Source organism: Komagataeibacter ossonobensis (genome assembly GCF_057359305.1).
Window position 1 is genome coordinate 57,672 of record NZ_JBXAYQ010000008.1, and the last position, 40,963, is coordinate 98,634.

A 40,963-nucleotide genomic window follows, 5' to 3' on the forward strand; every position below is an offset into this window, starting at 1 on the left:
GCGTGGCGTGGTCAGTCTGGCCATCGTGCTGGCGCTGCCTGCCGAAATGCCAAACCGCGACATCATGCAGATCGCGACCTTCGTGGTCATTCTGGTGACCGTTCTGGGGCAGGGGACAACCATTGGCTGGGTCATCCGCATGACGGGGGGGGAACGGGGGACGTCACGCGGGCAGCGTCACCAGTTGTCTGTGTCGCAGGCGCGCGCGCTGATTGCGCGGTCACAGGAACATGCCATGCGGCAGCTGGCCTTTGCGCCCGATGGGCAGATCGTCCATTCCCGCCTGCTGGAACAGTACGCCTACCGTGCGGAACTGGCTGAACGCTTCAGTCATGAACAGCAGGCGCTGCAAGGACGCAAGGATGCGCATTACAGGGCGCTTCTGGCGACGATCGACGCCGGTCGGGTCGAACTGCTGCGCCTGCACCGCAGCGGGGAAATCCATGATGCCGTCCTGCATCAGCTGGAACATGAACTGGACCTGCAGCAGATGACGGCGGAAGGCGGCCTGATCTGACCCTATCCGATCGCCTGCGTCATCACCCCTGCCAGCCAGTCGGCAAAGACCTGCAACCGGTGCGACAGGTGCTTGCGGTGGGGATAGAGCAGCGCCATGGGCATGGGTTCAGCCCGGTAGCGGGGCATGACCTCCACCAGTTCGCCCGCCTTGATGTGATGGCGCACGTCATAGGCCGGAACCTGTATCAGCCCAAGGCCCGCAAGGCAGCAGGCCACAAGGGCTTCGGCACTGTTGACGCTGACCCGGCCGGGCAGGGCCATGGTCCGTATCCTGTCACCTTCCATCCATTCCCATTCCTCTACCCGCCCGTTGGAAGGCGAGGCATAGCGCACCGCCTCATGACCCGGCAGGTCGGCAGGGCTGTGGGGTACGCCATTGCGGGCAAGATAGGCGGGACTGGCCACGTTGATGAAGGCCAGTTCCCCCATCCGGCGCGCGATCAGCCCGGAATCGGACAGGGGACCGACACGCAGCACGCAGTCGATCCCGTCTTCGATCAGGTTGATGGCGCGGTCGGTGACACCCAGTTCGATCTCGATTTCAGGGTAGCGGTCCAGAAATGCAGGCAGCGCCGGGGCAACCAGCAGGCGGCCGATCCGTCCGGGCATGTCCACGCGCAGCAGGCCGCGCGGGTTGCCGCGATCATGACGGAACAGGGCCTCGGCTTCCTCCACATCCGCCACCAGTCGTACGCAGTGGTCATAAAACGCCATTCCGTCCGGCGTGGGGGCAACGGAGCGCGTGGTGCGGGCCAGAAGCCGTGCGCCCAGCCGGGATTCAAGTTCCTGTATGGCAGTGGAAACCGTGGAACGGGGCATCTTGAGCGTATCCGCGGCCCGGGTGAAGCTGGCAGTTTCCACCACGCGGGCAAAAATGCGGAAAAGGTCGATACGGTCCACCATTGTCACCATCAGGCTGCGAGTTTGTTCGTGTTTTCTGACATGTGTTGTCAGGAAAGGGAACTTTATATCCCGATTTCAACTGATAACTTATGGATATGAACAGTGCGGCATATGTCCGCGCAGCATGAATGGAGGCTGGATATGGCTGATCATAGCATCAAGGGTAAAACGGTCCTGATCGCGGGTGGGGCAAAGAACCTTGGCGGCCTGATCGCGCGTGACCTTGCGGCACATGGCGCGAAGGCCATTGCCATCCATTACAACAGCGAGGCGACACGGCCCGCGGCGGAAAAGACCCTTGCCGAGCTGAAGGCCGCAGGCGTCAACGCCGTTGCATTCCAGGCGGACCTGACGCGCGATGGCGCGGTGGCAAAGCTGTTTGCGGATACGGTCGGGGCGATCGGCCGGCCTGACATCGCGATCAACACGGTGGGCAAGGTGCTGAAAAAGCCGATTGCCAACACCAGTGAGGCCGAATTCGATTCCATGTTCGCAATCAATACGCGCGTTGCGTATTTCTTCATCAAGGAAGCGGGCATTCACCTTAATGACCATGGCAAGCTGCTGACCATCGTCACCTCGCTGCTTGGGGCCTATACGCCGTTTTATTCCACCTATGCCGGGTCCAAGGCGGCGGTGGAACATTTTACCCGCGCTGCGTCCAAGGAATATGGCGCGCGTGGCATATCGGTGAACGCCATCGGGCCGGGGCCGATGGATACGCCTTTTTTCTACGGGCAGGAAGCGCCAGAAGCCGTGGCCTACCACAAATCGGCCGCCGCCCTGTCACCGTTCAGCAAAACCGGCCTGACCGAAATCGAGGACATCGCCCCCCACGTCCGCTTTCTTGTATCCGACGGGTGGTGGATGACCGGACAGACCACCCTGATCAATGGTGGCTATACAACGAAGTAATCATACCGGTTTCATCAGGTGCCCCTGCCGTTAACCCACGCGTGCCGTCCCCAACCGATCCCGCCCGCCGTCAGGGCGACAGGCAGGGAACGGGTCCACACGCGTGGGTTGCGGGCAATGGCAGTATCTTTGCGGGGTAAAGCCTGCGTGCAATCATAGGAAAGTTTTTGGTGAGGCTTTTTTCAAAAAGCTTCGGAAGAAGCTGCCTTTCTGGAGAAGGGCGACACCCAGAAACTTTTATTTTTTAGATAATTTATTGGTATCCGGCGGCCTGCAATTCAAACAGTTCCGCATACCGGCCGCCCTGAGCCAGCAGTTGTTCATGTGTACCGGCCTGCAGGACGTGGCCATGTTCCAGCACGACAATCCGGTCCGCCGTGCGCACAGTGGAAAAGCGGTGGGAAATCACCAGTGCTGCCTTGCCATGCCGGAGCGCGCGCAGGCGTTCGAACACATCCGTTTCCGCCCGCGCATCCAGCGCGGCGGTCGGTTCATCCAGTATCAGCAGATCCGCATCGCGCATATAGGCGCGGGATATGGCGATTTTCTGCCATTCGCCACCGGACAGTTCCCGCCCTTTCGCAACACGCTTGCCCAATGGCTGGTCATACCCCATGGGCAGTCTGGCCACGACATCGTCGGCCAAGCCTTCATGCGCCGCAGATGCGATGCGCTGCGTGTCTGCAAGGGCCGTAATCCGGCCCACGGCTATGTTTTCCGACGCGGTCAGGCTGTAGCGGACAAAATCCTGGAATATGACGCCGATATGCGCGCGCAGGTCGGTCAGCTCCATGTCGCGCAGCGGCACGCCATCTACCGTGATCCGCCCTTCGTCAGGGTCATACAGCCGCGTCAGCAGCTTGACGATGGTGGTCTTGCCCGCCCCGTTTTCCCCCACCAGCGCCACGGTTTCCCCGGCAGCAATGGTCAGGTCCAGATGCCGGATGGCCCAGCGGTCCGTGCCGGGATAGCGGAAGCCCACGTTTTCAAACCGGATGCCCTGTCTTATCGGTGACGGGAAAGGCCGGGCCGTCGCAGGCGATATGATGGCTGGCCGGAGATCAAGGAAAGCGAAGAAATCATTAAGGTACTGCGCCTGGCTGGCGGTCTGTGTAATACCCAGCAACAGGCTGGACAGCATCGAATGCAGCCGCAGGAACGATCCCGACAGGAATGTCAGGTCGCCCACCGTAAATCGCCCGCGCACCGTATCCCACACAATGACCAGGTAGACGCCGTAATAGGCGACCGACCCGATGGCTGCGAAAAAGCCGCTCCAGACAAAACGGCGCAGGGCCAGCCTGCGGTTCTGTTCCAGCACGGTTGCAGCGGCGGCGCGAAAGCGGCCAACCAGGAAATCCCCCAACCCGAACAGCTTGAGTTCCTTGGCATGTTCGGCGCTGGCGCCAACATGGCGCAGATATTCCATTTCACGCCGTTCGGCCGTCTTGGCGCGGATCAGGCGGTAGCCTTCGGCATTGAAATGCGCCTCTCCCGCCGCCGAGGGCAGGAGGGCGACCAGCAGCACCAGCACCATCCACGGCGCGAACGCTACGACACCAATCGCCAGTGTCAGCGCGGTCACGGCGGTCTGGGCAATGTTGAACAGTTGCACCAGCAGGTTGTTGCGGCCCGATGCCTGGCGGCGCGCGCGTTCCAGCAGGTCCTGCAGGGCGCTGGATTCAAACTGCTGCAGGTCCAGTGTCGCGGAATGACCCATCAGGGCAAGACTGACGGAATTGATATAGCGTTCATTCAGCAGCCCATCGACCAGCACGATCGCGCGCGATGTCAGGTCCGACAGGATGATCAGGGCGAATTCCAGCGCAATCCAGCCTTCCAGCCGGGTGGCAGGCCCATGCAGCAGCCAGTCCGGCAGGGAACCTGACGGGGGGGCGTGGGTGCTGGTGCGGATGACCTCATCGACGATCAGTTTGCCAACATACAGCGCCAGTGGCGGCTGGATCGCCTGTACCAGTCGCAGCGCGATACTGGCCAGTGTCAGGGCCGGGCTGCATTTCCATATCTGGCGGAACATGCGCGGCACATGGCCGTAAACCCCGAAGCGCGCAGCTAGTCGCGCACGCCACGATGGGGCGGGCGGGTTATGGTGATCCGGGCTGTCAGGTTCTGCGCTCAATCAGGAATGGCTCCAGCAGGGATGGGGAAGGTGGCAGACGGACACGCTATCCATGCCATATCACGGGCTGGCCCGGCATTGCTGCCGTAGTGCGCGGGTGATGTGGGAACCTTTCGCCACCGCGCAGCCATATCTGTGGTGGATGGCCGGTCCTGAGCGCGCATCATGTCCTGTCGGGCAGGCTGGCCGGGGCGGTCACGCGTCGTCGGGGTCGTTACCGGTTGCGGTGCCGCGTTGCGTGCATGGCGTGGGCAGGCCCAGATGGTGCGTGCCCTTCTGTGTTGCAAGCTGCATCTGGCGTTCCCGTTCCGCGTAACGCCTGCGCTGGGTTTCGGTGCGCTGGTCGGCGCAGTGGGGGCAGCTTACACCTTCCACATAGTCCGGGCTGGCGCGGTCCGTTTCACTCAGGGGGCTGCGGCAGGCGTGGCAGACGTCAAATGTGCCGGGTTTCAGCCCGTGGCCCACGCTGACGCGCTGGTCAAACACGAAACATTCGCCATCCCACAGGCTTTCATCCTGCGGCACGGTTTCCAGGTATTTCAGGATACCGCCCTGCAGGTGGAACACGTCTTCCACCCCTTCGGCGCGGACGAAGGCGGTTGCCTTTTCACACCGTATGCCGCCGGTGCAGAACATGGCGATCTTTGGCGTGCGCCCCTGTTCCAGCAGTTCATGCCGCCGGTCGCGGAACCATTGCGGGAATTCCCGGAACGTGCGTGTGCCGGGATCAATGGCGCCGCGGAAGGTGCCGATTGCGACCTCATAATCATTGCGTGTGTCGATCACAATGGTGTCCGGATCGGAAATCAGGGCATTCCATTCATCGGGCGCGACGTAGTGGCCGACATCACGGCGTGGGTCCAGTCCTTCGACCCCCATGGTCACGATTTCACGCTTGATGCGCACCTTCATGCGGTGGAAGGGCAGGGCAGGCGCACGGGAAAACTTGACTTCCAGATCAGCACAGCCCGGCAGGGCGCGGATGATGCCCAGAATACGCTCAATCGCGTCATCCGTCCCGGCAATGGTGCCGTTTATGCCTTCATGCGCCACCAGCAGGATGCCCCGTATGCCCAGTTCATGGCAGGCGTCGAGCAGTTGGGTACGCACGGCGGCACAATCCGCGAATGGTGTGAAGTGATAGAGTGCCGCCACACGGATTGGCAGCGTGGCCGCTGTCGCGGTGCGGGCGGTGGAAGGGGAAGAATCTGTCACAATGGCAACCATGCGCTTTAAAAGGGATCGCTGACGAAAGCCCGTAAGTCAAACAGGACATGCCCGGGGATCCGGACACGCAACCAGCGCAGTCATAGCTGAAATTCCATGTGAATGCACGATGTCAGGCAACGGGCTGCCAACGGGGCCGGGACGTGTTTATTATGTGCGCATATCGCCTGACCATATGGGAAAACCATGGATGACCGTTACCCTGTACCATAACCCCGCCTGCGGCACGTCGCGCAACGTGCTGGCCATGATCCGCGCGGCCGGGATCGAGCCGGTCGTGGTGGAATACCTGAAAACCCCACCGACCCGCGCCGATCTGGATGTACTGGCCAGCCGCCTGGTGGTGCCGGTGCGCGACCTGCTGCGCCAGCGTGGCACGCCCTATGTAGAACTGGGGCTGGATGATCCGACGCTTACGGATGGGGACATACTGGATGCCCTTGCTGCCCATCCGGTGCTGCTCAATCGTCCCGTGGTCATGACTGATCAGGCGGCGCGTCCCTGTCGGCCCAAGGAAATCCTGTTTAAAATCCTGCCACAGGCCCGTGTGGGCTGACAACATGATGGATCTGAAGAACCGTTTCAGATCATGAAGAAGTTTTTGGTGAAGCTTTTTTATGCATTCTGCCGCGCACGGCATGGATCACGATAAAGAACAGGGTCGTGCCAAGGCTGGCCACGGCGGTCATGCGTTGCGTATCATTGATCAGCATGGCCACGAAAATGATGATGACACCGCCCAGCGTCGCCATATTGACCGTCGGGAAACAGGGCAGCCGGAAAAATGACTGCCGCACCGCCGCTGCCGCCCGTCGGCGCAGCACCATGTAGGACGTGACAATCAGCGAATAGACCAGCAGGATCACGCCACCGCTGCAACTGAGCAGGAAGGCGAACACTGTGCCCGGCGCAAGAATGGATGAAAACGCCACCACGCCCCCGGCCAGCGAATTGGCCATGATGGCGTTGACCGGCGTATGCTGCCGTCCATAACGTTGCAGCAGGGCAGGCGCATCACCATGGCGGGCCAGTTCAGCCAAGATACGTGACGTGATGTACAGGCTGGAATTCATGCATGACAGCACCGCCGTCAGCACCACAACCTGCATGCATGTGGCTGCACCCGGGATACCCATGGCCTGCATTGCGGCGACAAAGGGTGAATGACCGGGCACGATATCCGTCCACGGCACGATCGTCAGGATCAAGGCGATGGACAGGCTGTAGAACAACGTGATGCGCGTGCCCAGGCTACGGGTGACATGGGCTACATTCCGCGCAGGCTCGGCTGACTCGCCTGCCGCAACCGTCGCGATTTCAGATCCGATCATGGTGAACAGGACGGTGGGAATGATGGAAATCATCGCCGTCATACCATGTGGGAACATGCCACCATGGCCCAGCACGTTCCGGGTAACCGGAACACCGGGGCCGAATACATGGGCGACATACAGGCCGCCCGCCCCGATGAACAGCACGATGCTGACCACCTTGATCAGCGAAAGCCAGAATTCGCATTCCCCGAATATATGGACCGCCGCAAGGTTGATCAGGTTCAGCGCCACGATCAGCGCCGTTGCCAGCAGCCAGACCGGCAGGTTGATCCAGTCATGAAGCAGGATGGCCCCGGCTATGGCCTCGCTGCCCAGGGCCACAAGCCAGAAAAACCAGTATAGCCATCCCGTCGTGAACGCCGCCCCGTTACCATGGGCCATGCGGATATATTCCACGAACGACCCCTTGCCGGGGCTGGCGGTCACCATTTCGCCCAGCATGCGCATGACCAGCATGACCAGCAGGCCCACCGCAACGAATGCCAGCAGTGCTGCCGGTCCCGCCGCGGCAATGGCGGCACTGCTGCCCACGAACAGGCCAGCCCCGATTGCGCCGCCCAGCGCAATCATGATGATGTGGCGTTGCTTTAGGGTGGAAACAGGCCGGGAAGGTGGCTGGTGTGTGCCAGTCGTGTCAGACATGCCGTGTGTTATTTCCTGAATGGCGAGGGGAAGTGATGTAAAGTATATCGTCTGCTGCCGTGGCTGCGGGTGGGCATGGCCATATGGTCCGGCCCCGGTCAGCCGGAACGGACAGCCCCTGACCCAGGTATCCTGACACCACGGGACATTCATCATGCCTGCCGGGCAGGAAGGCAGGCAGTATGCTGATATCGTTTCAGTTTCATCCCTAACATAGGACAGGAACGCGCAGGTTATGTAAAGGGGTACTCTGTCAGCGCAGGAGATGACGGGTCATTTGTTTTGAAGAATAGAGGAAAGTTATTTTCTATTAACATAGAATAATATTTCAATTTATATAAATAAAATTACAAAAATTTATTCTGTAAATCACATCTGCTATGGCAACTGTCTGGAATGGATTGTAAACACCCGGATCATATTATTGTCTTTTGACGGATTTCAGGATTTTCCAGAAGATATGCCCATGCCCGACCGAAATGTAAAAGCGATCATTATCATGAACCCAACCGCCGGGCGCCGCCGTATGGGACGTGTGGCGCGTTTTGTCGGGCTGTTGCAGCAGGCGGGCTTGCAGGTACGGATCGTGCCAACCCGTTACCGGGGGCATGCCACAATCCTTGCGCGCATGGCGGTGCAGGAACGGGCCTGTACCCATATCGTTGCCGCAGGGGGGGACGGTACTGTGGCCGAAGTGGCCGAAGGCATGGCGGGATCTGATATCATACTGGGTATTCTGCCTGTCGGCACGGCAAACGTGCTGGCCCGGGAACTGTGCGTGCCGTTTGATGATGCCAGTAATGCCCGCAATATCTCAGGCGGTGCGTATACCATTATCTGGCCCGGACGCCTGCACTCCAGCGAAGGGGAGTGCCTGTTCGTTCAGATGGTCGGCGTTGGCTTTGACGCGCATGTGGTGCATGTCGTATCAATCCGCCTGAAAAAGGCGATTGGCCGTGCGGCCTATGTGCTGGCGACATTGGGTTCGCTATGGAAATATACCTTTCTGGCCATGACCGTGTCTGTTGATGGCGTTTCCCACACAGCGGCATCGGTCATTGTATCAAAAGGCGCGTTATATGCCGGGAAATACGTTCTGACGCCCCGGTCCATGCAGGAAAGCAGGCAGTTTTCGGTTGTCCTGTTCGGCGCGGCAGGCATTGGCAGCAGTCTCCGCTACGCCATCGCGCTGTTGCGTGGGAACCTGTCATGTCAGAAGGATGTCACGATCCTGACGGCGCAGACGGTTGAAATCAGCACCCCATGCAACATGCCCGTGCAAAGCGACGGGGATGCGCGCGGCCTGACACCCATACGGATTGATATACCCGGTCGTGCCCTGCGTATTGCGGTGTAGCAGGGACGATCGGTTTCCTGGGCTTGGCCCCGAAAAAGTAGCAAAAGTGTTTTCGGGGCCGCCTTTCATGATTTGAAGGCTGTTTCGTTCATGACCGTCTCAGGCGGGCAGGTCACGCCATGTCCTGCCTGTCTGGTGATGGGGAAGGGTCGCGGCATACACGCCACGTGCGACCGCGCGCGCAAGGGTATCGGCCGCGACGGACCCCAACCGGGCAATAACCAGTTCACGGTTCTGTCCGGGTATTTCCTTCTGCGCGGTTGAAAGGGCAAAGACAACATCGCCGTCAAACGGTGAATGGATGGGACGGATTGCGCGTGCAAGCCCGTCTTGCGCCATCATTGCAACGCGCTTGAGTTCATCCGCATCCAGCCGAACATCCACGGCAATGCAGGCAATGGTGGTGTTGGCACGTGCGCCGGGATTCAGCTTGGCTTCGCCCCAGTCCTCACCGTAGACCGACCGGGATGACGCGCCCAGACCACCGAATTCATTGTCGATTTCCAGTGCTCCCGCCCAGAAATTGCGCATGCCCGGCACAACGACCGATCCCAGGCTGTTGACACAGACCAGCGCGCCAACGGTCATGCCATCACCAGTCCGGAACGAAGCTGAACCCAGCCCTCCCTTCAGGCTGCCCGCGCCCGCGCCATATCCGCCACCTGTCGTGCCCAGTGCAAACGGCCCGGCCTTGGCGTGGCTGACCGCCTGTTCCCCCAGCCGGCGATAAGGGGGATTGGTACCCCATTGCTTGTTCCCGCCATTGGCAAGGTCATACAGCACGGCCGTGGGCACGATGGGGGAAGGGGGCACGCCTTTTTTAGGGATGAGCGAGAAGCCACGTCCGCGGGCGCCCAGCCAGCTTGCCACGCCATCCGCTGTCGCCAGACCATAAACCGAACCACCGGACAGGACGATCGCGTCAACGCTGCGGACCAGGTTGCCCGCACTCAGCGCATCCGTTTCACGCGTGCCGGGGCCACCACCACGGACATCCACCGCACAGGCCGCACGCTGGTCCGGCAGGATGACCGTAACGCCCGTATAGGCACCCGGATCATTGGCCAGCCCGATTTTCAGGCCCGCAACATCCGTTATCAGGTTCAGTTGTCCCGGCGCGCCGATGCGTACGGGGCTGGCTGCTGAAACGGCACGGGGCACGACCGCCATGCCGCCGGTGGCCAGCATGGCCTTGATCAGTTGGCGTCTATGCACTTGCATTACCTTTCAATAATAAGATTCTGTTCTTGCCTGTCATGATAAAGGATGTGTCCGTTTTACGCGGTCCGCGGGGTACGCGATATGCCAGCCCATACAACCAGTGCATTGATGATCAGCCCGATCATGCCAGGGTTCAGCCCGGCTGGCATGATATGAAGGAAAAACAGGCCCATCCCGACCAAATCGCCACATAACAGCCCGGCAATAATCGGAACGGCCGGCACCTTGCGGTCAAGCAGGGCAACAATAATGCCCGGCGCCAGCTGGGTAACACCGATATAATACAGGTTGTTCAGTATGACCATCAGCCCCGACAGGGACGCCCCCCCCAGCACCGAGACCACAAGATAGATGGCGATGGTGACCTGTGCCCCGATTTTCTGCGCACGGTCCGAATGGCCGGGCATGAGGTTGCGTGAAACCAGTGGCCCCAGCGCCAGACAGACGCCCGCCAGGATCACCAGCGCCGACAACGCACATCCCCCCGCCACCAGTCCTCGCGCCCAGTCGGGTAGGGTGGCGCAGACCGCGACCATGAAGACGTCATTGGGTGATGCAGGCGTCGCGCCCGATGTCCGGACATAAAGCGCCATCATGAAAAGGAACGGGAACATGAGCATGTAAAGCGGCATGAAAATCTGGTTTTTCTGCAATGTCCGGGGGGATTTTGCAGTAAACAGGAAGGCAACTGTCTGTGGTGCGATACACAGCCCGATCGACTGCAGGATGATTGTTGATACGATAAAGGCATTTCCCCCCGGCAGGCCATGCCCGCCATTATCGGGACTGGAGAATTCCGGCATGCCGACAGGCCAGTGCATGGCATGCATGGCTGCGTACCCACCCAGCAGGATGGCAGCCACCATCAGCACGTCCTTGAGTATGGAAACATAGGCCGGTGCCCGTATGCCCGACAGTAATATCCATGCCAGGGTCAGTAATGCGGACAGGCCCGTCATCATCATTCCCGGAATATGCCAGCCCAGGTTACGCACCACGACCATAAGGCCCGCAAACTGCATTTCACCAAACGGAAGCAGGAATAATGCCGTGTTTAGAACAACAAGTATTTCCAGCGCCCGGCTGGCGTAATGATTGCGGAAAATATCGGCAACGGTAATACATGAATACCGCTGTCCCAGTGTCCATATACGTGGGTTCAGGAAATAACCCACCGGATAGGACAGCAGGATATAACCCAGGAACCACATCCCAAAGCCGCTGCCCTGGGTGTATATTCCCGCGGGAAAACCCAGAACGCTGCCAATACTGTATGTTTCGCCAATGGTCAGGAAGAAAATGAGGACCGCCCCGAACTGACCTGACGCCACAAAGAAATCGCGCGCGTTCCGGGCAGCGTGGCGATAGCGTGAATAAACGGCGATCAGCACCGAAGCCGTAATGACAGCCAGGAATATGGAAACTTCCATGCCTTATCTTGCCCGCCTTGTATCTATGCCAGATCGTGTATGTGATGGCAGGTTCCAGCATATGGTCAGGCATGCGGGAACAAGGATGAAGCATGCGAACATCCAGATTATTTCAAGGGGAATCCCGAATACCGCCATTTTTTGCGCCTGCAGGGCCAGACCTCCCCCGATGACAAGGCAGAAGGGCAGAACAAGGCCCGCAAGCAGCGCGGGAAGGGAAATGGCGGGGACTGCCGGCGTGCCGTCGTCCCGTCTGTCCTGATCTTGCATGCCTGTCTGACCCTGTCCTGTTGGTAATGGCCTTATGATGTCATCATCAGTATGTATAGCTGATACGGGCACCGTAGAAGCGCGGCGGCCCAACAATGCCGAAATTGGACGTTGTAAAGAAATTACGTGTCATGTCATAGTTACGGTTAAGCGCATTCTGTACATAACCCGTTACACTCCATTTTCCGTTTTTTGGTCGAAACGTCAAGCTGGTGTTCAGCAGGAAATAGGGCTTGATATTATACAACGGGCCAAGGATGACGGCATATTCCTCGCTACGGTAGGAATAATCGGCCTCTGGCGTCAGTATATAGCCACGCAGCGCGCCGGGCAGGCGGATGTCATAGCTGGCCGACCCGCTCAACTGCAGCTTGGGGAAACCCATGTCTTTCCCCTGCATGTTCTTGTTTATGGTCTGGAAACCGTTTCCGCTTGCGCCAGTGGCCTGCGATGCGGCGATGTTCAGCGCCTGGAATTGTTCATACTGGCCCTGTTCGTAGCCGAAATTCTGCGTCAGGTGCAGGCCACGGATCGGTTCGGCCTGCGCTTCGAGTTCCACACCCCATAGCGAGGAACGCGGTGCGTTGATGATCTTGCCGATCGCGCCGATCGTGGGATCTTCAATCGCACTCTGCACCTGCTGGTCATGGTAGTCATACTTGAACGCGGCGCCATTGATGCGCAGGCGGTGGTTGAAGAACGTGCTCTTGAACCCGACTTCATAGGCCATCAGCCATTCCGGCTTGAAGGGGGCAAGCTGCGACGGCGCGGAAACGTTATAGGCGGAAAAACCGCCTTCCTTTACACCACGGCGAATATTGAAATAGGCCATGACATTGGGCTGGATATCATATTCGATGAACGCCTTTCCTGATACCTGATCCATCCCGGTCTTGCGGTCATAATGTGTCGCGGGGCCTGTTGCGTAGGATGCCTGGGTAAAGAAGTTGTTCAGTTCCTTCCATTCATTTTCATGTCGCAGGGCAAAGCCTATGCGCATGTGGGAAATGGGGCGGTAGGTGATGGATGCGAATTCGGAAAATCCCTGGTCAGGCTGGCTGTAACGCGTTTCAGTATTGAAGCCGAATGCATCCTTGAAATCGGAATACATGGCGTCCTGCAGGTTTTCCTTGAAGTAATACAGGCCAGCATTCCATGTCAGCGGCCCCCGGTCATGCGAGGCAAGGCGCAGTTCCTGTGAAAAGATCGACAGGTTGCTGTCAAAATATTCATCGGCATCCGCCGCCGTCGTACCATCCCAGTCGTTCAGTTCACGACGGTACATGACCTCATACGCACTGATGGATGTCAGGCGCGCCCATGAAAATTCCTTCTGGATGTTGATATCAACACCCCAGCTCTGGTTATTGCGGAATGGTTTGGCATTGGGGTTCAGGCGCAGGCTGTTCGCGAACTGCCGCGACATGCCCCACCCGGTGGCGTAATGGTCGCTATCGGCGGGAATGATGCTGCCATCGGGCATTGAAACCGAATTGATCAGGTAACCCGGCGTGGATTCCGACCGGTCGATGCCCCAGTGACCGCTCAGGTTGATGCGGGTCGTATCATTGGCTTCCCACCGCAGCTTGGCGCGCACGGCGCCAATATCGGCGTCACCTATGTGTTCGCCCGTTGTGCGATTGTGTTCGTACGCGCCGCCGTGGATCGTCTCCGCTGAAATACGGTAGGACAGGCGCTTGGTGATCGGGCCGGATACATACAGGTCGGTCTTGCTGCGCGCCCGGTTGGCGATGTCTTCGGATATGCCAGCACTCAACTTCTTCGTGGGGTCGGCGGTCTGCATTTCGATGTTGCCACCCGTGACGCTGCGCCCCGATGTATAGCCGGTCGGGCCGCGTTCGACATCAACACCCGCAAGATCGAACATGACCCCCTGCGTCATGACGCCGATGGGATAGGCCACCCCGTCGACATAGGTCATGACATCAGGCGTATTGTTGGATCCGTAGTCGAAAAAACCGATGCCACGCAGGTGGAACTGCGGCTGGCCGCCACCAAAGGCATTTTCTACCTGCAGGTTGGGTACGACATGCTGCAGGTCGTTTACCGTGGTGACATGGGCCTGTATCAGCGCCTCGCGGCTGAGATGCGCGATGGACCCGCCAACATGCTGCAAATGTTCGGCATGGGCATTGACGCCGCTGACATGGATGGTTTCGGGCTGCATCGCCGCCTGGACGCTGGCTTTCTGGTTGCCCGGTACGGGTTTGGGCTTGTGTTCGTTTGTCGTGACCGATGCGGCAAAGGCATCGGGACAGGCCGGCAGGGCGCAGGTAAACAGGACCGCGACACCGCCTATCGTCGTTATCTTTCCATATCTTTTCATTACGCACATGCCTGGTCGGAAATTATGGGAAGGTCGGTTGCCGACAATACGAAGCTGTTTTCTGTGGTCATGATGGGGGTAGCGGCCAGCATGGCATGGGACCACGCGCTGTTTCATACAGGGCTGCCAGCCGGATTGCCTGCAGATCAGCAAAGCGCGGGGTTATGATCTGCGCCCCGATTGGCATGCCGCTGCGTGAAAACCCGCAGTGAACAGACACGGCAGGCTGTTCGGACATGTTCCATGGGACAGTAAAGGCAATGTGGTCAAAGGAGCGTTCCGGGTCGTTGGTCGGCCCCGGATATTCAGCGGGGAAACTGACATTTGGCGTGGTAGGCGACAGGACAATATCAATTTTTTCAAATAGTTGAGCACATTTGTGCCGCATGGCAAATGTCTGCCCCAGCCCGTCCACGGCGGCAACACCGCTGACCTTCTCGCCACGCTGCGCCCATGTGCGGATGAAGGGCAGCACCTTTTCCAGCCTGTCGGGGGGAAGCTGGCTCAGTTCCGCCCAGCTTCGTGCGGACCAGTACTGGTCCAGCCCCGACAGCATCGTGGGCGTCATGACCGGATCGACGGGGATGATTTCAGCCCCCATATCGGCAAGCACGCGGGCCACGTTTTCAATCGCAACACGGATTTCGTCATCCAGCTTCAGCCCGCAGCCCGCGTCCAGCATAAGGCCGACCTTCAGGCCCCGGACATCCATGCCCTTGTAATAGCTGTCCCAGTCAATATCCGCATAGGGCAGGCTGGTGGCATCACGTGCATCGGGCAGGGACAGCACGTTCATCATCAGGGCCGCGTCGCCTACCGTGCGGGTCATGGGGCCTGCGCAGCGGCCGATATAATAGGGATCGATGGGAATGCGCCCAAGGGAGGGCTTGAACCCGACCAGCCCGCACCATGCTGCCGGCAGGCGAACGGAACCGCCAATATCGGTGCCGACATGCAGCGGTCCGTAACCCGCCGCCGCCGCTGCCGCGGCGCCCGCGCTGGAACCGCCGGGATTGCATGCCAGGTTCCACGGATTGCGCGCCAGCGGGTGAAATGTCGAAAGCCCTGATGACAGCATGGCGAAATCAGGCACCGTGGTTTTCGCGAAAATCAGTGCGCCGGCTTCCTTCAGCCGGGCGGCAGGCGGGGCATCCTGTGTCGCGGGCACCAGCTTGCTGGCGATGCAGCCCTGCGGGATGGGCTGGCCCTTGGTTGCGATCAATTCCTTCAGCGTTGCGGGCACGCCATCCAGAATGCCGCAGGGGCGGCCATGCATCCACCGCTGTTCGGACTGGCGGGCTTCACTGATCAGCCTGTCGGGTTCATAGGCGTATAGCGCGCCCAGCGCGCTTTCCCAGCGTGCGATATGCGCGATCAGCGCATTGGCGTATTCAACCGGGGAAAGGCTTCTTTTGCGATAGGAAGAAAGGAGCTCTCGGGCCGTCAGATCCATCATGGCGTAGGTTTCTTTCATTTCCCTTCGCACCCTGCAATTACAGGGTGGATATTGGGGGGAAAGGGATGACTTGTTTCAATAATATGATGGTATGGGTGGCCCGTAGCGTCTGAATATCCCAAATTTGTGCGCAGGGTGGAATACAAAACGATCTACAATCGAAACGATATTGTAAAGTCATGGCTTTCCTGTCAGCCAGTGCATGATTTTTCCGGTTTTCCGACTTTTCCCTTAAAACATTACGATCAGGCGTATATATTCCATGCCACTGGCCTGGTGCGTATCAATGGGGAACATATATGTCACTCAAAGCCCTGCAACTGTTCCTGATCGTGGCGCAGGCGACATCCCTGCGGCAGGCCGCCCAGCGACTGAACATGACCCCCACCGCCCTGCGTCGCCAGATCGACAGCCTTGAATATTATTTCGGATCTGAACTAATGGATCGCAACGCAGGCGGCATCCGCCTGACCGAGGCCGGTCAGCTGCTGCTGGGGCAGGCCGCGCGCATCCTGAATGATATCGCGGTAACCCGTACGCAGATCGATGACCTGAAACAGTTGAAACGTGGCACGGTCAGGATACAGGCAGGCGGTGCGATCGTGGCCGAACTGCTGGTACCCACCATCTGCACGGTTCATGAACAGTATCCCAACCTGCGCTTTCATGTGTTTGAAAGCAGGGCGTCGGGTATGGTCGCGGCCCTGACTGATGGCGGGATCGACCTGGTGGTCAGCCTGTTTACCCCCGAGGCGGCCCGGTCCTTCGTCAGCCACAGCATGCAGCTCAGGCACAGCGTGATCGTCAGCACGGATCATCCGCTGGCCTGCCTGGCGTCCGTGACCATCCGTGAACTGTCGCGCCATGCCCTGGCCATTCCCGATGAATCCTTTGGCGTGCGCCGGGAACTCAACCGCGCGGCACAGGCCTGCGGCATTACCCTCGACCCAGTATTCGTGACGGGTTCGCTGGAGATGCAGAAGGAAGTCGCGATGCGTGGCATGGCGGCACTGGTGCTGCCGCCCGAATGTTGCCGGCGGGAAATACAGGGCGGGCTGCTGTGCGCCGTTCCCATCCAGCCCGCCAATGTCATCAGTGCGACACTGGATCTGTGCTGCCTGCCGCAGCGGCGCAAATCCTTCGCCTGTCAGGCCCTGTTTGACGCGCTGGCGCAACAGATGCGCATCGGTTTCACCACGGGCGCGCTGGAACGCGTGAATTAGGGGCCACGGCCATGATGGCCCACAGGCAGGGCGTGAGGATAGTGAAATGACATGGCGGCGCATGGTCATGCCGCCCTGTAGTCCGCATTGTCCGGTAATGGAAATTCACTCCCCAACCCGGTGAGGTGCGTGATACATCTTTTCCCGACATGACAACCCAGATGATGATCGAACTGATTGCCGTCCTGACGGCCGTGCGTGACGATGTACCGCAGGTCATGACGATCGACCATGGTCGCCTGCTGCCATCGGGGCCGCTGGAAAGTACCCACCGCTCCCTGCAGGCAGGGGTCAGGGCATGGGTGGAACGCCAGACCGGACACCCCATCGGGCATGTGGAACAGTTGTACACCTTTGCCGATCATGACCGCTTGCTGACCACGGGGCAGGGCAGGCTGATCGCCATTTCCTACCTCGCCCTGACCCGTAGCCACGCGGGGGAAACAGGATGGCGGGACTGGTACGACTATTTCCCGTGGGAAAACAGCAAGACGGATGTGGGGCGGGACTGCCTGGCCATTATCGAACGCCTGCTGTGCCGGTGGGTGGCGAACATGGACAACGCTGCCGTGCGCGTGCGGCAGTGGCAGCGCTGTGTTTCCCTGTTTGCCATTGGCGACATGGTGGCCTGGAATGACGAACTGGTGCTGCAACGCTATGAACTTCTGTATGAAGCAGGGCTGGTTGCGGAAGCGGGGTGCCCGCCGGAAGACGCCGTGCCGGGACAGGCAATGCATCATGACCACCGCCGCATACTGGCCACCGGCATGGCGCGGCTGCGTGCAAAGATACGTTACCGGCCTGTTGTTTTCGAACTGATGCCGGAGGAATTCACGTTGCTGCAATTGCAGCGCGTGATGGAAAGCCTGTCGGGCGTCCAGATCCACAAACAGAATTTCCGCCGCCTGATCATGCAGCAGCAACTGGTTGAGGAAACAGGCGGAATTGAAGAAAATACCGGCGGTCGTCCCGCCCGGCTGTACCGTTTCTGTGGGGAGGTCAGGCGGGCGCGGCAGTTTGTTGGCACCAAGATCCCGCTATTCCAGCCCTGATGAGAAAAATGATGCCTCACGAAAAACCTGATTGACAAGCGGCCTGTTTGCCTTTGCTACTGTCTCCACCGGCTTCTGCTGCTTGGCTTATACTCAATATGAGCATAAAGAATGCGGCAGGCATGGCCGAAGGGAGAACAGGCATGAACCAGATTAAGCCGCGTGGCGGAACAGACGGGCTGTATGACCGGGTGCGGCATCTGGTCCCGGAAATGGAATGGGAGACCTTTGTCGAGGACATCCGCGCGATCGAAACGCTCAAGCGTGAACGTAACGCCGTCATCCTTGCGCATAACTACCAGACGCCCGAAATCTTCCATTGCGTGGCCGATATCCGCGGCGACAGCCTGGCCCTGGCCCGGGAGGCGCAGGAGACGGACGCGGATGTGATCGTCATGGCCGGTGTCCATTTCATGGCGGAAACGGCCAAGATGCTGAACCCGCACAGCACTGTCCTGATCCCCGACCTGCATGCGGGCTGTTCCCTGGCGGATTCCATTACAGGGCGCGACGTGCGCCTGCTGCGTGAACGCTATCCCGGCGTGCCGGTCGTGACCTACGTCAACACGTCAGCCGAGGTGAAGGCCGAAAGCGATATCTGCTGCACGTCCGGTAATGCGAAGCGGGTGGTGGAAGGTCTTGGCACCGATCGCGTCATCATGATCCCTGATGAATTCCTGGCCCGCAACATCGAAGCCGAAACCGGGATCAAGATGATCACATGGGCCGGCCATTGCGAGGTGCATGAACGTTTCACCCCGCAGGAAATCGAGCGCATGCGCGCCGACCATCCCGGTCTTGTGGTCCTGGCCCACCCCGAATGCCCGCCCGAAGTGGTGGCGGTGTCCGATTTCAGTGGCTCCACCGCCATGATGGGTGATTTCGTGCGCGAACATACCGGCAGCCGCATCCTGCTGGTTACCGAATGTTCCATGAGCGACAACCTTGCGGTGCAGTATCCCCAGACCGAATTCGTGCGCCCGTGCAACATGTGCCCGCACATGAAGCGTATTACCCTGTCCAATATCCGCCACGCGCTGGAAAACATGACGCATGAGGTCACGCTGGACCCGGAACTGGCCAGTCGCGGCCGCCGCGCCGTTGAACGCATGCTGGCGATATGACCTCCCTTCCGCCGCTGGGCCAGCTTGCCGGACAACCGCTGATCATCGGTGGCGGGCTGGCGGGCGTCATGACCGCGCTGTCTACCATGCGTCCGTGCGTGCTGGTCTGTCCGGGGCGGCTGGATGAAATACGTCCCCCCCTTGCCGCCAGCATGCTGGCGCAGGGCGGCATGGCGGCGGCCATGGGTGCTGACGACACGCCCGCGCTGCATGCGGCGGATACGCTGGCGGCGGGGGCGGGATTATGTGACGCCACGGTGGTCGATCGCGTAACGGCGGCAGCCCCGGCCGTGATTGAACGTCTGGCCGGTCTGGATGTGCAGTGGGACAGGCAGGCCGATGGCAGCCTGCAACTGGGGCTGGAAGCAGCCCACGGGCGGCGGCGCATCGTGCATGCGGGGGAGGACGCCACCGGGGCCACCATCATGCGCGCGCTGGTCGCCTGCGTGCGGCAGACCCCGCGCATAACGGTGGTGGAACATGCCCACGCGCATGATCTGCTGATACGTGACAGTAGGGTTGTGGGGTGCGTGCTTGTTGCTGGCGGGCGGACCGTCACGCTGTCCACCCCGGCCGTCGTGCTGGCTACGGGTGGGGTGGGTGGCCTGTTTGCCGACACCACCAATCCCGCTGGCGCCACGGGCAGTGGCCTTGCCATGGCCGCGCGCGCGGGTGCCGTGCTGGGCAACATGGAATTCGTGCAGTTCCATCCCACCGCGCTTTCCGCCGGACCGGAAGGGCAGCGCCTGTCCCTGGTCAGTGAGGCCGTGCGGGGTGAAGGTGCGACCCTGATTGATGAGACCGGTGAACGCTTTACCGATGAACTCGCCACCCGTGACAGTGTCTCCCGCGCGGTCTGGCGTCACATGGTGGACGGCCACAGCGTTTATCTGGATGCCCGCACGGCGCTTGGCGCGGCCTTTTCACGACATTTTCCCGCCATATCCGCGCTATGCGCGGCCCATGGCATTGATCCCGCGACGCAGCCGATCCCCGTGCGCCCCGCAGCCCACTACCATATGGGCGGCATCGTGGTGGACCATATGGGGCGCACCGAGGTTACGGGCCTGTGGGCGGCAGGGGAGGTCGCGTGTACCGGCCTGCATGGCGCCAACCGGCTGGCCAGCAATTCCCTGCTGGAAGCCGTGGCGTTCGGCACATGGATCGGCCCGCAGATGGACGACGGCCTGCCGCAGGCCACAACCTTGCCCGATGTTTCACTTTTTCCGTCCGGTCCGGCCCCGTTGCCCGCATCGTTGCACCTGCGGCGGGTCATGAGCCGCCATGCCGGGGTGATCCGTACGGGTGAAGACCTGCGCAATGGTCTGAAACAGGTCATGTCCATCGTAAATACGGATGGCGGGCTGGTCTGTGCCGCGATCCTGCTTGCCGCCCTGTCGCGGCATGAAAGCCGGGGTGGCCATTTCCGTAGTGACTATCCCCATGCCGGGGCCATGGCCACGCCGTCGCGCTTCAGCCTGACGGATATCCACGCCCGGCTGGCGGAAATGCGTGATACGTTTTCCCCGGCCCTGAATGAAAGAATGCCCTCATGATCCATTCCCTGCCAGACATCATGCTGGAACCGCTCGTGCGTGCGGGCCTGCTGGAGGATCTGGGGCGCGCGGGCGATCTGACGACCGACGCGGTGATCGTGGACGGGGATGCCGTCGTTTCCGCCGTGCTGGCCGCACGGCAGGACGGGGTGATTGCCGGGCTGGACATGGCGCGGCTGTCCTTTGCGCTCATGGATCCGCGTATCGTGTTTGAACCGCATGTGCATGATGGTCAGGCAGTGACACGTGGCATGCGTCTTGCCTCCGTGCGGGGTCCCGCACGCGGCATCCTGTCGGGGGAACGGGTGGGGCTTAATTTCCTCTCGCACCTCAGCGGTATCGCCACCGCCACGGCGCAGCTGGTGGAACTGGTCCAGCCCTATCGCGCCAGCATCACCTGCACGCGCAAGACGATGCCCGGCCTGCGGGCGATCCAGAAATACGCGGTCCGGGCGGGGGGCGGCAGCAACCACCGTTTCGGGCTGGATGATGCCATCCTGATCAAGGACAATCATATCGCCTTTGCCGGCGGGATCACGCCTGCGGTGCAGCGCGCGCGTCATGCCGCGGGACATCTGGTGCGGATCGAGCTGGAGGTCGATACACTGACCCAGCTACACGAGGGGCTGGAGACCGGCGGCGTTGATGTCTTCCTGCTGGATAACATGCCGCCCGACGTATTGCGTGAGGCCGTGCGCATTGTAGACGGCCGCGCCGTGACCGAAGCCTCAGGCGGGATAACCCCCCAGACCGTCACCGCCGTGGCACAGGCCGGGGTTGACCTGATTTCCCTTGGCTGGCTGACCCATACCGTGCGCGTCATGGATATCGGGCTGGATTACCAGCCATGATCCTGTAGGAAGGAAGCCGTTCATACAGGGGAGAACCACCATGGCGTCCACCACGACCACCCGCGCGGGTTATCTGTGCGCACTGCTGCTGGGAACCACCATCATGGCGGTGGGCGCGCAGGCCCAGCCCGACATGCAGCAGGCGCAGCAGCGCGCCCAGCAGATGGAGCAGATGCGTATGCAGCATGACCAGCAGATGCAGCAGATGCAACAGCAGTTCGGGCAGCAGCAGATGCAGATGCGCCAGCAGGAACAACAGATGCACATGCAGCGTGACCAGCAGATGCAGCAGATGCAGCAGCAGTTCCGCCAGCAGCAGATGCAACTGGACCAGCAGGAACGCCAGATGGGCAACCAGCCCGGTGGCCGTGAACAGGTCGCCCGCCAGCGTGAACAGTTCCGTATGCAGCAACAGCAGCAGGAACAGCAGATGCGCCAGCAGTTCCAGCAGCAGGACGAACAGCTACGCCAGCAGCGTTTCCAGATGGAACAGCAGCAGGATCAGCAGCGCAGGCAGATGATGCCGGGGCCGCGGAACTGGTAAAAAGTCAGTAAGGCATAAGAAATTTTCTGGTAAAGATTTTTTCAAAAAGCCTCTGAAAACGCCGCCTTTTTGGGAAAAGGCGGCACCCGGAAACTTTTATTATTTTCTATCCTGACCCTGTCCCCGGTATCATTTTTCCATCATTGCAACAGGTTCCGCAATGGGTGCGCGGGGTAGTTCCAGCAGGTTGATGCGGACACCCCCGTCGCGCATTTCGTCGCGCAGGGCGCGGGTCATGTCGCGTATGCTGTCATGGTGGGTAAACAGCAGCACCTGTGTTGTACGGGCAAAATCAGCCAGTACCCGCAGGGTGCCCAGGCTGCGGGCGTCATCGAACTGGACCAATAGGTCATCAGCGATGAAGGGCAGGGATTCGGCTGATTTACAGTAGGTTTCCACGCTGGCCAGCCGAAAGGCCAGGAAAAGCTGGTCGCGGGTGCCCGCACTCATCATCATGACCGGTACGGTGCTGCCATCGTGGCGCACGCCATGCACGACCGGTTCATCATGCGCATCAAGTTCCGTCCTGATGCCGGTAAAGGCCCCCAGCGTGGCAAGGGACAGGAACTGCCCCGCGTGCGTGACCAGCGGATCCTGCTGCGCCGCCCGCACACGGTCAATCGCATCGGCGATCAGTTTGCGGGTCAGGGTCAGCCGGGAATATTCCTCCACAATCTGGTGCAGGCTGGCAATGGCGGCCTCGCGTCGTGCAGCGGCCTGCTGGGCATCCGTGTTGTGTTCGAATGCACGCAGCGCCATGTCCTGCTCCTGTTCAGCACGTACGGCGTTGTCACGCAGGCGTTGCAGGTCAGCCAGGCGGTCATGGATCCCTGCTATTTCCGCCTTCAGTTCCGGCAGGTCACGTCCATCCAGCGCACGTTCCAGTTCGGCGGCGGACTGTCCGTCCGTCATGCGTGACAGGGTGTCGCGCGCCTGCGCATGGTCGTGGTCCAGCCGGTCGCGGTGAGCCAGTCGGGCAGCAAGCTGGCGCAGGGTGTCCATGCTGTCGGTATGCGTCCGGATCATCAGCGCATCAATGGCTGTGCGGGCGTGCGACAGGCTGGCTTCGCTATCGATCACATCCTGATTGGCCGCAGCCAGCGCCGGTTGCAGGGCTTCGCGCTGATGCCGGGCTTTTTCCGCGGCCTGCCACTGGCGGTCCAGCTCCTCGGCCGCCGCCACCCCGTCCTGTGGCAGCGGCAGGTGCTGCCGCATGGTGTCGAGAGCCTGCGTCAGCGCCTGCTCGGTCGTGTGGGCCTGCGCGCGGGCTTCATGCAGTTCCGCCAGCCGTTCAATATGCGCGGGGGCCGCCGCCCATTCGGTTGCAAGGTCACGCGCGACATCGGGCAGGGCGTCTGCCGGAAGGCCGATGGCCTGCATGGCGCTGGCCCATTGCTGCTGCCATGCCTGCCGGGCGGCGGTCAGGTCCGTGCCCTGCTGGCGCAACTGTGCCTGTAGCGGGAGCAGTTCATCCAGTTCACGCTGCAACCTGCCGTATTCTTCATGCCCGCTGGCATGCACGCGCATGGCGGCGGTGGTGGCTTCAACGCAGGCAGGCAGGTCCAGCGCGGGATCAATCCCCAGCCGTCCGGCCAGCCGCCGCAGCCGGTCGCGCACCGCATCGGGGCGAATGCGTTCTTCTGCCAGTGTCGCCCGTTCGGCTGCGACCTGTTCGGCGTCAGTCAGTACCTGCGCGCGCTGCTGTATGAATGCCAGCAGGGCTTCGGGTGTTGCGGCACGGGATTGCAGGGCGGGGAAAGGGGTAATGAATTCCTGCCACTGGCGGGTAAGCTGCTTTTCCACCTCAGACCGATTGTGGTCATGGAAGGCAATTTTTTCCATGCAGTGGCTGATGTCGTGGCGCAGCCCCTCGATCCGGGCAATACGGTCCGCCTGTGCCATCAACTGTGCCGACAGGCTGTCCGCCCGTTCCATGGCGGCGTCCAGCGCCACGGCACGGACCTGGCGTGTGGGCACGGGCGTGTCATGGTCGGGGTGCAGGTAGGTCGCGCGGATTTCCTGCCACAGCGTATCACGCTGCGCGCGTGCGGTTGCCAGCATGTCCGGTGTTATGGAACTGCCTGCCTGTTCCAGTCGCGCAAGCTGGGGCTGCAACGTGGTCAGGCGTTCGCGTTCCGCCGCCAGCGTGCTGGCCAGACGGTCGTGTTCAATGCGCAGTTTATGCTGGGCCTGCGTGATATGCTGCACGCCATCGGCCGTGGGGCAGGGCAGGTGGCGCAACTGGTCCACCGTATCCGCCCCCAGTGCCTGCACCTGTGCCGCAAGGCTGGCCTGACGCTGGTCCAGTGTTGCAGTACGTAGCGCCAGCCGCTTCATTTCCGTGGGCAGGGCGGCAAAGGGGGCCGTGTCTTCATGCAGCGCCAGGTTGTGACCGGCGGCCCGCAGGCTATCCATGCGGTGCTGTTTCTGCGCAATGGCAAGGTCCGTCTTGCGGACTTCCTGTTCCAGATTGTCGTGCTGGTTGCGCCATCGGGCCTGTGTGTCAGCCATTACGCGGATACCGTCCAGAACCGTACGGTCTGGCATGGACTGGTGCAGATCGGCGTCCGCACCCTTGCCCAGCCGCTGGCGCAGGCTGGCCAGGCTTTCATCTATGCCGCGCCATTTTTCGTCCTGCGCGGCCTTCTGCGCACGATGCTGGCGGACGGTCTGGCCAAGGCGGATGGCCTGCATGATGGGATCGCGCAGGGAGGCAAGGGCAAGCTGCACCGGGGATATGGCCGTCTGCTGCCGCAATTGCGTGGCCTGCGCCACGGCAGCCTCATGGCGGGTCGTGGCCGCCTCGCATGCATCCAGCGCGGTGATGATGGCGGTGGCCATGCCCGCGGGTAGTGCGGCAAGATCGGCCTGTGCGCTCAGTTCATCGTGCAGCCGACTGATGTCGCGCAGCACGGGTACGGCTTTTTCCAGCCGTTCGTAGTGGGCGTGCAGGCGGCGCAGTTCGTCCTGTTCATGGCTTATGTCAGTTTTCTGCTGGCGGGCTTCGTCACGCAGGCGACAGTGTTCGGTATAGGCGTCATGGCCGAGCGAGGCTTCCCTCAGGCTGTCCCTTGCGGCGTTGAAGTCATCCAGCGCCCTGTAGAACGCACGTTCAACCCCACGCCGCGGGGTGAACAGGGCATTGCGGCGTGCGTCGATTGCCTCCAGCCGTTCCACAAGGGCGCGCAGGCCGCCACCGGCTTCCACGATCAGGCGGCCGATATCCCCGTTCGCCCGCAGCAGTGCCGCACCACCGGAACGCAGGGTTTCGTCATTCAGCCCGAACAGCGCGGCAAAGCGTTCACGCGTCATTGCCCCTAGTGGCCGTGCCAGCACGCTGTCCGGCACCGCGTTGTGATCCGGGTCCTGCAAGGTGTTCTTGCGGCCCTTGTGGCGGCTCAGTTCCAGTACCTGACCGTCATCAAGCCGCACCTGCGCATCCAGCCGGATCTGCGCATTGCCAAACATGGCCCCGGCAATTGACAGGTTGGGAACACCGAACAGGAAATCCGACAGGGCGGACAGGCAGGTACTCTTGCCGGCCTCATTGGGGCCATGGATGACGTGCAGGCCGCGGCCATCCCCGAAATCAAGGTCAAGGTCGGCAATGCCGCCATATTTGACAATGCGGAAGTTACTGATGCGCATTGTCGCTGCCCTCCGGGTTTTCCACCAGCGACAGGGCAAGGTCAACCGCGCGTGCCGGCACGTCGTTGAGAATGCTTTCCCGCATTTCATCCGTCCGCGCCTGGGCGGGCACGCGCTCCATTACGATTTTCAGGATATCGGACAGTTCCGCCTGCAATGCCTCCGGTGTGGCCGCCTGTCGTATGTCGGCCGCGATCCGGCCGCCGGTGGAGCGGTCCAGAACGGCAGGACGCACGGGCGGGCGGGTATGGATTTTCAGGCGTTCCAGCCATATCTCATCAGACAGGCTGGCCAGGATCGCCTCGATTTCCAACTGCACGTCATGCGTGTCACGGATCAGGTGGGCATGCAGCGGGCTTGCGCCGACCAGTTCCAGCCGCAGGGCAATCGGCCGCCCCTGTGCCTGCGCGATCAGGTCCTGGCCTGCGCGGCGGATGCACCCGGTCATGTCGGCCGACGTTGCGGCATGGGTCAGGTCCACGACCTCACTGGCCCAGCGCACGGCGTCAAGCACCTGATGGTCCACGGATGCGACATCCCCGCCACACACCGTGACCAGTGATGCGCCCTTCGGCCCGGCTTCACGCGCGTGGCGTCCCTGCAGGTTGCCCGCGTAAACCACGTATGGGTCTTCATGCAGGATTTCGCGGGTGTGGACATGGCCCAGCGCCCAGTACTGGTAGCCATGGTTGACCAGTTGCTCCACCGTGCAGGGGGCGTAGGTTTCATGCCCCTCCCGCCCCTGGCAGGCGGTGTGCAGGATGCCGATGTTGAACAGGCCGGGCATGGGGGCGGGGTATTTGCGCGCGATATTGTCGGTTACGTCACGGCGGCCAAAGCTGCGGCCATGCACGGCAACCCCCAGATCCTCCATGACGCAGGTTTCGGCCTTGCTGGTGGCGAACAGGTGGACGTTGTCCGTGATATGCAGGTGTCTGGCGAAACGGTTTTCCGCATCATGATTGCCAAGGATCATGAAAACGCGAATGTCCGCCTGCTGCAGTCGGGCCATGCCGTTGATGAAGAACAGGCCACACTGCGTATCGCGCAGGTCACCATCAAACACGTCGCCCGCCAGCACGACAAAGCGGCATTCGGTCCGGATGGCCAGGTCGACCATGTCATTGAAGGCACGACGCGAGGCATCGGCGATCAGGCGGGCATATTCGCCCGACTTTTCCGTCAGCCCCAGCAGTGGGCTGTCCAGATGCAGGTCGGCGGCATGAAGAAAACGGAATTCGTCCATGCCGCCATCGTAATCCATTGAAAGCGGAAGTAAATGCACCCCTTCCCCTTCGTGTCCGGAAGGGGAGGGGCATGCCTTGCGTACCGGTCAGGCCGTATGGTCGGTGATATCGGTGCAGATATACTTCATTTCCATGTATTCATCCATGCCATAGCGCGATCCCTCGCGCCCCATGCCGGACTGCTTGATGCCGCCAAAGGGGGCGACTTCGTTGGAAATCAGGCCGGTGTTGTGGCCCACCATGCCGTATTCCAGCGCTTCGGCCACGCGGTAGGCGCGGGCATGGTCGCGGGTGAAGAAATAGGCGGCCAGACCGTATTCCGTGTCATTGGCCATGGCGATGGCCTCGGCTTCCGTATGGAAGCGGAACAGCGGGGCCACGGGGCCGAAGGTTTCTTCATGCGCGATACGCATGGCGGGGGTCGCGTCACGCAGCACGGTGGGGCGATAGAACAGTTCGCCCGCATTATCGCGCGCGCCGCCGCACATGACGGTGGCACCGTGCGATACCGCGTCATTGACGTGTTCTTCCACCTTGTCGCGCGCCTTTGAGCTGATCAGCGGCCCGATGATGGAGTCAGGATCGCTGCCCGGTCCCACCTGCAGCTTTTCCACCACGCGGGCGAAGCGGGTGGCGAATTCGTCATAAATGCCATCCTGCACCAGAATGCGGTTGGCGCAGACGCAGGTCTGGCCGGCATTGCGGTATTTGGCGGCGATGGCGCTTTTGATCGCCTGTTCGATATGCGCATCGTCAAATACGATGAAGGGCGCGTTGCCACCCAGTTCCAGCGACAGGCGCTTGAGCGTGGGGGCCGACTGCGCCATCAGGATCCGTCCGACCTGCGTGGACCCCGTAAAGGACAGCTTGCGGATATCGGGGCTGGCGCACAGCGCCTTGCCCAGTGTCACGCCATCACCGGGCAGCACCTGCAGCAGACCGGCAGGCACGCCCGCCTGGTGTGCCAGTTCCGCCAGCGCGAGTGCCGTCAGGGGCGTGTCTTCCGACGGCTTGATGATCATGGCGCAGCCGGCGGCCAGTGCGGGTCCGGCCTTGCGGGTGATCATGGCGGCGGGAAAGTTCCACGGCGTGATCGCGGCACATACGCCCACGGGCTGGCGGATCACGCTCAGCCGGGTGGCCGGGTTGGTCGGCGGAATGACATCGCCATAGGCGCGCATGGCCTCGGCTGCAAACCACAGCAGGAAACTTGCGGCATAACGGATCTCGCCCGCCGCTTCCGCGCGGGGCTTGCCCTGTTCGGTCACGATCAGGGTGGCGAGGTCATCGACATTGTCCATCACCAGGTCATGCCAGCGCGTCAGGATCACCTGCCGCTGCGCCCCGGTGCGGTTGCGCCATTCCGCCTGTGCCGTAACGGCGGCGGCAACGGCGAGGGTGACATCCTGCGCGCCGCATTCGGCCACCTCCGCCACGACGGCACCGGTGGCGGGGTTATGTACGGGACGGCGTGCGCCGCCCGCCGCGGGGCACCATGTCCCGTTAATGAACGCATCCTTGCGGAACAGGGATGTATTGGAAAGGTGTACGGTCATTTCGGTCTCCGGTACATTGCGGTCGGGCGGTTTGGACAGGTTCAGGCTAAGGATTCTGCCAGAACCTGCTCGATGATTTTCATTCCTTCATCAATGATCTCATCCGATGCCGTCAATGGTACAAGAATACGGATGGTCGCGCCCTGCGTGCCACAGGACAGCAGGATCAGCCCCTTTTCACACGCCCGCGCGCAGATCGCGGCGGCGGCGCCCGCGCGTACGCCCGGCTTGCCGTGTTCTTCCAGGATGTCGAAGGCGATCATCGCACCCAGACCACGCGCGCGGCTGACGGGCAGGAGTTTTGTGTTGGCATGCAGGCGGTCAATGTGGCGACGCAGGCTTTCACCAATCGTGTTGGCGCGTTCCACCAGTTTTTCATCGCGGATGATGTCCAGCACCGCCAGACCCGCCGCACAGGCCAGCGGCGCACCGCCATAGGTGCCGCCCAGACCGCCGGGGCCAACCGCGTCCATAAGCTCTGCGCGGCCGATCACGCCCGAAAGCGGCAGGCCACCGCCCATGGACTTCGCAACGGAGACAAGGTCAGGCTGCACGCCGGAATGTTCGATGCCGAACAGGCGACCCGTGCGGGCGAAGCCGCTCTGCACTTCGTCGGCCACCAGCTTGATGCCGTGTTCGTCACAGATGCGGCGCAGGGCAACCAGCAGTTCGGTAGGCGCCACGCGGAAGCCGCCTTCGCCCTGCACGGGTTCGATGATGATGGCGGCGACGCTGGATGCCGGCAGGTCGGCGGCGAACAGGAAATCGAGCATGCGCAGCGTGTCCGCCACCTTTACCTCTTCCCCGTCAGGGAAGGGCAGGTGATAGACTTCACCCGGCAGGGTGCCGAATGGGGCCTTGTATGGCTTGACCTTGCCCGTCATGGCCGATGCCAGCAGCGTGCGGCCATGGAACCCGCCGGTAAAGGCGATGATGCCGTTGCGCCCGGTGGCCGCGCGCGCGATCTTCACCGCGTTTTCCGTCGCCTCCCCCCCGGTGGAAAAGAAAATGGTCTTGGCCGGGCCTTCAAACGGAGCCAGTGCATTCAGCTTTTCCGCCAGCGCGATATACGGCTCATACGCCGAGACCTGAAACGCGGTATGCGTGAAACGGTCAAGCTGCGCGCGCACGGCTTCCAGCACCTTCGGGTGGCGGTGGCCCACATTCAGCACGGCAATGCCACCGGCGAAATCAACGTAGCGGCGACCTTCCACATCCCACAGTTCGGCATTTTCGGCCCGGTCGGCGAAAACAGGGGTGGATGTCGCCACCCCGCGCGGTACGGCGTGGTTGCGGCGGGCAAGAAGATCCTTGTTGGTCAGTGTCATGGCCTGTTTTCATCCCTGTGGGGTGCATGGGGGCTGTGGGTACAGCCGTTTCGGTCATGTTCCACGTAACGGGTTCGCAACAGGGTGGGGAGGCGCTTTTTAAGCGATCAATGGTGACTGGATGTCACCACTTCCGCTTTGTCCGCATGCAGTTGCGCTTCCAGCCATGTGCGCAGCATCACCATTGGCCGCGCCTGCCATGCCTGTTCCGTCGCACGCAGGACATAGGCCCCCAGCGAGACATCATGCAGCGGAATGTCCGTAGTGGTGACCCGGACCAGGCGACCGGTCTGCAGGTCATCTTGCAGCAGGTAGGCATTGGCCAGTGCGATCCCTTCGCCCGCGCGCGCCGCCGCCAGCGCCAGATGCGCCTGCCATAACCGGCTGCATCCGGCCACGTGCGCGACCGCGACCGACTGTCCCGCAAACCACAGCCGCCATTCCGTATCATTGTCTTCAATCAGCAGCGGGGCGTGCAGCAGGTCAGCGGCCTTGCGCAGCGGATGGGCAAGGCGGTGCAGGCAGGCCGGGCTTGCGACCGGGAAAACCGGCGGCCGCGCAATCGGCAGGGCGCGTACGCGCGGTGCGATGGGGGCGGCGTTATGGTCGTTGATGTAGCGGATATCGGCATGCAGCACGGTGTCGATCCGGTCGGGATCAAACCGGCAGTCGGAATCAACGGGACGCAGCATCAGGTCCACACCGGGATAGGTCTGCCGGAAACTGGCCAGCCGTGGCAGCAGCCAGTGATAGGCGATCCCGTGCGAGCACGTCAGGGTTACCTGTGGCATCTGCCCGCGTATGTCCGCCGTGGCGCGGGCAAGTCCGTCCAGCAGGGGGGCAATGCGGGTATGGTAATCATGCCCTTCGGGTGTCAGGCCACCTTCGCTGCGGTTGCGCAGGGCGACGCCAAGGCTGTTTTCCAGGTCGCGCAGGTGGCGGCTGACCACGGCATGATCCACCCCCAGTGCGGTCGCAGCACGACGGATGCCGCCGGTGCGCGCATAGGCCACAAAGGCGTTGAGGGCCGCAAGCGGCGGGATGTGGTAGCGCCATTCCATACGGTGTGGATGCTAGCATGAACGGGCCGGATCAAAAACAGCATGATCGCGCAATCCCGCTGCCGGGACCGCCTGCAGATCATGGGAAAGTTTCTGGTGAAGCGTTTTTTCAAAAAGCTTCAGAAAACACTGTCTTTCCGGGATAAAGGGGATGCCCGATAATTTCTGTTTCCATCAGAAAGGTATTTTAAATCCGGTAATTGCTGGGCCGGGATCCTGCAGGCGGCGCGGTAGTTCATGGCAAGGTGGATCGTTCCCCCTTCCCATGACAGGGGCATTCGGACAGTCACTGGTGAATGTCGTGGTTGTCGGATAAGACGGTGATGTTTCTTGTCTGGACGGATGTAGTGTGTTTCTGCGGCAGTTGACCTACCTGATAGCCCTTGACCGTTATCAGCATTTTTCCCGCGCGGCGGAAAGCTGCGGTGTCTCGCAGCCCGCACTGTCTGCGGCGATACGCCAGCTTGAAGCCGAGCTGGGTATTACCATCATCCGCCGCACCCGGCGTTTCAACGGCCTGACGGATGAAGGGCGGCGGGTGCTGGCCTGGGCGCGCCAGACGCTGGCGGCACTGGACGGATTGCGGCAGGAAGCGGCTTTCGCGCAGGAAGTGGCGGGGGGCACGCTGTCCATCGGGGCCATGCCGCCGGGGATGCAGGCCATCCCCCTGATGCTGGAAAGCTTCCGTAGCGCCATTCCCGGCCTGCACCTGCAGGTCCGTATCGGGTCATGCGCGGATACCATCCATCGCCTGCGCCAGCAGCAGCTTGACCTGGGGCTGGTCTATCTGGACCAGATCGCGTCCGATGCGCCCTTTGACGTCCTGCCGCTTTTTACGGAGCAGCACGTGCTGGTGGCGGCCGAGCCCATTGTCCTGCCCACGGGGCGACGTGAGTGGGGTACGCTGGCCGATCTGCCCCTGTGCCTGCTCAGTCCCGAAATGCGTACGCGCCAGATCGTGGATGCCGCGTTCAGGGGGGCGGGGGTGACGCCCACCGTGGTGCTGGAAACAAATTCGCTGGAAGTGCTGTATGCGGAACTGCTGGCGGGGCGGCTGGCCAGCATATTGCCGGTCATGGCGCTGCCAACCCATACCGGGCATTGTCGCCTGCAGGTCTGCCCGCTTGGACCCTGTAGCGTGCCGGAGGTCGGGCTGGTGCGCCTGACCCAGTCCCTGCCGACCGCGTTGACGGCGCGGGTATGGGAAATTGCCAGCCAAATGGACATGCGCGACATTTTTGCGGTTGGCTGAATACGGATGTCCGGTCAGGGCGTGCGGTGCATGTTGCGCAGCACCTGCCGTTCAGCCTGCTGGAAGGCATTCCAGTCCTGCCGCGCGTCATTGTCATCCGTGGGGGTGGGCATGTCACGACTGCCGGTCTGCCCATGTTCATATCCCGTCGGGGATGATATGCCGATGGACCGGTCGGAGCCGGGCAGCGGGGCGAAATGCGCCAATGGGGGTGTGGCGGGTATGGACGGGCCCAATGGGGCCATCGTTGCGTGGGGCAATGCCACGCTGCCATTCCAGCCACCGGGGACCGCGCCGGGCATCTGTGCCATGGCACGATGCAGGGGCAGGCAGGCCAGCACCAGTATCAGGAACCGGAACATGCTGTCTGGCTGTAAAAGAGGGTAGAAATAAAAACGGCAGGAACCGGGGTTCCTGCCGAAATTATCAGCCAATCTTCAGATTGACTGCGGAAGACTTGCCATTACGGCCCCGTTCGAGGTCGTAGGTTACAGCCTGTCCTTCGTTCAGGGTCTGCTGGCCAGCCTGCTCGACTGCAGAGATGTGAACGAAAGCGTCAGCGCTTCCATCATCCGGCTGGATAAATCCAAAGCCCTTCTGGGCGTTGAACCATTTAACTGTTCCTGCGGCCATGTGTTGGCCTCCTTGCGTAACCGGCACCCACGCGAACATGCGCGGAATCGAGACTTTTCGTTTTATCGGGGATGCCAGAAGGCCGCGTAGCGTGGCTGCAATTGAAATCTTGTCCGTAGCTGAAAAGTCCAGCCGTGGGGCATCTTGTATAGAGGTTGCACGCAAATAGCACGGAAAATATTCAAAAAAGCGGAAATATTTCCTGTCGGGCATCGGATGGCGGGCTAAAGCGCGCACCATTGGCGCATCATGTTGTGGTAGATATTGGTCAGTGACAGTACGGCGGAATCGGCATCCCCCAGCCGTTCGCGCAGCGATGTCACCTGCATGTCCAGGTCAAACATGATCTGCCGCCGGCTTTCTTCGGCAATCATGGACTGCGACCAGAAAAAGGCTGCCAGCCTGCTGCCCCGTGTTACCGGGGTGACGCTGTGCAGCACGGTGGTGGGATACAGGATCATGTCGCCCGCCGGCAGTTTTATCGCCTGTTCATTGCCATTGGCATGAATGGTCAGTTCACCGCCGTCATATTCATCCGGGTCGGAAAAAAACAGTGTGGAGGAGACATCCGTGCGGATACGCGTATGGATCCCCCCCGACAGGATGCCGCGTATGGCGTTGTCCACATGCGCGCCAAAGCTCATGCCATTTTCATAGCGGTTGAACAGCGGCGGACTGACCCGGTAGGGCAGCACCGCGCTGTTGAACAGGGCATTGCGGCCCAGCGCGCGCAGCACAAGCTGCCCCAGTTCAAGACAGGCTTCCGAATCCCGGGGCAGCTGCAGGTTGTTCTTGGCCTTCGCTGACTGTGCGCCCGCCGTCTCGCGTCCGTCGGTCCATTGCGCGTTTTTCAGTGTTTCACGGCAATGGGCCAGTTCATCGGCCGTCAGCAGGGCGGGAATGTGCAGCAGCATGGCGGGACCTTGGGCGTATGGCGTTGGGGATCAGTACTGGGCCGAGATGTTGAACAGGAACGACCGCCCTATGGAAGGCGTCACCCGGTTTGAAAACAGGCTGCCGTAATTCAGCCGGTTATCAAGGTTATAGGCGTTCATCGCCACTTTCCAGTGGTCGGCGAAATGGTGCGATACCATGGCGTCGAATTCCACCGTGGCGGGCACGCGCGCCGTGTTGGCCTGATCCAGCCATACACCCTGCCGCCACGTGATGCCGCCGCCGATGGTCATGTTCCATGGCTTGCGCGGGGCGATTTCATAACTGGTCCACGCCGTGGCCTGATTATGGGGCACATACTGGATCTGCCCGCCCTGCTTGGATGAAGTGGAACCGGCCTTGGTGATGGTGGGGTCATACAGGGCATAGGTGCCATAGAACATCCAGTTGCGCAGCAGGGTGCCCGATGCGCTGAGTTCAAGCCCCTGGTTGCGTTCCTGGTCACTGGTGGCGGTAATGTCCCCGGTGGAGGGATCGGTCTGCACCGAATTGTTCTTTTCCAGCCGGAACAGGGCCGCCGTAAAGCCGATGCGGTCGTGGAAAGCACTGTATTTCGCACCCACTTCATACAGCCTGCTGCGTTCGGGCGCGGCCGTTGCGTTCTTGGCGTTCATGGGTTCGGAACTGTTGGTGACATACATGCTCAGCGGCGTGGTGGATTCCGACCAGTTGAAATACACCATCAGGTTGCTGCGCGGGGTGTACATGATGCTGACCGACGGGTTGATGGTGGTTTCGTTCTGCCCGTAATGCACATCTGGCGTCGCGGTGCTGCCGCCGGTGGCGCTGTAATGGCTGTTCCAGTTATCCCAGCGGAAACCTGCCTTTACCGACAGGTAATTCGTCAGCCATATCTGATCGGACAGGAAGAAGCCCACATCCAGCGCGTCGCTGTCCTTGTAGCACTTGCGGCCCACGCCATTGCCGATATTGACCAGCCGGTTCGGATACTGGTTGCAGTCCCCCAATGTCAGGCCGGGCACGTAGGGTGAGGGGTCAAGCAGGCTGGTGCCGGGACGGTTGGAGCCGTAGGCGTAGTTCTGTCGGTGGTCGGTCACGTATTCAATGTCGAAGCCGCCAATGATCTCGTGCCGGATTCCGCCGGTTTTCAGGTGGGCGACACCGGAAAACACGTCCTGTATGGACCAGTCGCTCTGCCGGTAGGGTTCGGGTCCACCCACCCCGCCATTACGCGCCACCTGTGCCGCACCGGGATTGGCGGAAAAGAAATCGGACTGACAGGTGGATGAAGGCGACACGCCATTGAACGTGTTGTTGGTCAGCACGGCGCCACTGCTGAAGTTCGAGCATGCTTCCTGTGATGCGGAGAAATAGCGATGAAAGATGCCGCCACGCATGTCGTTATATAATGTCAGGATCGGGTTGACCCTGGCCGTCAGGCGGCCGGTAATCATGTCCGTGCTGGAATTATCCTGGTCATAGGTGGTGCCATACCAGTTGGTACGCTTGACGCCGTATTCGGTAACGGGGCGGCCAATGGCACCGGCGGAGGAATAGACAACCGGCACGCCGTAATCGGGAATGCGGTTATCGTTCTGATGGAAATATTCCAGCACGAACGACACTTTCTTGCCCAGCCCGAATGCGATGGACGGCGCGATACCCCAACGGTGGGAATAGATATCGTCACGGCCAACGACATTGTTTTCGTTGCCCATGCCCGTCAGGCGGAAGGCGGTGGTGCTGTTCAACTGGTAGTTCACATCCAGCGTGCCGCGATAATAGGACCCGCTGCCGCCTGAAAAACTGGCCTGGTAGCTGTTGCCCAGATGCGGGGTCTTGGTCACGATATTGATCGCGCCACCCGTGGTGCCATTACCGAATACTTCCGATGACGGCCCCTTGATGACCGAAACATGGTCATAATAGAAGCTGTCGCGCGTATAGACGCCAAAGTCACGCAGGCCGTTTTCATAAATATCGTTCTGGGCTGCAAAACCACGGATCAGGAACTGATCCCCCGCCATGCCGCCTTCGCCTTCACCCACCGATGCGGTGATCCCGGGCACGTTCTTCAGCGCTTCATCCAGGGATTTGACATTCTGCTGCTGCATAAGCACCTGCGGCACCACGTTTACGTTCTGTGGCGTGTGCATGGCGTCCTGCGGCATCCGGCTCAGCCCGATGGATTCATGCAGCACATTCATCGGGGATGCAGTGACATGGGTCAGGTCATGGGATGTATCGGATGAATGATTGTACAGGTCCGTTGTATCGGTATCCGATGCCGTGGTTGTCCGGGCCTGTTTGGTGCTGCCGGTCGGGGATGTGGATGTCGTGTCTTGTGCGGCAGCCTGCGCGCCGGTAGCCGCGCAGGCCAGCGCCATGGAAGCGGTGAGCAGGGAGAAAGGCCTGAGTTTCTGGCGGATGGTCTGGTTTGTCATATTGCAACAGCCTCTTAATTGCATGAAGGCTGCATATCTATTTTGATAATTATTCGCAATAACCCCTGAGGCGCTTCGCTTCCCTGTGTCTCTTAAATGCAACAAATTCTCATTATCAATTGCAACCCGAGCGCGAAAAAGCCCCGCACCACAGGGGATACGGGGCTTTGTGCACCAATACGCGGCAGGCATGTTACAGGTTGGCGATGACCTTCAGCCCGACCAGGGCGGCATTGGGAATGTGTTTGGTTTCACCCGGCCGGATCATGTACTCGAATTCCGGCTGGACCAGTATGCCCGGCATCGCGTCAATGGCGTAATAGGCTTCTATGATGTGGGAATCCGTCTGCGGCGCGCGCACGGCGGTGCCCAGCGAATAACCGGCTTCATACCGCAGGATCTGCCCTTCCTCCTTGCGGTGGCTGACATGGTACCATGAATACATGATGCCCAGCCGGTCCGTAACCCGCGACGGGATGACACCGGCAAAGGACAGGCCGCCATAGGCTTCATCCGAAATCGAGGTCACATGCGGGGTGTTGTGGATATAACCCGCCATCAGGTAGCCACCCGCCATCTGGTTACGCCCGCCCCGGCGATAGACCATCTGGTCGCCTTCGAACCAGAACATGTCCATGGGCGCCGATCGCTGGTGTCCTGCCGCCGTGCGCAGGGCGGGGGGCAGGCCAATGCCGATCTGGTCGGGATAGCGCGTGGTGTCATGCGCATAGCCCAGCACGTAATGCCCCGGCAGGCGGTTGCGGGTCAGGAACGGCTGCCACGTGAATTCGACTGGCAGCATGAGGCCGGTCGCCTTCTCGCTACCCCATGCCCAGCCGCTGGGGTTGTCGGTCAGGGCGCTGACCGAATACGCGCCAAGCTGGATGGCGGTGTCACGCGTGGGCCGCATGCGGATGCGTGACCCCCATGTTGCCTTCGGGTACACGCTGAAACCGGGATCCAGCTTCAGCGCCACAGGCGCGGAGCATGTGACCATGAACGAACACAGCAGCGGCGACGTGGCAAACACATGGGTCAGCGCCATGCGGCCGAAGGTGATGTCCAGATGGTTGTCCCACAGTTTCTTTTCAGCATAGAAATCCACCAGATGGGCCACGACGTTGCCCGACAGGCCATAGACTTCCTGCAGGTTGACGTAATATTCCCCCACGCGGTCATGGCTTACGGCATGGCCCGCGCGTTCCATCACCAGCGTGTGGACCGACCAGCCGGTTATCCCCGCCATTTTTTCCAGATCGAAGTTCACCTGCGCGGTCAGTTCGTGCACGTAACTCATGCCCCGTTCCACGCCACCATTGATCACGCCCATCGCTTCGCCCTTGTAGGTGAAAGCGAAACTTACGCCATGATCCAGCAGCTTCTTCCGCAACGGATTGAGTTGCGGGACAAGATGGCCGCTGCCTGCGGTGGGAACATAGTACGGGTCTTCCAGATCGGTGTCATGCTGCGCGTCGATCCATTCGGGCAGCAGCCCGGACGGCCCTTCGTGATGGGTCAGGATGGCATCCAGCTCGATCTTGTGGAACGCCCTGCTGTCACCGGGGCTGCTGACGGGGGCGACACTCATGGTTGCCAGTCCGGCAGATGGGTAGGTCGGCACGCCACTGGGCGGAATGGGCGTGTTGGGGGGGCGGCGGATGGCCCCGGGCGTCGGTCCCAGACGTTCCACATCCAGGTTGAGGCTGATCTGCCGTTCGGATGTCATGCCCTCTGATGCCACCGCTGTCGCAGGCATGGCGGAAACCGCGCCGGACATGACAAGGGAGGGAACCGTAGGGGCCGCAGGGAATGCGGCCTGCGCAAGGGCGCGGTGGGCTGGCAGCGCCATGGTGCTTACGGCCAGCAGCCAACCGCAGGCATGGGGGAATGGATGATGGCGGCCATGCGGGTCACGGGCATGGCGTGTCAGTGTTGTCATCTGTCGATTTTCTCGTGGCCGGGCCGGATGGCGGGGCGTGAAAACGCGGCAAGGATGCCTGGGTGCGTGCTGTCGCCGTATCAGGGGACGGGCACGTACATGACGCATTCGGAAAAGCGGGCAGATGCGGTGTGGAGCAGGATCGTGTGGATCATGATTTTATTCAACCATTGTTTTTATTTTTATGATGATCGATGCGTATTTTAAAATTATCGAAATGTCAAACATTACAGAATTATATTAATTTTGCACCGCATAAATTGTAATTTTATTACAAATATCATTCTGCTTTCCGCTGTCCCGGCATCATGGTATCGCCCGTGTCATGCCCTGCGCAGGCCGGGAATGGGAGAATGGGGTGACAGCACTTGTTCTGATGGTGGTGGGACTGGTGATCGGTGCGGTCGCGGGGGGATATGGCGTGCATCTGGCTGCGTCCTCCGCCGGTAGGGTGCGCCGGTTCCCCGTCCGTGCGCTGGCGAACCCCGTCGCCAGTGGGGATGCCGACACGATTACGGTTGATGAACTGCCTGTCGCCCTGGTCGTACTGTCGCGTGGGGGGCGGCTTCTGCATGCCGCGCCCCGCGCACAGTCTGAATTTGCCGAAGGACTGGGTACCCTGATCCGCCATCCCGCCCTGCAGCGCGCCGTGGCCGACCTGCAACCCGGCGGCGTGAGCGAGGTGCGGATCGAAGCCGATGTGCCCGTCCGGCGCGTGGTGCAGGCGTTTGTGAAGGCAGGGTCGTGGCACGGCCATCCCGCCTGCGTTGTGGTGCTGCTGGATGCCACGGCGCGTGATGCGCTGGACCGCGCGCGCAGTGACTTTGTCGCCCATGCCAGTCATGAACTGCGCACCCCGCTGGCCGCCCTGATCGGCTTTATCGAAACATTGCAGGGGCCAGCCGCGAACGATGCCGCGGCAAGGCAGAAATTCCTTGCCATCATGGCCCGGCAGGCCGCCCGCATGCAGCGCCTGATTGACCGGTTGCTGTACCTGTCGCGCGTGCAGATGCTTGAACACCAGCGCCCCCAGGGTCAGGTCGTGCTACCTGAACTGTTTGCACGCCTGAATGATGAACTGCAGGGCAAACCGGCGGAAGACCGGGCCGCCATCATTATCCATGCGCCACCAACCGGCACGGTGCGGGGGGATGCGGACCAGATTTTACAGGTGCTGGTCAATTTGTGTGAAAATGCACTGCGTTATGGCCGTCCCGCGCCGCCGACCGTGGCGCGGATCGATGTTGCGGCGCACTGGCTGGAAAACGGCGGGCTTGTGATTTCGGTGCGCGATAACGGTCCGGGCATCGCGGCGCAGCACCTGCCCCGGTTGACCGAACGGTTCTATCGTGTGTCCCAGTCTGCCGGGCACAGCGGGGGCGATCAGGGAACGGGACTGGGGCTGGCCATTGTCCGACATATCGTGGACCGCCATGGTGGCCGGCTGGATATAACCAGCACGCCGGGACAGGGCACATGCTGCAGCGTCTGGCTACCGCAGGGATAAGGCCAGTCCACGCGGTTTTCGGTCTTGACGGAAAATGCCCCGGCATGTTGTTGTCGGGGGCGAGTAGAAGCGGTCGGGATTGTATCCTGGGCATTGCTCCACACCAATCAGTTCCTGATTTGTGGGCCGCTGGCGTGCATGGCATTTTATATTGATGGCGTTTTTTTTCGCCCCATCCGGCAACACCGGATCGGGACGGTCGCGCCATGCCCTGTAACCCTTGCGTGCCCGGCAGGAAAAACCTTCTGACCGGAGAACACCGCATGTCCCCCATACCCGCACCTGCACCTGCACCTGCACCCGTACATGGCAATGCGCAGTCCGAACTGGATCGGGAAGCCCTGATGGGCGGGCAGGGCACCTGTATTGCCCGTAATATCCCGCAGATCGACCTGTCAGATTATGACAGGCGCAAATCTGTCATTGCCGATGCATTATGGGAGGCCGCAACACAGGTCGGCTTTTTTCAGGTTATCAATCACGGCATTGACGCCGCGGATGTGGACGCTGCCTTTGCCGCGGCCGAAGGGTTCTTTGACCTGCCCATGGACCAGAAGGCACGTCATGCCCGCCATCCCGGATCCAATGTCGGGTGGGAATACCGTGCGCAGGTCCGCCCTTCCACCGGCACCCCGGATAACAAGGAATCCTACCAGATCACCCTGCCGCAGATGGGGGAAGGCATATGGCCAGCCGAAACCACCTTGCCCGGATTTCAGGCTCGCATGCGGCGTTTCGAACGCCAGAACTGGGTACTGGGAATGAAAATCCTGTCGTGTTTCGCGATCAGGCTGGGGTTCGATGCGGATTTCTTCACCCGTAACCACGATCCTGCATCAGCCGGGTACCAGAGTACCCTGCGCCTGATCCATTACATGAGCATGGAAAATGCCCGCGACGCGGATTTCGAATTCTGGCGTGCGGGCGCCCATTCCGATTTTGACTGCCTGACCCTGCTGCACCAGCGGCCGGGGCAGGGGGGGCTGCAGGTCTGTCCCGGCAAGGATGTGGATATACTGGCCTGGACCGACGTGCCGCCGGTGGCGGGCGCGGTTACGTGCAATATCGGTGACATGCTGATGCGCTGGAGCGATGACCGCCTGAAATCCACCCTGCACCGTGTGCGTATGCCCCGGCGCGATGAATATCTTGGCCCGCGCCTGTCCCTTCCGTTTTTCTGTCAGGCCAACCGTGACGCGATCATTCAGGGGCCACGGAAGAAATATGCGCCCATTACCGCCCGCGATTATCTGGATGAACGCATCGAGGCGAATTATGGTGGGCGGACATGAATATCCTAAAGGATTTTAAAACAACCAATT

Annotated in this window: 32 protein-coding genes (1 of these 32 running past the window's edge); 14 read left to right on the forward strand and 18 right to left on the reverse strand. The window is 61.0% G+C overall.

Annotation, left to right across the window (positions count from 1 at the left end):
* Positions 1-517: the final stretch of a cation:proton antiporter gene (locus AC1RQ9_RS07535; RefSeq protein WP_485986250.1), read on the forward strand. Its footprint begins 1,169 nt before the window's first position; only the last 517 of its 1,686 coding nucleotides appear in the window; its start codon lies off the left edge, out of view; its stop codon occupies positions 515-517.
* A gap of 2 nt (positions 518-519) precedes the next feature.
* On the opposite strand, the gene AC1RQ9_RS07540 is transcribed toward AC1RQ9_RS07535, so the two are convergent.
* Positions 520-1,422 carry a LysR family transcriptional regulator gene (locus tag AC1RQ9_RS07540; protein WP_485986251.1) on the reverse strand — a complete coding sequence of 301 codons (903 nt, stop codon included), beginning with the start codon at positions 1,420-1,422 and terminating at the stop codon, positions 520-522.
* Positions 1,423-1,563: 141 nt separating this feature from the next.
* Between AC1RQ9_RS07540 and AC1RQ9_RS07545 the strand changes: the two genes are divergently transcribed.
* The gene (locus AC1RQ9_RS07545) at positions 1,564-2,337 is read left to right on the forward strand and encodes an SDR family oxidoreductase (RefSeq protein ID WP_485986252.1); all 774 of its coding nucleotides are present in this window, start codon (positions 1,564-1,566) and stop codon (positions 2,335-2,337) included.
* A gap of 253 nt (positions 2,338-2,590) precedes the next feature.
* Here the strand turns inward: AC1RQ9_RS07545 and AC1RQ9_RS07550 are convergent, their stop codons facing one another.
* Both AC1RQ9_RS07550 and trhO read right to left on the reverse strand, forming a co-directional pair.
* Complete coding sequence (locus AC1RQ9_RS07550; RefSeq protein WP_485986253.1) at positions 2,591-4,477, reverse strand: ABC transporter ATP-binding protein; 1,887 nt, start codon at positions 4,475-4,477, stop codon at positions 2,591-2,593.
* A gap of 195 nt (positions 4,478-4,672) precedes the next feature.
* Positions 4,673-5,704 (reverse strand): oxygen-dependent tRNA uridine(34) hydroxylase TrhO, encoded by a 1,032-nt coding sequence (gene trhO / locus AC1RQ9_RS07555; RefSeq protein WP_485986254.1) that lies wholly within the window; start codon positions 5,702-5,704, stop codon positions 4,673-4,675.
* A gap of 190 nt (positions 5,705-5,894) precedes the next feature.
* On the opposite strand from trhO, the gene arsC reads away from it, so the two are divergent.
* Entirely contained in the window at positions 5,895-6,260 is a 366-nt protein-coding gene (arsC, locus tag AC1RQ9_RS07560) for an arsenate reductase (glutaredoxin) (RefSeq protein ID WP_485986255.1), read from the forward strand.
* 31 nt (positions 6,261-6,291) lie between these two features.
* Here arsC and AC1RQ9_RS07565 read toward each other — a convergent pair whose 3' ends face one another.
* On the reverse strand, positions 6,292-7,680 hold the full coding sequence (locus AC1RQ9_RS07565) for an amino acid permease (RefSeq protein ID WP_485986257.1): 1,389 nt from the start codon (positions 7,678-7,680) through the stop codon (positions 6,292-6,294).
* 466 nt (positions 7,681-8,146) lie between these two features.
* On the opposite strand from AC1RQ9_RS07565, the gene AC1RQ9_RS07570 reads away from it, so the two are divergent.
* Complete coding sequence (locus AC1RQ9_RS07570; RefSeq protein WP_485986259.1) at positions 8,147-9,037, forward strand: diacylglycerol/lipid kinase family protein; 891 nt, start codon at positions 8,147-8,149, stop codon at positions 9,035-9,037.
* A 99-nt stretch (positions 9,038-9,136) separates the two neighbouring features.
* On the opposite strand, the gene AC1RQ9_RS07575 is transcribed toward AC1RQ9_RS07570, so the two are convergent.
* From AC1RQ9_RS07575 to AC1RQ9_RS07590, 4 genes are all read right to left on the reverse strand, one after another.
* Entirely contained in the window at positions 9,137-10,258 is a 1,122-nt protein-coding gene (locus AC1RQ9_RS07575) for a P1 family peptidase (RefSeq protein WP_485986260.1), read from the reverse strand.
* A gap of 56 nt (positions 10,259-10,314) precedes the next feature.
* Positions 10,315-11,688, reverse strand: coding sequence for a sodium:solute symporter family protein (locus tag AC1RQ9_RS07580; protein ID WP_485986262.1), 1,374 nt, complete (start codon positions 11,686-11,688; stop codon positions 10,315-10,317).
* A gap of 316 nt (positions 11,689-12,004) precedes the next feature.
* Positions 12,005-14,305 (reverse strand): TonB-dependent receptor, encoded by a 2,301-nt coding sequence (locus AC1RQ9_RS07585; RefSeq protein ID WP_485986263.1) that lies wholly within the window; start codon positions 14,303-14,305, stop codon positions 12,005-12,007.
* A gap of 67 nt (positions 14,306-14,372) precedes the next feature.
* Complete coding sequence (locus AC1RQ9_RS07590; protein WP_485986264.1) at positions 14,373-15,761, reverse strand: amidase; 1,389 nt, start codon at positions 15,759-15,761, stop codon at positions 14,373-14,375.
* A gap of 299 nt (positions 15,762-16,060) precedes the next feature.
* On the opposite strand from AC1RQ9_RS07590, the gene AC1RQ9_RS07595 reads away from it, so the two are divergent.
* The 6 genes from AC1RQ9_RS07595 (at position 16,061) to AC1RQ9_RS07620 (ending at position 22,111) form a co-directional block, all read left to right on the forward strand.
* Positions 16,061-16,984, forward strand: coding sequence for a LysR family transcriptional regulator (locus tag AC1RQ9_RS07595; RefSeq protein WP_485986265.1), 924 nt, complete (start codon positions 16,061-16,063; stop codon positions 16,982-16,984).
* 161 nt (positions 16,985-17,145) lie between these two features.
* Positions 17,146-18,036, forward strand: coding sequence for an NUDIX hydrolase (locus AC1RQ9_RS07600; RefSeq protein WP_485986285.1), 891 nt, complete (start codon positions 17,146-17,148; stop codon positions 18,034-18,036).
* Between the two features lie 143 nt (positions 18,037-18,179).
* Positions 18,180-19,160: a quinolinate synthase NadA gene (gene nadA / locus AC1RQ9_RS07605; RefSeq protein WP_010507442.1), complete on the forward strand. Its 981-nt coding sequence runs from the start codon at positions 18,180-18,182 to the stop codon at positions 19,158-19,160.
* Entirely contained in the window at positions 19,157-20,716 is a 1,560-nt protein-coding gene (locus AC1RQ9_RS07610) for an L-aspartate oxidase (RefSeq protein WP_485986267.1), read from the forward strand. Before nadA ends, AC1RQ9_RS07610 begins: the two co-directional genes overlap by 4 nt.
* On the forward strand, positions 20,713-21,567 hold the full coding sequence (gene nadC, locus AC1RQ9_RS07615; RefSeq protein ID WP_485986268.1) for a carboxylating nicotinate-nucleotide diphosphorylase: 855 nt from the start codon (positions 20,713-20,715) through the stop codon (positions 21,565-21,567). Before AC1RQ9_RS07610 ends, nadC begins: the two co-directional genes overlap by 4 nt.
* A 40-nt stretch (positions 21,568-21,607) precedes the next feature.
* A complete protein-coding gene (locus AC1RQ9_RS07620) occupies positions 21,608-22,111 on the forward strand; it encodes a hypothetical protein (RefSeq protein WP_485986269.1) in 504 nt (167 codons plus the stop codon).
* A 129-nt stretch (positions 22,112-22,240) separates the two neighbouring features.
* Here the strand turns inward: AC1RQ9_RS07620 and AC1RQ9_RS07625 are convergent, their stop codons facing one another.
* The 5 genes from AC1RQ9_RS07625 to AC1RQ9_RS07645 form a co-directional block, all read right to left on the reverse strand.
* Positions 22,241-25,759 carry an AAA family ATPase gene (locus AC1RQ9_RS07625; RefSeq protein ID WP_485986271.1) on the reverse strand — a complete coding sequence of 1,173 codons (3,519 nt, stop codon included), beginning with the start codon at positions 25,757-25,759 and terminating at the stop codon, positions 22,241-22,243.
* The gene (locus AC1RQ9_RS07630) at positions 25,746-27,005 is read right to left on the reverse strand and encodes a metallophosphoesterase family protein (RefSeq protein ID WP_485986273.1); all 1,260 of its coding nucleotides are present in this window, start codon (positions 27,003-27,005) and stop codon (positions 25,746-25,748) included. The genes AC1RQ9_RS07625 and AC1RQ9_RS07630 overlap by 14 nt, the downstream gene beginning before the upstream one ends.
* A gap of 87 nt (positions 27,006-27,092) precedes the next feature.
* Positions 27,093-28,562, reverse strand: coding sequence for an NAD-dependent succinate-semialdehyde dehydrogenase (locus tag AC1RQ9_RS07635; RefSeq protein ID WP_485986274.1), 1,470 nt, complete (start codon positions 28,560-28,562; stop codon positions 27,093-27,095).
* Positions 28,563-28,603: 41 nt separating this feature from the next.
* The gene (gabT, locus tag AC1RQ9_RS07640; protein ID WP_193731493.1) at positions 28,604-29,890 is read right to left on the reverse strand and encodes a 4-aminobutyrate--2-oxoglutarate transaminase; all 1,287 of its coding nucleotides are present in this window, start codon (positions 29,888-29,890) and stop codon (positions 28,604-28,606) included.
* A 107-nt stretch (positions 29,891-29,997) separates the two neighbouring features.
* Positions 29,998-30,951: a LysR substrate-binding domain-containing protein gene (locus AC1RQ9_RS07645; protein ID WP_485986276.1), complete on the reverse strand. Its 954-nt coding sequence runs from the start codon at positions 30,949-30,951 to the stop codon at positions 29,998-30,000.
* Positions 30,952-30,968: 17 nt separating this feature from the next.
* On the opposite strand from AC1RQ9_RS07645, the gene AC1RQ9_RS07650 reads away from it, so the two are divergent.
* Positions 30,969-31,097, forward strand: a complete 129-nt coding sequence (locus AC1RQ9_RS07650; RefSeq protein WP_485986277.1) for a hypothetical protein — start codon at positions 30,969-30,971, stop codon at positions 31,095-31,097.
* Between the two features lie 203 nt (positions 31,098-31,300).
* The gene (locus AC1RQ9_RS07655; protein ID WP_485986278.1) at positions 31,301-32,203 is read left to right on the forward strand and encodes a LysR family transcriptional regulator; all 903 of its coding nucleotides are present in this window, start codon (positions 31,301-31,303) and stop codon (positions 32,201-32,203) included.
* Positions 32,204-32,217: 14 nt separating this feature from the next.
* On the opposite strand, the gene AC1RQ9_RS07660 is transcribed toward AC1RQ9_RS07655, so the two are convergent.
* From AC1RQ9_RS07660 to AC1RQ9_RS07680, 5 genes are all read right to left on the reverse strand, one after another.
* Positions 32,218-32,565, reverse strand: coding sequence for a hypothetical protein (locus AC1RQ9_RS07660; protein ID WP_485986279.1), 348 nt, complete (start codon positions 32,563-32,565; stop codon positions 32,218-32,220).
* A 64-nt stretch (positions 32,566-32,629) separates the two neighbouring features.
* A complete protein-coding gene (locus tag AC1RQ9_RS07665; RefSeq protein WP_007398099.1) occupies positions 32,630-32,836 on the reverse strand; it encodes a cold-shock protein in 207 nt (68 codons plus the stop codon).
* 224 nt (positions 32,837-33,060) lie between these two features.
* Positions 33,061-33,750: a Fe2+-dependent dioxygenase gene (locus AC1RQ9_RS07670; RefSeq protein ID WP_485986280.1), complete on the reverse strand. Its 690-nt coding sequence runs from the start codon at positions 33,748-33,750 to the stop codon at positions 33,061-33,063.
* Positions 33,751-33,780: 30 nt separating this feature from the next.
* Positions 33,781-36,195 (reverse strand): TonB-dependent receptor, encoded by a 2,415-nt coding sequence (locus tag AC1RQ9_RS07675; RefSeq protein ID WP_485986281.1) that lies wholly within the window; start codon positions 36,193-36,195, stop codon positions 33,781-33,783.
* Positions 36,196-36,388: 193 nt separating this feature from the next.
* On the reverse strand, positions 36,389-38,134 hold the full coding sequence (locus tag AC1RQ9_RS07680; protein WP_485986282.1) for a carbohydrate porin: 1,746 nt from the start codon (positions 38,132-38,134) through the stop codon (positions 36,389-36,391).
* A gap of 325 nt (positions 38,135-38,459) precedes the next feature.
* On the opposite strand from AC1RQ9_RS07680, the gene AC1RQ9_RS07685 reads away from it, so the two are divergent.
* Together AC1RQ9_RS07685 and AC1RQ9_RS07690 are read left to right on the forward strand one after the other, a co-directional pair.
* Complete coding sequence (locus AC1RQ9_RS07685; protein WP_485986283.1) at positions 38,460-39,641, forward strand: sensor histidine kinase; 1,182 nt, start codon at positions 38,460-38,462, stop codon at positions 39,639-39,641.
* Positions 39,642-39,904: 263 nt separating this feature from the next.
* Positions 39,905-40,933, forward strand: a complete 1,029-nt coding sequence (locus tag AC1RQ9_RS07690) for an isopenicillin N synthase family dioxygenase (RefSeq protein WP_485986284.1) — start codon at positions 39,905-39,907, stop codon at positions 40,931-40,933.
* The last annotated feature ends 30 nt before the right edge of the window (positions 40,934-40,963 follow it).

Bases quoted from the DNA above. Each gene is read 5' to 3' on its own strand.
- AC1RQ9_RS07540 (WP_485986251.1), bottom strand. From the start codon at position 1,422: ATGGTGGACCGTATCGACCTTTTCCGCATTTTTGCCCGCGTGGTGGAA.
- AC1RQ9_RS07545 (WP_485986252.1), top strand. From the start codon at position 1,564: ATGGCTGATCATAGCATCAAGGGTAAAACGGTCCTGATCGCGGGTGGG.
- trhO (WP_485986254.1), bottom strand. From the start codon at position 5,704: ATGGTTGCCATTGTGACAGATTCTTCCCCTTCCACCGCCCGCACCGCG.
- arsC (WP_485986255.1), top strand. From the start codon at position 5,895: ATGACCGTTACCCTGTACCATAACCCCGCCTGCGGCACGTCGCGCAAC.
- AC1RQ9_RS07565 (WP_485986257.1), bottom strand. From the start codon at position 7,680: ATGTCTGACACGACTGGCACACACCAGCCACCTTCCCGGCCTGTTTCC.
- AC1RQ9_RS07570 (WP_485986259.1), top strand. From the start codon at position 8,147: ATGCCCGACCGAAATGTAAAAGCGATCATTATCATGAACCCAACCGCC.
- AC1RQ9_RS07575 (WP_485986260.1), bottom strand. From the start codon at position 10,258: ATGCAAGTGCATAGACGCCAACTGATCAAGGCCATGCTGGCCACCGGC.
- AC1RQ9_RS07580 (WP_485986262.1), bottom strand. From the start codon at position 11,688: ATGGAAGTTTCCATATTCCTGGCTGTCATTACGGCTTCGGTGCTGATC.
- AC1RQ9_RS07585 (WP_485986263.1), bottom strand. From the start codon at position 14,305: ATGAAAAGATATGGAAAGATAACGACGATAGGCGGTGTCGCGGTCCTG.
- AC1RQ9_RS07590 (WP_485986264.1), bottom strand. From the start codon at position 15,761: ATGATGGATCTGACGGCCCGAGAGCTCCTTTCTTCCTATCGCAAAAGA.
- AC1RQ9_RS07595 (WP_485986265.1), top strand. From the start codon at position 16,061: ATGTCACTCAAAGCCCTGCAACTGTTCCTGATCGTGGCGCAGGCGACA.
- AC1RQ9_RS07600 (WP_485986285.1), top strand. From the start codon at position 17,146: ATGATGATCGAACTGATTGCCGTCCTGACGGCCGTGCGTGACGATGTA.
- nadA (WP_010507442.1), top strand. From the start codon at position 18,180: ATGAACCAGATTAAGCCGCGTGGCGGAACAGACGGGCTGTATGACCGG.
- AC1RQ9_RS07610 (WP_485986267.1), top strand. From the start codon at position 19,157: ATGACCTCCCTTCCGCCGCTGGGCCAGCTTGCCGGACAACCGCTGATC.
- nadC (WP_485986268.1), top strand. From the start codon at position 20,713: ATGATCCATTCCCTGCCAGACATCATGCTGGAACCGCTCGTGCGTGCG.
- AC1RQ9_RS07620 (WP_485986269.1), top strand. From the start codon at position 21,608: ATGGCGTCCACCACGACCACCCGCGCGGGTTATCTGTGCGCACTGCTG.
- AC1RQ9_RS07625 (WP_485986271.1), bottom strand. From the start codon at position 25,759: ATGCGCATCAGTAACTTCCGCATTGTCAAATATGGCGGCATTGCCGAC.
- AC1RQ9_RS07630 (WP_485986273.1), bottom strand. From the start codon at position 27,005: ATGGACGAATTCCGTTTTCTTCATGCCGCCGACCTGCATCTGGACAGC.
- AC1RQ9_RS07635 (WP_485986274.1), bottom strand. From the start codon at position 28,562: ATGACCGTACACCTTTCCAATACATCCCTGTTCCGCAAGGATGCGTTC.
- gabT (WP_193731493.1), bottom strand. From the start codon at position 29,890: ATGACACTGACCAACAAGGATCTTCTTGCCCGCCGCAACCACGCCGTA.
- AC1RQ9_RS07645 (WP_485986276.1), bottom strand. From the start codon at position 30,951: ATGGAATGGCGCTACCACATCCCGCCGCTTGCGGCCCTCAACGCCTTT.
- AC1RQ9_RS07650 (WP_485986277.1), top strand. From the start codon at position 30,969: ATGAACGGGCCGGATCAAAAACAGCATGATCGCGCAATCCCGCTGCCG.
- AC1RQ9_RS07660 (WP_485986279.1), bottom strand. From the start codon at position 32,565: ATGTTCCGGTTCCTGATACTGGTGCTGGCCTGCCTGCCCCTGCATCGT.
- AC1RQ9_RS07665 (WP_007398099.1), bottom strand. From the start codon at position 32,836: ATGGCCGCAGGAACAGTTAAATGGTTCAACGCCCAGAAGGGCTTTGGA.
- AC1RQ9_RS07670 (WP_485986280.1), bottom strand. From the start codon at position 33,750: ATGCTGCTGCACATTCCCGCCCTGCTGACGGCCGATGAACTGGCCCAT.
- AC1RQ9_RS07675 (WP_485986281.1), bottom strand. From the start codon at position 36,195: ATGACAAACCAGACCATCCGCCAGAAACTCAGGCCTTTCTCCCTGCTC.
- AC1RQ9_RS07680 (WP_485986282.1), bottom strand. From the start codon at position 38,134: ATGACAACACTGACACGCCATGCCCGTGACCCGCATGGCCGCCATCAT.
- AC1RQ9_RS07685 (WP_485986283.1), top strand. From the start codon at position 38,460: ATGCCCTGCGCAGGCCGGGAATGGGAGAATGGGGTGACAGCACTTGTT.
- AC1RQ9_RS07690 (WP_485986284.1), top strand. From the start codon at position 39,905: ATGTCCCCCATACCCGCACCTGCACCTGCACCTGCACCCGTACATGGC.